Genomic DNA, 43,532 nt, shown 5'->3' on the forward strand with positions numbered 1-43,532 from the left:
ATGAAATTTGATTCAATCTCAACTACAGAAAAAAATATTTTAAAAAATAATTTGCTGTTATTTTTAATAAACATTAACAAAATGATGTATGATAAAAAATCAATGGTTATTAGTGAAATATCTTATGTACCCTACTTTAAAAATGAGACAAAAAGCGATACATTAATTTTAAATTTTTTCAATCATAATCAATATGTAATAACTACTGATTCAATTATTGATGGAAACGATAAAATTAAAAATTTTAAAAGTTATAAAAAGAGTAATATCTGGCAAATAAAGTATAAACCAAAGTCAAATAAATCGACTTATTATGGGAAAATATTTGAAGTTGATACAGATGGAAATACCAAATTAATGAAAAATATTAAACATACAATAACAAAATAAATCATGGATTTTCCAAAATTCAAAGCCGCCACCGTACAAACTTCACCCGTTTTTCTCAACGTAGATAAAACGATCGACAAAGCCATTACGTTTATCAAAGAAGCCAGTCAAAACGGTGCGCAAATCATCGCTTTCCCCGAAGTATTCATTGCATGTTACCCGTATTGGAACTGGATTATGACGCCCGTACAAGGCAGCAAATGGTACGAAGCATTGTATAAAAATTCAGTCACTGTTCCCAGTCCCGAAATCAATCGGATTTGCCAAGCCGCTAAAGACCATGACATTCACATTGTCATCGGAATCAACGAACGCGGCAACAGTTATGGTGAAATCTACAATACCAATCTGATCATCGACAACCAAGGAACCATTATTGGAAAACACCGAAAACTCGTACCAACTTGGGCAGAAAAACTCACTTGGACATCAGGCGATGGTTCTTCACTCAAAGTCTATAAAACTGAAATTGGCCCAATAGGCACTTTAGCATGTGGCGAAAACACCAATACTTTAGCGCGATTTACGTTATTATCTCAAGGCGAATTAATTCATATTGCCAATTATATTTCATTGCCAGTTGCGCCACCCGATTATGATATGGCGGAAGCCATTAAGATTCGTGCAGCCGCTCATTCATTCGAAGGGAAATTATTCACCATCGTCTCGTGCTCCACCATTTCACAAGAAATAAAAGACGCACTGAGAGCTGATGTTCCGAATGTGGATGAATTACTAACTAGAAAAAACTCAGCATTCTCAGGATTTATCGGTCCAAACGGCGCTGTAATTGGTGAACCATTAATCGACGATGAAGGAATCATTTACGCCGATATCGATCTTGAAAAATGCATCCAACCCAAACAAATGCATGACATTTTAGGACATTACAATCGTTTTGATATTTTCGATTTGCGGGTGAACACCGCACCAACAAGAAACATTACTTTTATAGACAATCACGAAGAATTCAATAAAAAGATATAACACAGATTTCACAGATTTACACGGATTAAAATCTGTGAAATCCGTGTTATAAAAAAATAATAATCATTTCAAATCAGAATATGGAAGCAAAACATTCCGACGACGTCATAGGTCGCGCTCGAGTACAAGACACTCCCGAACTTGAAGCGTATTATAAAGAACTCGAAGCACTCGGTGCCGGTGCCTTATGGACAGTCGCCAACGACATCGAACCATGGGAACCACGCTCCTCTTCTATTCCAATGCTTTGGAAATATGAAGATTTACGAGGTCTGGTTTTAAAATCATCCGAACTCGTAACACCTGAAAAAGCAGGCCGTCGCGTAGTCTATTTAGTTAATGACAAACGTAAAGATGTGAGTGCCGCTGTGGGTTGGTTATACACCGGAATTCAAGTCACACGTCCAGGAGAAAGCACTTCGGCACACCGCCACAAAGCATCGGCATTGCGTTTCATTATGGAAGGCGACAAAGGATACACGGTTGTTGATGGTAATAAAATCATGCTTGAAGTCAATGATTTCGTGATTACACCCAATTCTACTTGGCACGAACACGGCGTAGAAGCTGACGGCAAAACCTGCATCTGGCAAGATGGCCTAGATATTCCACTAGTCAATGCACTTGAAGCCAATGATTATGCTGTATACGACGGCAAACAACCACTCATCGCGCCGGTCAATCATTTGCCGATGACCTTCAGCGGTTCTGGATTGATTTCGCCTGACATCGCTTGGGATAAACCGTATTCACCTTTATTCAAATATTCTTGGAAAAATGTCTATCCCGCACTTTTAGAAGCTGCGAAAGTCAATGACGGCTCCGCTTTCGACGGTATCATCATGCAATACACCAACCCATTGACAGGTGGTCACGTAATGCAAACCATGGGCGCTTCAATACAATTGTTGCGTGCTGGTGAACATACAAAAGCCCACAAACACACCGGTTCATTCGTCTACCAATGCGCCAAAGGCAAAGGCTACTCGATTATCAATGGCCAACGTTTCGACTGGAAGGAGCGCGATATTTTCTGCGTACCTTCGTGGGCATGGCACGAGCATGTGAATGGTTCGGATACCGAAGATGCGTGTTTGTTCTCGTTCAACGACTTGCCAACTATAGAGAAACTGGGATTGTATCAAGAGAAAATATACGAAGAAAATAACGGTTATCAGATTTTAAATTAGGAGCTGTTTCCCGCTATCATTCCAATCTTTTTTTTAACCTTCCAGGTTAAAAAAAGGATTTTCCCTTCTATCGGGGCTAGGGCACTAAAAAAATATAACGCATAATAATAATTTAGTAACATTAATCAATACAACCTTTGCGAACTTTGCGTTAACCATTGCGAACCTTGCGGTTAAAAAACTTATTCCGCAACCCTCCATACAATTCACATCGTAATACTCGCTCGGGTCAGAACCTCAGTTCCTCAGTCACTCAGTAACTTTAAGAAAAAAAATGAAACTACTCACCTACCAAACCCAAAAATCCGAAGCCAGACTCGGATTCATCCACAACGACAAAGTCATCGACATTCAGAATTTTGGAGATGTCATGCAATTCCCTTTGCCTTCAACCATGCTTGAACTCATTGACATGGGCGATTTAATCATTGCGGAAATCAACTCACTGATGAAAAGCTGCGACCCTGGAGACTTAATAGGAATCTCATTTACTATGGAGGAAATCACCATCCTCGCTCCGATTCCAAAGCCACGTAAAAACATTATTGGTATTGGATTAAATTTCACAGAACACGTAGCCGAAAGCGCACGTACTTTAGACACATCCAACGAGCTGCCACAAAAACCAATCATATTTTCTAAACCTCCCACTGCAGTAACTGGAACCAATACCAACATTTTACTCAACCCGAAACTCACCCAACAACTCGATTGGGAAGTCGAATTGGCTGTGGTTATTGGCAAGCCCGGAAAATACGTTGACAAAAAAGAAGCACTTGACTATGTATTCGGATACACCGTCATCAACGACATTTCCGCGCGTGATTGCCGACGTGCCGGCCAATGGATTGTTTCTAAAGGACAAGATACTTTTGCGCCGATGGGACCGATTTTAGTGACCAAAGACGAAATCCCAAATCCTCATGATTTGAATTTATCTTTAAAAGTAAACGGTGTAGAAAAACAAAATGCGAATACCAAATACATGCTGTTCAATATCAATGAACTCATAGAAGATCTAAGCACCGTCTTCACACTCGAGCCCGGCGATATCATTGCTACCGGAACTCCAGCCGGAGTTGGTGCAGGCCGCAGCCCACAAGAATGGCTTTGGAATGGCGATGTTGTTGAAGCTACTGTTGAAGGTATCGGAACGATTGTCAATACGGTAAAAGAAATTAATGTTTAACATTTGATATTAAGAGGAGAATGTCCAGTGGACATTCGGTTTAAATTAAAGTCCAAGCTAATTGTTAAACGGAATCTCGCGTTAGGGATTGAGCAATTGTCTGAGCTCTTTTTGTGCCGTTGTTCGGCGCGAAAAAGCGAGTGTGAAAGCCCGACCCTTGTGGTAACGCCCAAAAATAAAAATGTAAAGCCGCAGGCGTGTCTAAAGCGCAGCGTGTCTAAAAATCCAATAATCCTATGAAAACATACAGAATCGGACAGATTGTTCCTTCTTCGAACGTCACGATGGAAACCGAAATTCCGGCTATTTTCCATTCAAGAGAAACCATATTACCCGAACGTTTCACGTTTCATTCGAGCAGAATGAGGATGAAGAAAGTCACCAAAGAAGAACTCGAAGCCATGGATGCGATGAGTTTGAAATGCGCTCAAGAACTTTCCGATGCGCATGTTGACGTTATGGGTTATGCTTGTTTGGTTGCCATTATGAGTATGGGTCGCGGTTATCATTGCGTTTCTGAAGTCAATTTGCATCAGGAAACTATTGCTAATGATTTTCCAACACCAATCGTTACTAGCGCCGGAGCATTGATTAACGGATTGAAAGTTTTAGGCGCAAAAAAAGTAGCGATCATTACGCCTTATATGCGACCGTTGACCGACATGGTAGTAGATTATATCGAGCACCAAGGTTTTGAAGTTGTGGATTCAATTGCTTTGGAAATTCCGGATAATTTAGAAGTCGCTGCGCAAAACCCGATGAATTTACTCGAAATCTACAAACGTCTGAACCTCAAAGATGTTGATGTGCTTGTAGCTTCAGCTTGTGTTCAAATGCCTTCACTGGCTGCGATTGATTTGATTCAGAAAGAAGTGGGTATTCCAGTAACTTCCGCCGCAGTTTGTACGACCTATGAAATGATGAAGAAATTAGGCATCGAAGCAAAATCGGCAATTGGCGGTGAATTGTTGAGCGGAAAATACTAATTATTGTTTTGCAATGATATGTTGGTATTGCTTGGTATTAGAAGTAATGGTGATGAGATATAAACCCACTGGATATATGGATAAATTGCCGTAAAATGTATTGGCACCCATAGTTGTATTCATACTGTAATTAAAGATTTTTTGTCCTGTCATCGAAAATATTAAAACTTCGGCTATATCATTATTTTCTGCATAGAAATCTATTGTAAACTTATCTAATATCGGATTAGGATAGAGCATAAATTGCAATTGATCTGGGACATCAAAACCTAGATTTGGACAAAGCGTTTGTATAGGAGAAACATAACCTCCACTGCTTGTATCATTAATTCCAATTCCAAGTTGCCCATAATAATTCGACCCCCATCCCCATCCTTCACCATTGGTTTTTAAGGCAATTCTTTGGTTTAATTGAGAAGAAATACTTTTCCAATCATGATCATCATTAATTGGAATTAAAATGGAAGAACCGGTTGAAGTTCCATTACCAAGGAAAGGATTGCCACAACCCCATAAAGTACCGTTTTCCTTAATGAAGTAACTACCCCATCTACCTGCTCCTATGGCGTTCCAATCACTGTCAATACCAACTCTAACGGGAGCAGTTTGTACTAGCGAGGTAACAAAACCTAATTGGCCTTCGTTATTTGCCCCCCAAGACCAAATCGTACCATTGTTTTTGAGGGCAATTGTATGAGATTGACCTAATGAAACAGCTTTCCAATCGGTTGCAATTCCTACTTGTGTTGGCACGTATCCTGTTGCAAATGTCCCGTATCCAAGTTCACCTGAGTTATTGTAACTTCCCCATGTCCATAAAGTACCATCTGTTTTAATAGCGGCATTAATATCATTACAAACCACAGTCAACCAATTATTTTCTGTACCAATTCTAATAGGAATCAATTGACGCGGCTCACTACCAGCACCTAAAAACCCAAAAAAGTTATCACCCCAACCCCATAGAGAACCATCCTCTTTTATAGCTAAAGAGCGCGAATGGCCTGCAGAAACAACCTTCCAATCGCTATCATTTCCTATTTGAATTAAAGTATTCTGCTCATTCGTAGTTCCATTTCCGATAGCACCATAGACATTGTTTCCCCAGCCCCATAAAGTTCCATTATTTTTTAAGGCTAAAGTATGCGAGTTTCCTGCGGAAATAGATTTCCAATCGGTACTGGCGTCTATTAGATTGGGTGCATAACTATTATCGTTCATACCATTTCCTAATGGATCTAATGTACGGTATCCCCAAGCCCATAAAGTACCATCAGTTTTGATACCGACTGTGTGATTGGCTCCGTTGCTCAGAGCTCTCCAACATTGCGCTTTAGCATTGAGCAGCGTTATAAGTAAAGTAAATAGTATTACAATTTTAAGTTTCATCGAGTTAGTGGTATTGATTGTAACAGAAATCTATACGCTAGATTTATTTCAAAAAAATAATTTGAAGTTTTAAATATAATCGATTTATTTTAATGGTGAAACTGATTACTTTTTTTTCGTAAATTAGAGGCACTTTTAAAATTAAAAAAACTATGAAAAGACAAGCAACTGCCGTTTGGAATGGCACAGGAAAAGATGGCAAAGGAAACTTAACCACACAAAGTACAGTTTTGAATAAAACACAATATTCATTCGCATCAAGATTTGAAGAAGGCGTCGGAACCAATCCTGAAGAATTAATCGCTGCTGCGCATGCAGGATGTTTTACAATGAAATTGGCTTTTAATTTACAAGCCGCTGAATTCACGCCAGATGAACTCACAACCAATTGTAAAATCACTTTAGATAATGGCGCCATTACCGAATCAGAACTTACATTAAAAGCTACTGTTGCGAATATTTCTGAAGAAAAATTTGCGGAATTGGTTAAAGATGCGGAAGCCAATTGCCCAATTTCTAAACTTTTAAATACTAAGATTACAGTAACATATCAATTGAACTAGAATTCAAATTTACCACAATTTAAGAAAGCGCTTCGGTGCTTTTTTTTAACACATAAACACATTCAATATGAACGCAAGTAATTTTGAAATCAACATCAATGCTCCGGCTTCCAAAGTCTGGCAAACCTTATGGGAAGATGGTTTTTATATGCAATGGACGAGTGCTTTTCATGCCGGTTCTTATGCCAAATCAGATTGGAAACAAGGCAGTAAAATACAATTTCTATCACCCGGCGGCAAAGGGATGTATAGCGAAATTGATGCGCTCGAGCACAATAAGAAAATGGTTTTCAAGCATCTTGGAGAAATAAAAAATTATGTGGAACAGCCGATAGAAGACAGTGTTTCCTGGTCGGGTTCGAAAGAAGGTTATACCTTGACGGAAAGCAATGGTCAAACTAACCTTGTTGTCACCGTCAATTTTCCTAAAGAAATGGATGCTTATCTGAGCGAGGCTTTTCCGAAAGCATTGGCGATTCTAAAAGAACTTGCGGAAAAAAATTACATCACGGTTTCCACTTCCGTGAATGCTACTATTGAAAAAGTTTGGGAATACTGGATTGACTCGAAACACATCGTGCAATGGAACCATGCTTCAGACGATTGGCACACACCTAAAGCGGTCAATCATGTGAAAGTCGGCGCGCATTTCAGTTATACGATGGCAGCCAAAGACGGCAGTATGAGTTTTGATTTTGAAGGCACTTATATAGACGTTGTACATCATGAGAAAATAAGTTACGCCATTGTTGGTGGAAGAAAAGTATTCTTATTGTTTGCTCTTATCGACAATCAAATTAAAATTGTGGAAACTTTTGAAGCTGAAAATGAAAACTCATTGGAGCTCCAAAAAACGGGTTGGCAAAATATCTTGGATAACTTTAAGAAGCATGTAGAAAGCGATGGTTAGCATTGAAGCATTTACTGCAATGGCTTTGTCTTTTCCTGAAGCTGTTGAAGAACCTCATTTCGAAAAGAGCAGTTTTCGCGTGAGTAAAAAAATATTTGCCACTTTGAATGAAACAGAAAATCGAGCAACCATAAAACTTTCAGCAATAGATCAAGACGTATTTTGTTGCCGAAAAGACTTGATGTTTCCAGTTCCGAACCAATGGGGAAAACAAGGTTGGACACACATCAATCTGTTGACGATTCCTGAGGAAATGTGCCTCGATGCGCTGACGACTTCTTATTGTGAAGTGGCACCTAAAAAATTAGTATCAACCATAAAATCAAAATAAAATGAATTCAAAATCAACAAAATTTATTTTCTGGACTACTACGATTATTATCTTTTTATTTGAAGGTGTCATGCCGGCATTAACCTCACAAACTGAAATGGCTAAAGAAGGCATCAGGCATTTGGGCTATCCTGATTATTTTGGCGTAATGCTTACTGTTTTCAAAGTTTTAGGTGCGTTGGTGTTGATCATACCTCAAGTACCACAACGACTAAAAGAATGGGCTTATGCAGGTTTTGCATTCGATTTTATAGCTGCCTTTGTAAGCAATTGGGCTGTCGATGGTTTGAGTCCGATGTTAGCATTACCCATTATCTTTTTAGGGATTTTGCTGGTTTCCAATATTTATTATCACAAATTACAAAACCTAAAAACGGTTTGATTGTTTGACATCAATGCATAAAAAAAGCTTCCGTGGTTGGAAGCTTTTTTTGTTTATCGTTTGAGTGAAAAATGCGCTTTAAAATTTTTCGCCGCGCCGTTTTCTTCATAATCAACACTAAACCAATAATCATCAGCTGGTAAACGTTGTCCGTTGAAAGTTCCGTCCCAACCATCGCCACTTGGAAAGATTTCTTTTAATAATTTCCCATAGCGGTCAAAGATGAATATTCTAGCATTCAATTGTTCCTTCAATCCTGCAATATTCCATGTGTTATTATATCCATCATCATTTGGAGTAAAGAATTTCGGATAATTAATCACCAAAACATCTCTGGTTAATGGACTTGAACAACCGTTAGCATCAACTACTTTTATAACGTGTGTTCCTGAACTTACCTCATAAAAAACATTACTTTCTTGTAATGGCCCATAATCCAATTGATACAAATAATTTCCTGGATCAGTAGCAAGCACTGTAATGATTTGATTTTCTTCAAAATAATTGGTTACAATGCCATCAATAGCAATTAATGTATATTCATTTACTGTCACATTCAAAGTTTGCGACAAAGCACATTCTCCAGCATCGGGTGTAAATTGGTAGATTCCAGTTACTGTATTATCGATGGTTGCCGGAGACCATGTACCCGAAACTCCATTTGGAGATATTGCAGGCAATGGTGGTGCAATGGTTCCTGTACATAAAGCCAAATCAGGAAATCCTGGGTAAACCGGTTCGGTTACAGTAATAAACATCGTATAGTGAGTAGCGCATTCAGTCAATTCATCAGGAGTAAACTCGTATGGAAAATTATTAATACTAGTTGTATTATCAACAACTGCTGGGTTCCATGTTCCTGTAATTCCGTTAGGGGATGTCAAAGGTAAAACCGGTGCTGTCGTTCCTTTACAAAATGCAGGAATCGTTGCAAAGTCAGGAACTGTTCTTGGAGTGATTGTGACACTTAGAGTTTGGGTAACAGCACACTGATCCGAATTCGGAGTAAACAAATAATTACCCGAAAGCGTATTACTGATGATTGATGGCGACCAAGTACCTTCTACTCCATTAGGCGAAGTGTTTGATAATAAAGGCGCTGCTTTTCCATCACAAATATCAGAAATTGGTTGAAAGTTTGGTATCAATACCGGAACTACTGTAAACGATAATGTTGTTAAAGTATTCGACACACATTGCCCGGCAGTTGGGTTAAAAGTATAAATGGTAGTTCCTAAATTAACGGTACTTACCGTAGGCGGATTCCATGTTCCGGTTATCGCAGGAGTATTTTCTGAATTTGTCGGCAAAATTGGAGCCACTGCTCCTTGACAAAGCGGGGCAAATGCTCCGAATAAAGGCACTATTCTAGGATTGACTGTTATTGTTAATTTAGCTATGGTAGCACATAAACCAGGTGTTGGCGTAAAAGTATATTCTGTAGTTGAGATATTGTCTAACGCCGGGTTCCAAGTTCCTGTGATGCCATTGGTTGATGTTAACGGCAACGGTGCTAAGGTATTGCCTTCACAAATTGGAGCAACCGCATTAAACGTCGGGAGAATATTTGGATTCACAGTAACCAATCTTGTTGCATTGGTATTGTTACATCCACCTGTACCAGTAATCGTATACGTCATGGTCGCAGTGCCATTGGTAATTCCTATAATCACTCCAGTAGATGCATCTATTGTTGCTACTGCAGTGTTCGAAGATGTCCATGTTCCGCCCGATGCTGTTGATGCAAATGTCGTTGTACCACCAACACAAATGCTTTGTCCACCACTCAATATTCCGGGGTTTTGTGGTGCCGAAACTGTTACTGTTCTCGTAGCTGGTGTACTGGCCGGGCAACCTCCGGTTCCGTTAACAATGTAGTTTATTGTAGCAGTTCCTGCGGCAATTCCGATAATATCTCCGGTACTTGATACTGTTGCAACCGTAGTATCTGATGAACTCCAAATACCACCTGTTACAGTTGATGTAAATACTGTAGGGAAACCAATACAAATGGTTTGATTACCACTTAAAACTCCAGCACTAGGAATCGCCGAAACCGTTACAGTTCTTGTAACTGTAGCATTCGGACAACCTCCGGTTCCTGAAACTGTGTAAGTTATCGTTGCAGCGCCTGCTGAAACCCCTGTAATGACACCTGTAGCATTTACAGTAGCAATGGCATTACTTGATGAACTCCAAGTTCCTCCCAATATCGTTGGGATAAATGTTGTTGTATTGGCTACACAAATCGCTTGATTTCCGCTTAATGTTCCCGCACTTACAGGATTACTTACTGTAACTGATCTTGAACCAGTAACTGAAGCACAACCTCCTGTACCAGCAACAGTATAATCAATGGATACTGTTCCGCTAGTTACTCCTGTAATCACTCCCGTGGAAGCATTTACTGTGGCTATGGCAGTATTGGCTGAACTCCATGTTCCACCTGTTGTCGTTGAAGTAAATGTGGTGGTCAATCCAACACAAACGCTTTGAGTTCCACTTAAAGTACCTGCAACCGGCGGCGATGCTACTGCAATGGCTTTTGTAAATTGATCGGCGCATGGAAACAACGTAGCATTAGGCGTAAATACATAATTACCACCTGTTGTATTACTAACTGTGGCTGGTGACCATGTTCCTGAGATACCATTTGTAGAAGTTGTTGGTAATGCCGGAGCCACAGATCCGGAACATATTGATGAAGGCAACGTGAAAGTTGGTGTTGTTGTAGCGACACAATTACCACAAGTAATTGTAGTTGGTAACACACAAGGATACCCATCAATGGATGTAATATTGAATGTTGCGCTTTGTCCCGGTAAAACGCCCATTACTTCAAAATGGGAAATATTCCAAGCTCCGGTTACTAATGGTCCACCATTGATGGAATACGTATAATGATATACCGGTGGTCCCGCAAGGTTATTCCAATCAAACCAAATAGACGTAGTGGTTGTCGCTTGATTTGGGTCGCAAAACATATTAATAACACCTGGAGTATTATTGACAATGACACTAATGGCTTTGCGTGGACTTTCACAAATTCCTACCGTTTGACTTACATAGTAAGTTCCATTCGCTGCAGTAGAAGGTGTTGGCGCAGTAGCTGAAGCTGTACCACCAGTGGCATCAGTTCCATACCAACTTAATGTACCGCCGGTTGAAGCAGTTGCCGTTAACGGTACCGCAGTACTTCCTTGACAATAATAAATTGGAGATGTTGCTGTGGGAATAGTGGCAGGCGTTGAAGCTATAAGTGCAATATTTGTTATTGGTGAGACACAACCCGTTGTAGTATTTCTGACAGTTACATTATAGTTTGAAGCAGCCAATCCAGAAAATGAAGGGTTCGTTTGATATGTAATACTATCTATACTATACTCAAGATTAGATCCCGATGGAGTCGTTACTAAAATAGTTCCTGTTGCAACAACACAACCTGGCTGTGTAACTGTCAAAGTTGGTGCTGATGGTGCTGTTGGCAATACAACCACGACATTGGCCGCATTAGAACAACCACTCACAGTATTAGTAACTGTAACGGTGTAGGTTGCTGAAGAAGTTGCAGTTGACGGATTTGGGCTATTCAATGGCAAGCCTGGACCGTTCCAAACAATTGTTACACCCAAGTCTGTAGAATTTCCAATTAATTTCACCCCACAATTTGGAGCAACACCTGTAGTTCCAGAAACATTAGGAGCACCTGTTGTAGCATTAATAGTTAAAACAACGGGAATTGAAACACAAGTTGTAGCAATATTTCTAACTATAACTGAATAATTATTAGCTGCTAATCCAGTAAAAATAGGACTTGGTTGGTATGTAGTCCCATTGATGCTGTACTCAAAATTTGCTCCAATCGGTGCACTAACGGTAATTGTTCCTGTGGGTACTATACAAGAAGTTTGAGTTGTTACACTTGCAGTTATAACGGGCCTTGGAATAACAGTTACCGTAACCGATTTAGGAGGAAGTACACAAGTATTCGATCTTGAAAAAACAATATCATCCAATGCAAAATCATTTCCGGCGAGCGCTATACTTCTGTTATAAATACAAATTTGAGCAGTCGTAACACCAGCACCGGCAGTCCAATTATAAGATTGTTGTGTCCATGTACAAGTGGCAGCAGGAGCTAATGCCGTTCCTAGTGAAACGCTATTAATGGTTACGTCAATATTCGCTTGATTGGGAGTTGCTAAAGTTTGTACCCAATATTTAATCGCATAACTTTGACCTGGAGTTACAGGAACTGTTTGACACCAAACTTTATCATTTCCACTGTTAGAAGTTGAACCATCGACAACCATCATTTTACCGGTTGTTGATGTATGGTCATTACAAGGAGAAAAACCTACTTCCCATGTTTCTGCATCTGTCACAACACCATATGCTTTTTGTACATTGGTTGGATTGTTTGGATTGTAATAGTTATAATCGCTTGTAAAACCAACATTCCCTAAGAAAAAATCGCCATTGTATACTAAATTATCGGGCGTTACGGTTGTTGAATTTACGGTGTAAGTAGTCGTTACACCAGGACTGACCGATGGATTCGCACCAGATGGAACCGCTTCAGCATTGTCGACGCTCCAAACATAAGTTCCGCCTCCAGTTGCAGTTAATGTTGTGGAAGCTCCTGCGCATATTGAAGCATTAGCTGCCGTCAAAGTCAAACCTGTTGGAGCTGGAATGATGATTCCTGTTTGTGAAATAGACGTTCCTGCATTATCGGTCACGGATAAATTATAGGTGCCCGGAGCTAATCCTGTAAAAAAACCAGTTGGGCTATTAGTCGGCGCAATGGCTCCTGATAATGTATAATTTACATAAGGTTGTGTTCCTCCTATACCATATCCAAAAATGGTTCCGTCGTTAGCATTGATGCAAGTTAGATTTGTAATGGAATAGGTTAATGATAATGGTGGTATTGGTGCTATTAGAGAGAAGTCATCGACAGCAAAATCATTTCCGCCAATACTGGTATTGTCATCAAAAATTTCGATATTCACACAAGCATTGGTTGGTCTGAAAGTATAGACAACATGTTGCCAACCTATGGCTGGAAGTGGTGCTACAACATAGCCATTAGGCAGTACTGTATTTACTGAAGTCAAAGTGATATTACTGGCATTATTCCATGCAATACCAATTTGAGCTTGAGTACCTAAATTAGTCGTCGTCGTTGAAACCGATTTAATCCAAAAACTAAAAGTATAAGTTACCCCTACAGTCAATCCGCAAGCTCCTCCTCCTGTGTTTCCTGCGCGCCAAAATCGTTGTTGTCCACCGGTATTGGTTCCATCGACAACCAACATATTCCCACTTCCTGAATGATCAGTTCCAGCTATAAAATTAGCCGTATTCATTGGAAATGGATTGTTTGTCACTGCATAATTTCCAGGGATTGTTGTGCCGGAAGGTACAACTGCATTATAACAACAGCTGTTAATACTAAAGCCAACACCATTACCTCCACTTTCAAAATCACCGTTGGTTAATAGATTCTGAGCAGAAAGCCCCAATGAAGTAAGTAAAATTATATATAAATATAGAGACTTGGATAATCTTCGCATCATTTGATTTCTTTTAATTTACTAGTAAAATTAAGGGCACAAGATAGTAAATATTGCTAAAAGTATAAAATTTGAAGTTTTAAAATTTCATACTATTTATACACAAAAAAAGAGTTCTAATAGTAGAACTCTTCTTGTTTAATTTATATTGCTTTTGATTAATACTTTAGCAATTTCAATAAAGCAATTTCAAAACGTTCTTTAGGTAAATATTGGTCTTCCAATGCTTTGGTAAATGGAATCGGACTGTCTAAACTGGCCACTCTTTTTACAGGTCCATCCAAATATTCAAAACAATCTTCCATAATCATTGCAGAAATATCGCTCGCAATACCGCCAAACATGCTGTCTTCTTGCAAGATTATAGCTTTGTTGGTTTTTTTAACCGAAGCATAAATCGTTTCTTTATCGAGAGGTTGCAAAGTTCTTAAATCAATCAAATCGGCTGAAATATCAGGGTTTTTGTCTAATACTTCCAAAGCCCAATGAACCGCTGCTCCGAAAGCTATAATAGTAATATCATTGCCTTCTTTTAACATCGCTGCTTTTCCAAAAGGCAAAGTATAATAGTCTTTAGGGACTTCTTGATAAACGCTTCTGTATAATTGTTTGTGTTCAAAAAACAACACCGGATTAGGGTCGTTGATAGCCGTTGCTAATAGGCCTTTCGCATCATAAGGAAATGCCGGATAAACCACCTTTAGTCCCGGAGTTTTGGTAAACCAAGCTTCATTAGTTTGGGAGTGAAATGGCCCAGCTTGTGTTCCGCCGCCACAAGGCATTCGAACTACAACGTCTGCATTTTCTTGCCAACGGTAATGTACTTTTGCCAAGTAATTCACAATTGGATTAAATCCTGTAGAAACAAAATCTGCGAATTGCATTTCAACAATCGCTTTATAACCATTAATAGACAATCCCATTCCGGCTGAAACTACAGCACTTTCACAGATTGGTGTGTTGATGATGCGTTCTTTTCCGAATTGTTCAACAAAGCCATCGGTAATCTTAAAAGCGCCACCATATTCAGCAATGTCTTGTCCCATGATTATTAAATTGTCATGACGTTCGAAAGATTGCTTTAATCCTTGTGAAATAGCGTCTACCAATCTAATGTTATCGGTTTCATTAGAAGGATTAACTTCTTCAAAATCATACGGTTTATATACATCGTTTAATTCCTCATCATAGTCGGCTTCAATCTCAGCTTCGGCATTGGCAATAACTAAATTGTCATCGATTTCTTTCTTGATTTCAGTTTTCCATTCCTCATCTTGAGCAGCAGTCATTACGTTTTGCTTGATCAAATATCTTCTGTAAGTTTCTACAGGATCTTTCTCTGCCCACAAATCCATAAGTTCTTGCGGAACATATTTGGTACCGCTCGCTTCTTCATGACCGCGCATTCTGAATGTTTTGAATTCTAGCAGCACCGGACGTGGATTGGTTTTCATCGAAGCTACGATTTCTGAAAGTTCAATATAAACTTCCAAAATATTATTTCCATCAATGATGTGACTTTCCATTCCGTAACCAATGCCTTTGTCAGCAAGGTTTTCACATCGATATTGTTCGTTAGTCGGAGTTGATAAACCGTAACCATTGTTCTCGATCACAAACAAAACCGGTAAATCCCAAACCGATGCTATATTCAAAGCTTCATGGAAATCACCTTCACTCGTTGCGCCTTCACCAGTAAAAACCGCTGTGACTTTGCCATTCTTTTTGAGTTTATTCGCTAGAGCAATCCCGTCAGCAACACCCAATTGTGGACCCAAATGCGAAATCATACCAATGATTTTATACTCTTGAGTTCCGAAGTGAAAACTACGATCACGGCCTTTAGTAAAGCCACTCGCCTTACCTTGCCATTGTGAAAATAATCGGTATAATGGAATGTCTCTACCTGTAAACACACCTAAGTTTCGGTGCATCGGTAAAATGTATTCGTCTTTGTCTAAAACTGCAGTAACACCAACCGAAATCGCTTCTTGCCCAATGCCGGAAAACCATTTGGATACTTTTCCTTGACGAATCAGTATCAGCATTTTTTCCTCGATAAGTCGTGGCTTGAGTAATCTTTTATATAAATCTAGTAATTGTTCGTCGCTTAAATGTCTTCTTTCAAAATTCATTATAAAGTATCGGTTGTATTAAAACTGTTCAAAAGTATAAAAAAATAACAGGATGACCGTGAAATGTATTTTTTTTTTGAATTGTTGATAACTTTTAAAATTGCTTTTTAAAATTATTATTTACATTTGTAGTTATAAGGGTTCACAACCTTTTAGTTATTAACAAAAACATTTTAGTATGCAAAACATTCCAAGTGTGGACTTGCGTGATTTCCTTTCGGGTGACCCGGAACGTAAACAAAAATTTGTAAATGAAATCGGTAGTGCTTTTGAAGATATTGGCTTTGTAGCACTCAAAGGTCATTTTTTAGATGACCAATTGGTAGCAGAATTGTATGGCGAAATCAGAAATTTCTTTTCGCTGCCTTTAGAAACCAAATATAGTTATGAAATCCCAGGAATTGGCGGGCAAAGAGGTTATGTCTCTTTCGGTAAAGAACACGCCAAAGGGAAAAAAGAAGGCGATTTGAAAGAGTTTTGGCATTTTGGTCAATACGTTGACAAAGATTCTAAATATGCTTCAGAATATCCTGATAATGTTGATGTAAAAGAATTGCCACGTTTCAATGTTGCCGGAAAAGAAGCCTATAAAATGCTGGAAAAAACAGGTATTTATGTATTACGCGCTTTGGCTTTACATTTAGGTTTGGATGAGTTTTATTTTGATAAATATGGTTATGAAGGTAACTCAATTCTAAGACCAATCCATTATCCACCAATTACTTCTGAACCCGAAAATGCCATTCGTGCCGCTGCGCACGGTGATATCAATTTGATTACCTTATTAATGGGTGCTCAAGGAAAAGGATTGCAAGTGCAAAACCACAACGGCGATTGGATTGACGCGGTTGCTGAACCAGATGAATTGGTAATCAATGTTGGCGATATGTTATCCCGCCACACTAATAACAAATTAAAATCCACCATTCACCAAGTAGTGAATCCGCCAAGAGAATTGTGGGGAACATCACGTTATTCGATACCTTTCTTTATGCATCCCGTAAGCGATATGCGTTTGGATTGTTTAGACAGTTGCATCGATGCTCAAAACCCAAAATTATACGAAGACATTTCTGCTGGTGAATTCCTGCACGAACGTTTAGTAGATTTAGGATTGATTAAAAAATAAACCCAATTATTATTTCAAATGAAGACATTGAGTTCGCTTGATGTCTTTGTTTTTTTTTAGTGAGTGAGTAGCTGAGTTTCTGAGTTCCTGACCCGAGCAAGTATTACGATGCGAATTGTATGAAGCGCAGCATAATAAGTTCGTTTTGGTAAACATTAACCCTAGCCCTGATAGCAGCGATATCCTTTTTCCGGCTTCTTTAGACGGGAAAAGATTTAGCGGATAGCAGGAAACAGCTTCTAAAAAAACTTATTCCGCTCGACTCAGAAACTTAGGCACTCAGCAACTCAGTAACTCATGGATTTACAAGACCAACTCAAAAACCTATTCCCCGACCACGTTCCTTCCAACGAACCGGAACCGATTGAACAAGACAAACCACTCTGGATTCAAGCCGAACCCATGATTTGCAAATTCGAAAAACGGAAAGGAAAACCAACCACTATCATTGAAGGCTACACCGGAACCGACGAAGATTTTAAAATCCTGGCCAAAGAACTCAAAACCAAACTTAGTGTTGGCGGCACTTTCAAAGACGACTCCATCATCATTCAAGGCGATTACCGCGACAAGATTATGGAAATGCTTAAGAACAAAGGCTTCAAAGTCAAACGCGTCGGTGGATAATTAATAATTAACAATGAATAATTAATAATGAAGCGTTCCCTATATTTACACCCTTCAAACTAAAAACAAACTCAGCGTCTCAGAAACTCAGCCGCTCAGGAACTCAAAAAAAATGATACAATCATCTGAACTCATATTAAATCCCGACGGAAGCGTCTACCATCTAAACCTCAAACCCGAACACATCGCGCACGACATTATTTTCGTAGGCGATCAAAATCGTGTAGAGAAAATCACACAGTTTTTCGACAGCATAGAATTCTCCACTCAAAAAAGAGAATTCAAAACGCAAACCGGAATCTACAAAGGCAAACGCATGACCATCATGTCAACCGGAATCGGGCCTGACAACATCGATATTGTGATGAACGAACTTGACGCTTTGGTCAACATCGACTTAAACACAAGAAAACCAAAAGAAAACCTGACCTCCTTAAACATCATCCGCATTGGAACTTCAGGTTCTCTGCAAGCCGATATTCCTGTCGATAGTTTCGTGATGTCGAAATTCGGATTGGGCTTAGACAACATGCTCCGCTCCTATCTCATCGACGAAATCTCCGATAAAAACATCGAAGATGCCTTCATCAAACACACCGATTGGGATGCGAAAAAAGGCCGTCCATATGCGATTGCGTGCAGCGAAAAACTCGAGAAAATCATCGAAAGTGATCAAATGCACAAAGGAATTACAGCTACTGCAGGTGGTTTTTACGGACCACAAGGCCGCGTGCTTCGCCTCAACATCCAAGACGAAAATCTGAATAGTAAAATGGATAATTTCAAAGTCGACGGCACCAGAATCACCAACCTCGAAATGGAAACCGCAGCTATTTATGGCTTAGGAAAACTGCTCGGGCACCACTGTTTGTCGCTCAACGCCATCATCGCCAACCGCGCGTCGGGTACGTTCAGCGCCGATCCGTACAAAGCTGTCGATGCATTGATCGCCTACACTTTAGATAAGTTAGCGAATAATTAGAAGCTGTTTCCCGCTATCATTCCAATCTTGTCATTGCGAACGTAGTGAAGCAATCTGTTTGATGCTTACGGCGCAATGCCAAGGATTTTCCCTTCTATCGGGGCTAGGGCACTAAAATAAAATGACTGCAAGATTTTAAGATTATAAGATCGTACAGTCTTAAAATCTTATAGTCTTAAAATCAAAACCATGTCTTTCATCCTAGAAACCAATCGACTCCTAATGCGTCAGTTCCAAGCCACAGACAACGAAGCCATGTTTATCATGGATTCCAATCCTAACGTGCACCAATATCTGGGCAACACACCATTAACCAAAATAGATGAATGCGATGCCTATATCAAGAGCATCCAAAAACAATATGCCGATAATGGTATCGGTCGTTACGTAGTCATCATCAAAGAAACGCAAGAAATCATCGGTTGGGCCGGAATCAAATTCATCACCGAACCCGAAAACAATCATGTGAATTTTTACGATTTAGGTTACCGATTCGCCGAAGCACATTGGGAAAAAGGCTACGGTTACGAAGCAGCCAAAGCTTGGCTCGAATACGGATTCAACGAAATGAAACTTCCTAAAATATACGCCACCGCTCACATAGACAATGCAGGTTCTAATCGCATACTTCAAAAAATAGGATTCCAAAAAAATGGTCAATACATGCATTATGACTTACTGTGCAATTGGTATGAACTTCAAAATCCCAATCTAAAAACCTAGCGCACATTGCGTAAATCTTTGCGAACTTTGCGGTAAAACAACATCTCAAATGACAACACTAAATATCTCGGGCGTTCCAGAACATTTCAACTTACCGTGGCATCTCTGCATCGACAATGGTGAATTCGAAACCCAAAACATCAACCTGCAATGGACCGACGTTCCCGAAGGCACCGGAAAACTATGTCAAATGCTGCGCTCCGGAGAAACCGACATCGCTGTCATTTTAACCGAAGGCATCGTCAAAGATATTGTAGCCGGAAACCCGTCTAAAATTGTTCAGGTTTATGTTGAGTCGCCTTTGTTATGGGGCATTCACGTTTCGGCGAAATCAAAATATCAAACCATTGCAGATTTACAAAATACCAAAGTAGCGATTTCACGATTAGGCTCAGGTTCACAACTCATGGCTTATGTCAATGCACACCAACAAGGCTGGAAAACAGAAACGCTTTCATTTGAAATCGTCAATACCATCGACGGCGCAGTCGAAGCATTGACCAACGGAACGGCTGATTATTTCATGTGGGAACATTTCATGACCAAACCATTAGTAGATAAAAATATTTTCAGAAATCTAGGCGATTGCCTTACACCATGGCCATGTTTCGTCATTGCTGTGCGTGATGAAGTGCTCCAAAATCATCCCGAACAAATCAAAGCCTTACTTCAAATTATCAATCAAACCACTTCAGAATTTAAAGAAATTCCCAGCATTGATAAAACCTTAGCTTCGAAATACCATCAAAAAATTGAGGACATTCAACAGTGGTTATCGCTGACTGAATGGTCGCAAAAACCATTGCAAGCCGAAGTGTTAAACAACGTACAAAATCAATTGCATGAACTCGCTCTTATAGATAAAAAAGGTACTTTTGCTGAAATTGTTAAAACCGTTTAGTTTAGCGTTTTAGGTTACCATGATAAAAAAGACGATTTATGCTGTTCAAAAAATAAAACAAAAACTTCAGGTCAAAAAACCTTGGGACAATGTTATTATTTTCGCTTTGAATGTGTTGATTGCCATTCCTGTATTCATCATTGTTCACCAAAATCTCGTCGATCCGAATTGGTATTTCCAACTCGACAGAATTCTTTTGTTTCTAGGCATACTTATCGTAATTCAACTGGTTTTGCGATTGTTGCGAACCATCATTATTGTTTGCATTGCTTTGTATATTGTGGCTTTGGTTATCGGCAGTCTCTTGGGAAAATATGGATTTAAAAGTGTCACAGAAGATTATCAATACATGGTGTATTCGATGAGCGACAGCCCGAATCCGCAAGATGTTATCATTTCTAAGTTGCTTCCATTTCCGAACAAAACCAAAATCATCAATGCGATTGAATTCGAAAATCCAAAAGTTCGTGACTTCGCGGTGATGGCTACCACTAAGGATTTTAAAGACATTCGCGGCTATTCGAATTATAGAACTACCATTCAATGCTTTGCGGTTTTTAAAGAAATCAATTCACGTTGGAATTACGTCAGCGATCCAAAAGGCAAAGACTACATCGCAAAAGCAACAGAATCTTTACGCTATTTTTCAGGCGATTGCGATGATCATTCTATTCTTATGGCGGCTTGCATCAAATCGATTGGCGGCACTCCAAGACTCATTCACACCGGCGGTCATATCTATCCCGAAATGCTCATTGGCAACAAAACAGATTTAGAAACGGTCAATTATTTAATCAAAAAAGTGCTTTTTGTCAAAGAAAGTAAAGGCAATAAAATTCATTATCACATCGACGAGCGTGGGCAAATATGGCTCAACCTCGATTATACGGCAACTTATCCGGGCGGCCCATTCATGTCGGAAGAAATATTGGGAGCACTCACACTTTATTGATTTTATAACCCGAAATTATCCGATTGGTTTTTATATCTTAGCTCATCAAAAAAATTCATTTTATGAAGAAACTCATACTGCTATTACTGCTTGGTTCGCAATGGATTCATGCACAAGATACCATTCCAAAATCGCCTTTATTAAACAAACGAAACGAAGTACGTGTTGATGTTTTAGGCTTGGCGTATTCGAGATTAAATATAACCTACGAACGTTTTTTAAATCATAATTTCTCTGTTGGTGTTAGTGGTATTTATTCGAGTAACAAAAAGAATAAAGATGATTTTGATGAAGGTAATGTCAATTCATTTACCAAATATGAAGTCATACCATTTGTGAGATACAATCTTTCTCAAGGCGCGCGCAGTTTCTATTTTGCTGAAATTTTTGCCGATGCGAATGGTGGTGATTTTAGAGAAATTGTGCTTTTAACCGATGCTTCTAATAATGATTACTATGCGATACAAAAAAGCAGCTATTCTGATTTGGGTTTAGGTGCAGCGATTGGTTATAAATATTATATCAAAGACCAATTCGGAATTGAATTTTTGGTAGGCTTCGGATCCAATATGTTCAACAAAGATAAAAGCCCCGATATATTGTCACGCGTGGGTTTAGGCGTTAGCTATCGATTTTAAATAAAGACTATGAAAACTATACAATATTTCTTTTTTGTGGCTTTGGCTACGATTTTAATGGCGGCAGACTGCTCCAATAAAGACAGCGAATTTTATAATGATGTATTTGTTTCTGCTCCAAATTTGGTGACTGTAACAAGGTCAGCTATACCCGAAGATCAGGGAGTTTATGTCATAGCAACTATTCCAAAATTGTTGAATGTAACCACAATGACACATCCGTTGGATATTTATCAAACGACCGGTGGTGCAGCGAAATTGAATTTTTCTTACGAACTCGAAAAAGAAAACGCTGGAGCTTGGGATTATGTAGAGATCACCAATGCTCAAATACAAGTAACAAAAGGAGCAGCACAAGTAGATTCGTTTGTTTTTGCAAGTACAATATACAACACTGTAACACAATCTTATGAATACCAAGCCGGACTTCAAGCCTTACCTGCAGGCAATTACAGATTGAGTTTTGGTTATAATAGTGATGCCAATAATATTGTTGAATTGCGCTCAGAAAGCATCAACAACAATTTATTTTTAAATTTAAATTCACCCAACACCACAGATTTGGATGGCAGCGGTTATTACCATTTTACAATCAACTAGAAAACCATTCAATAGGTTTTTTGTGAATGGATTTCAAATAGTCATTCACTTGACTAAAGTGCTTGTTTCCAAACCATTTTCCTTGGTTGGCGCTCATCGGTGATGGATGTCCGGAAGTTAAAACCAAATGTTTATCCCGATTGATTTTCGCACCTTTCTTTTGCGCAAAACTGCCCCAAAGTAGAAACACAATCTGCTTCTTTTGATCTGATATTTTTTGAATCACAGCATCCGTAAAAATCTGCCAATCCAAATGTTTATGGCTGTTCGGTTGATCTTTTCTAACCGTGAGCGATGCATTCAAAAGCAAAACACCTTCCTTGGCCCAATGCTCAAGATTACCTGAATTTGGAATGAATATCGTATCAAAATCAGCATTGATTTCTCGAAAAATATTGCGCAATGATGGTGGAATTGTAATGCCGTCATTCACAGAAAAACACAAACCATTCGCTTCTTTAGCGCCGTGATACGGATCTTGTCCGATGATGACTACTTTCAATTGCTCGAACGAACATTGCTCAAAGGCTGCGAAAATCAAATCTTTGGGCGGATAACAAATGGTGGTTTGATACTCGTTTTCAACCGCATGTAACAGTTCCTCAAAATAAGGTTTTTTAATTTCATCCGATAAAACCGTTTGCCAATCTGAAGGTAATTGCATCCCAATAATTTTAACGCAAAGTTCGCAAAGTTTTTCGCAATCTACACCGAGAAATAATGGTTTTAACTTTGTAACTTTGATTCCTTGCAACCGAAACAGAAAAATGATTAGCATTACCGAAAAAACTTTACAGGATTTACAATTTCCAACGGTCTTAGAAACAATTGCTGCGATTTGCAATACAGAAATTGGGAAGCAAAAAGCTTTACAAATTACGCCGTTTAAAGAACAAGATATTTTGATGGATGCATTGCTGCAAACTTCAGAATATTTGTCTTCTTACGAAAATAACAATGCGATTCCAAATCACGGGTTTGATGCGATTACGCATGAAATTAAATTTCTGGCGATTGAAGATAGCTTTCTCGAAGTCGGGAGTTTTAGAAAAATTGCGTCCATTTCAGAAACATCGAATACGTTGTTGCAGTTCCTCAAAAAATTTGAAGAATATTATCCTAAGCTGCATGCGAAATCTTCCGCACTTGAATTGACGAAAGTCATCATCAATCAAATCGAGAATGTTGTTGATAAATATGGTGAAATCAAAGACAATGCTTCTTCGGACTTATTAGACATTCGCCGCAATATGAATTCGGTTCGCGGTAAAGTCAACCAAAGTTTCGGCGTGGCTTTGACGCATTACAACAGCGTGGGTTATCTCGATGAAATCAAAGAAAGCTTTGTGCAGAATCGTAGGGTTTTAGCGGTTTTGGCGATGTATAGAAGAAAAGTGAAAGGTTCCATTTTAGGCAGCTCCAAAACGGGAAGCATCGCTTATATTGAACCCGAAACAACGTTGCAATATTCGCGTGAACTGAGTAATTTAGAGTATGAAGAAAAAGAGGAAATCACTCGGATTTTAAAGCAATTGACTAATGATATTCGTCCGTTTTTACCGTTATTAATTCAATATCAAGATTTCTTAAGTGATATTGATGTCATCGCGGCGAAAGCTAAATATGCACAACGCATCAAAGGGATTTTACCTAAAATCAATGACCAACGAAAATTGTATTTTAAAGAAGCCTTCCATCCTATTCTGCTTTTAAACAATAATTCGAAGAACGAAATCACGCATCCGCAAACTTTCGAGCTGCATCAAGAAAAACGAATCATAGTGATTTCTGGACCAAATGCCGGTGGAAAAACCATATCCTTAAAAACCGTTGGCTTGCTGCAATTGATGTTACAATCTGGTATGTTGATTCCCGTGCATGAACGCAGTGAAACATTTTTATTCGACAGAATTTTGACAGACATAGGCGACAATCAATCTATTGAAAATCATTTAAGCACCTACAGTTACCGTTTAAAAAACATGAATTATTTCTTGAAAAAATGCAACAAGAAAACCATGTTTTTGATTGATGAATTCGGAACGGGTTCTGATCCTGAATTGGGTGGCGCTTTGGCTGAAATTTTCCTTGAAGAATTCTACCATCGTGAAGCGTTTGGAATCATCACCACGCATTACTCGAACTTGAAAATACTCGCGAATGAATTGCCTTTTGCGATCAATGCCAATATGCTTTTTGATGAGAAATCGCTGGAACCCATTTATAAGTTGGTATTAGGCCAAGCAGGAAGTTCGTTTACGTTTGAAGTCGCCCAAAAGAACGGTATTCCATTCGGACTAATCAATCGCGCGAAGAAGAAAATTGAAGTCGGAAAAGTGCGTTTTGATAAAACCATAGCAAACCTACAAAAGGAACGTTCAAAAATGGAGAAAACCTCACAAACGCTCAAAGAAGAAGAATCGAAAGCGCGTGAGGAAGGTAAGAAAATGGAATCGATTAATGTCAAAATCAAGCAGAAACTTGAAAGCTATCAGGAATTGTATGACAGCAACCAACGTTTGATTTACATGGGACAAAAAGTGGATGACATAGCCGAGAAGTATTTCAACAGCAAAAACAAAAAAGAATTGATGGGTGAATTGCTCAAAATTGTGGAAATAGAAAACTCTAAAAGAAAGAAAGCGACTGCCAAAGAAACTAAGATTAAAGAAGTTCAGAAGAAAGAAATTATCAAGGAAGTTACGGTTCAAGTCGAAAAAATCAGAACCGAAAAGAAAGAAAAGAAACTCAAAGCCAACACGGTTATCATCAAACCAAAACCTGTTTTAAAAGTGGGAGATCGGGTTCGAATGTTCGATGGAAAAGCCATTGGCAGCATTGATAAAATTGAAAAAAACAAAGCAACCGTTAATTACGGTGTCTTTACATCGACAGTAAGTTTGGATGTTTTGGAATTTGTTGAACCAACGAAGAAATAATTATAAATTTTGAATGATGTTAGACCTTCCAAAAAATAAAAAAATCATTCTTTTCGACGGTCTTTGCAATTTGTGTGAAGCATCGGTGCAGTTTGTTATTAAGCATGATACTCAAGATCAATTTCGGTTTGTAGCGTTGCAATCGGAATTGGGTCAGCAGATTTTGAATCATATTGGCATCAACCCGAAAAATATTGATTCGACCGTTTTGTATGAACCCGGAATTGCCTATTATTATAAGTCGAATGCGGCTATACAGATAGCCCGACATTTGGGTGGCTTATTTCATTTTGGAACTGTTTTTAGAATTATTCCGACAGCTTTACGCAATGCTTTGTATGATTATATAGCGGCTAATCGTTACAAATGGTATGGTAAAAAGCAAAGTTGTATGACACCTACTCCGGAATTAAAAGCCAAATTTTTAGAATAAAAAAAACGCCTCAATGTGAGGCGTTTTTTATTTTTTATAAAACCAAAAACTAGTTCTTAATCAATTTTTGAATGGCGTTTCCTGATGCTGAAGCAATGTTCATCATATAAATTCCGTTGGCTAAATCGGAAACATTCATTTCAATTGCGGAAAGATTTTTGAAAGTTTGATTTTTAACGATTCTTCCATGAATATCCGTGATAGCAATGGCCGTTATGGATGCATTCTCTTTACTTGAAACCTTGATAAGATTATTGGTCGGATTAGGATATACAACAAAATCTGTATTTTGAACCGCAGTAATTTCTTCAACACCCAGTAAATCAATATCAGTAGCTGTAACGATTAAGTTATCAAAGAAACCCGCCGTTGTTGACGCAGCGTTTGTGATGGCAGCAGTTGTCCCAGTGGCGGCTGCAGAGCCACTTCTTGAAATAAAAGCTACTTTATCTGGATCTACACCAGCAGCTGCACCGACAACTTGTCCAATGAATGATGGTCCTTTCCATACAATTTGCCCGGTTGTTTTATTAAAGCTTACTATTAATTTAACCCATTGATTTGCCGGTAAGATGAGATTGGTAGCTGTTGGTCCAAGGAAAAAACCATAGTTTCCTATTGGAGCTGTAGCACTAGTGTAATAACCTATACCTTGTAGTATAAGCGTTTTGGTATTAAAAACAAATCCCCCTAAAATTTTTAAGGAAGCCGTTGTTGTTGTTGCGTCATATATATACAAACCTTTGGTATTGTTACTTAATCCGCTACCGTCTCCTGTATACAAATCAAATTCAACTTGAATTTTATTGTTAGCTGGATCACGAAATGCCCATTGATCCGCCAAACCGCCTTGCCACATATTGCGTCTTCCTTTGTCTCCATTGGTTCCATCAATCTGTAAGACTTTTCCATGCCCTGCGCCGTAATCAGCAATTTGAAAATTATCAGGTCCTGCATTTGTAGCTGTCGTTGCCGCCAATGGATCTAAATCATAATTTGTAGATAAGGTGTAATAATTATTGGTTGGAATTGTACCTGTAGCATCTGTTCCAACGGCACCAATAGTTAAAGAATCAAAATCTTCAGATTGAAGAATTTGTGCTGACAGATTTTGAATACTAATCAAAATAATCAATAATAGTAATAGTTTTTTCATAGACGTAATTTTTTAAAGGATTAATGATTTTAGGAATGCAATTTAAGCATATTTTGTTTTATAATAAGCTACTGAGACAGTTATCATTTTTTTAATATTTCAACAATATCGGTTGGTTCATTAATGTACAATGCTTTGTATAATTATGTAGTCTTTTACAATATGATAAAAAGAAAAGTTGCATGATACCAACTCCTGAACTGAAAGCTAATTTTTTAGAATAGAAAACGCCTCAATTGCGAGGCGTTTTCTATTTTTTTGTAAAACAAAATTAGTTTTTGATAATCTTTTTGGTAACTAAACCTTTATCCGAATTGATTTTCATCATATACATTCCTGACGCCAAATCAGCAACATTCATCTGAACGTTTGGGAGGTTTTCAAAAGATTGGCTCTTAACAATTCTGCCATTGATATCATTGATAACAATACTATTGATAACGATATTATTGTCGTTTTTTACCGAAATTAAATTGTCAATAGGATTAGGAAAAACAACAAATGAATCTGCAGTGAATGTACTTGTACTCAAGCCGGGATTTGCAGTAATTTTCATCGCTACATTGTTAATCGTCGGTGCGGTAAATACTCTGCCACAACCATTGTTTGTGCCAGTACTTCCGCAACGAGTTACTGTACTCAATGCGGTGTCTCCATCTGGTTGAATTCCTATCACAGCCGTTTCGTTGATAACCCAAAACACATTATTTCTACTCGCTTTAAGCATTACGGTTATGGTGTTATCAGCTTCGGTAATATCCAATCCGTTAAATTCAAAATCAACAGTAAACTTACCTGTTGTTGGTGGTGCATCTATAACTACTGCTAATTCTGAAAAAGGAAACATAGTACCAATACCTGAACCACAAACGCCAGCTCCGGTTGTGGTTGGGCAATCTGTATACAACGACATAGTCAGCGTAACCGGAGATGTATCCGTTAAATTAAAAAGGTCAACAGAAATAATATCCAATAACCTTTCTGTGCTAGCCAACTTCACCGCATCACCAAAGCTACAGTTTGAACCATTTGCAGTTGGTGTAATTTCAGCTCCATTCAATCCTGCATGGGTTGAATCATAAATGGTCACTTGCGCCTGAGTGCTTATTGCAGTAAAAAAAATAGATAATAGTAATAGTTTTTTCATAGACTTAATTTTTAAAGGGTTAATTATTTACGTATGCAATTTAATGTTTTGATTTATAAGTTGTTGTTAATGAACGATCATTTTTCTCTACAAGCGCATTCATGATGTTCGTTTAGATAGACAATTGATGCTTTACACATTTTTTCCAAGGCAACAATATTAATGTCGGACAGCTTTTTTATGTAAATGCAAGCTTTACCCATTTTAAATTTCCCAAAGTCATCCAACAAGTGCTTATTTTCTTCGGTTGGAGAAAATACATACAGCGAAAACTCCGCTTTGCGTGGCGAGAAACCTAACATCGGAGCATCTCCTTCATGTCCGCTGGCATATTTATAATGATAGCTTCCAAATCCGATAATCGTGGGTCCCCACATTTTGGGTTCAAATCCTGTCCATTCCGTCATGAGCTTAATCAATTGAAAACTGTCCGCTTTCTTCAGGTCGCTTTCTACATAAGAGTTGATAAAATCAATAACGTCGACTTTCGTTTCTTTTGTTTTGTTTTCAGCCATGATTTTTACTTTATCATTGTTCTACTAGTGTGCGGTTTTATTTTAAACGCTAAGTTCGCAAGGTTATACGCTAAGTTCGCTAAAAAAATTTTATGTTAGCAAAAGCCTAACGTTCATTGCGAAAATCTTAGCGCACTTTGCGGTTAAAAACTTTTTAGTCTTCTTTTTCCCATTTACCAACAACTGAAGTGGCTAATGCGTTTCCTAAAACATTGGTGGCACTTCTAAACATATCGCAAAAATGATCAATGGGAAGAATTAAAGCAATACCTTCAATCGGGATTTTAAACATACCGCAAGTAGCGGCGACTACAACCAAACTGGCTCTCGGAACACCGGCAATTCCTTTACTGGTAAGCATTAAAACCAAAAGCATCGTCATTTGTGTTCCCATACTCAAATCGATTCCGTAGGCTTGTGCGATGAAGATACTCGCAAAAGTCATATACATCATACTGCCATCCAAATTGAACGAATATCCAAGCGGCAACATAAAGGAGACTATTTTGTCTTTGATCCCAAAACGTTCTAATTCTTCGGTTAGTTTCGGAAAAACGGCTTCACTGCTAGTTGTTCCAAAAGCAATGATTAGTGGACTCACAATATGTCTCAACAACTTGGTCATGCTTGACTTCAGAAAAATATAACCGATGAGTAAAAGTACTACCCACAACGATGTGATTCCGACTAAAAATGAACCAAAAAATTTAGCGTATGTTAATGCCAATTCGCTAAAATCTCGAACGGCGAATACACCGGCTATGGCTCCAAAAACACCTAGAGGCGCGAATTTCATGACGTAGTTTACCATTTTCAAAACGATGTGTGACGTTTTGTCTAAAGCATTGACAACGGGTTTTGCATAATCACCGATAGAAGCTGCTGCCAATCCGAAGAAGATCGAGAAGATCACGATTTGCAATATTTCATTGCTTGCCATGGCTTCGACTATACTTTTTGGTATGATGTGTTCGATGAAATTCTGTGCTGAGAAACCTTGTGCTTTTTCTGTGACTTCTGAGGCTGTTGCCAAATCGACATCGGATAAGTTAAGGCCTAATCCGGGTTGCAACATATTGACCCAAAACATTCCTATTAATAAAGAAATGAATGAAGCCGTAAAAAACCAGCCCAAAGCCTTGCCTCCGATTCTTCCAACAGCTTTGATGTCGCCGAGTTTTGCGATTCCGACTACCAATGTGGTAAACACCAATGGTGAAATAATCATTTGCACCAATCGGATGAAAACCGTTGCGAGCATTTTGATGTAGCCACTAAATTCTTTAGCGCTTTCTTCTGAACTGCTATTGTGCACTATGATTCCGAGGATTACTCCGAAGAACATGGCGATTAGAATTTGAGTCGTGAGGTTTGAAAAAATCGAAGGTTTCTTGGTTGGAGTTGTAGTCATATTTTTTGGTTTTACCGCAAAGAACGCAAGGGTTGCGCTAAGTTCGCTATAGGTTTGTTATATTTTTAGAAGCTTAATCCTGCTGTCTGCTTTATCTTTTGCGCCGAACGACGGCACAAAAGGATGTTCGCTACCATCAGGGCTAGGCATCTGTATGATACATTTTATTTAGTAAATAGAAATCCGCCAATACGATGGCCGCCATAGCTTCAACAATCGGCACGGCACGCGGTACGACGCACGGATCATGACGGCCTTTGCCCTGTGTTTCGGTGATATTGCCTTGATTGTCGAGGGTTTCTTGTTTTTGCATTAAGGTAGCCACGGGTTTGAAAGCCACTCGGAAATAGATGTCCATGCCGTTTGAGATTCCGCCTTGAATACCTCCTGATAAATTGGTTTTGGTCGTTCCGTCGGGTAAATATAAATCGTTGTGTTCGCTGCCTTTCATTTTGGCGCCACAGAATCCGCTGCCGTATTCGAAACCTTTTACGGCATTGATCGACAGCATGGCTTTGCCTAATTCGGCGTGGAGTTTGTCGAAAACCGGTTCACCCAAACCCAATGGTGCATTTTGAATCACGCATGTTATTGTACCGCCAACAGTGTCGCCTTGTTTGCGAATTTCTTTGATATAGTCTTCCATTTTTGTGGCTGTTGTTTCGTCCGGGCAACGCACTGCATTGGTTTCGGTTTTGGTGAAATCTAGTGCTTGGTAGGGTTTGTCTATAAAAATATCACCGACTGAAGAAACGAATGCATTGATTTTGATATTGGGCAAGACTTGTTTAGCAATCGCACCGGCTACTACTCGACTTGCGGTTTCGCGCGCTGAACTTCTGCCTCCGCCACGATAATCGCGAATGCCGTATTTTTTTTCGTAGACGTAATCGGCGTGACTTGGTCGATATGAGTCTTTGATATGCGAATAATCTTCAGATTTTTGGTTTTGATTGGGGATGATGAAACCTATGGGCGTTCCTGTGGTTTTGCCTTCGAAAATACCCGAAAGAAATTGCACTTCGTCGTCTTCTTTGCGTTGGGTTGTGATGGCGGATTGCCCAGGTTTTCTGCGCATCATTTCGTTTTGAATGGCTTGAAAGTCGAGCGTGATGTTGGGTGGACAACCATCGATGATACCGCCCAAAGCTTCGCCATGTGATTCTCCGAATGTGGTTATTTTGAAAAGCGTTCCGTAACTGTTTCCGGCCATAGATTTTGTTTTAAACAAATGTATGATTTTAGATGAAAGATTGAAAGTTTATCATTAAAATCTGTGTGTTTCGGTTGTTATTGAAACACAATAACCTATCGAAAAGTGAATAAGCTGTTTATAAATTGTAGTATAATTATGTAAGTATTCTATAATATTTTACAATTTTTATGGTTTATGTTTGCATCAAACAAAATTTACACATTATGAAAAAATTATTTTTTACAGCATTTCTGGTATTAGGATTAGTCTGGAATGGTCAAGCACAGAAAATTTCTGAGAACGCTTTAGGATTGCGATTGGGAGATAATGATGGCTTTGGTGCCGAGATTTCCTATCAAAGAGCTTTGGGCAAATCGAATAGAATTGAAGCCGATTTGGGATGGAGAAACAGCAAACATGTTGATGCTGTAAAACTAGCCGGTTTGTATCAATGGGTTTGGAATATTGATGGCGGTTTCAATTGGTATGCCGGTGTTGGTGGTGGTTTGGGTTCTTGGCGTTATGACCACGATGGTTACAAAGACAACGGAACATTTGTTTTTGCTGCGGGTGATATTGGAATTGAATATGATTTTGATATTCCATTATTGATTTCGTTAGATTTCAGACCGGAATTTGGTGGAAGTGGTTATTATGAAAACAATTATGGTTCTGATATTGCATTAGGTTTGCGTTATCAGTTCTAATTCAAACTGCATATTTTTTAGCCACGAATCCACGCGTAAATATATTCGGGAATTCGTGGCTAACTTTTTTATTGTATTATGATTTCTTTCTTCGAATTGACTTTCAGAATCGAATACGGATAATAGAATACTTCATGCTCAGCTACTCCGGCATTTTTAGGTTCTACATCGCGAACTTTAATGATGATTTTATCTGCAGTTTCCTCGACGCTTTTTACATCGATGGTATAACCTAGTGTGGTTTTTTCACCCATATTGAGAATCACATAATTCGAAGTTTTGATATCGTCAGCACTGATTTTGTTTTTGAGCAATTCGTCGTTTTGAAGCATTTTGATTTCTTTTTCTTCGGTTAAGATTTCAAAAAAACGGATTGTCGCGCCACCATCTTCTTGTTGCGTTAAAATTTCGAACAAAGGTTTAGCTTCAGTTACCGAACGTTTTGTACTACAGCCAATTAAAAATAATATTAAAAATACAACGAATCCTTTTTTGATCATGTGATTTGTGATAAATGAATTTTTTTTAGCATGCCATTTAAGCATAAATACCAATCGCTCTCATATACAATTCTTCATAAAGCGGCAGTATGTTTTGAATGTCGAATTGTTTAGCAGTGGCTAATGCTTTGGCTTTAAATTGCTTTAATGTATCTTCATCTCGGATAATTTTCAATGCATTTTCCGCCATATCATCAACATCGCCGACATTACTCAAATATCCCGAAACTCCATCAAAATTAACTTCAGGCAAACCACCCGAATTACTCGATATTACGGGAACACTTAAAGCCATGGCTTCTAAAGCTGCAAGTCCAAAACTTTCGGTTTCCGAAGGTAAAAGAAATAAATCTGAATAGCTTAAGATGCGGTCGATTTCATTGCTGTTCCCAAAGAAAATTACTTTGTCTTGGATACCCAATTCATAACACAATTTTTCTGGTTCTTCTTTTTCCGGGCCATCGCCAACCATCATTAACTTGGCAGGGATTTGTTGTTGAATTTTATAAAATATTTTAATGACATCAGGAATGCGTTTTACTTTTCTGAAATTACTGATATGAGTAATAACGCGTTCATTTTCTTTCGCAATAACCGAACGATAACAAGGAATGCTTTTATCATCTATGTTTTTATTCAATTCAATAAAATTAGGAATGACTTCTATTTCATTCGTAATCTGAAATAACTTCAAAGTTTCATCTTTCAAACTTTGCGAAACCGAAGTCACAATATCGGATTTATTGATGCTGAAAGTTACTGCAGGTTTATAAAACGGGTGATTTCCAACCAACGTAATGTCGGTACCGTGAAGCGTCGTAACCATCGGAATATCGATGCCTTCTTCTTTGAGCATTTGCTTAGCCATATATCCGGCGTATGCGTGTGGAATTGCGTAATGCACGTGCAACAATTCGATTTTATAGAGTTTCACCATATCAACGAGTTTGCTTGACAAAGCCAATTCATACGGTTGATAATGAAACAATGGATATTCCGGAACGTTAACTTCATGGTAATGCACATTGGCATTCAACAAAGCCAAACGCACAGGTTGACTATAAGTGATGAAGTGAATTTCGTGTCCACGTCGGGCTAGTTCGAGTCCAAGTTCTGTAGCAACTACGCCGCTTCCGCCGAAGGTTGGGTAACATACAATAGCTATTTTCATAGAAGATATTTAGTGGAACGAATTTAATAAAAATGAAATGCTTAATTTGAAAAAATACGTTAAATAATTGGCGTTTATTTCATCGTTAAAATTAATAAACCACCAATAATCATGGCGCCACCGACAGCTATTTTCCAAGTAAAAGCTTCATTGAGAAAGAAAAAAGAAAGCAATAAAGTGATGATAATACTGCCTTTATCGATTAAAGCTACTTCGGAGACATTACCAATTTTAATGGCTTTGTAATAAAAAACCCAAGAAATGGTGGTTGTAATTCCTGAAATACCAAGTAAAACAATGTCTTTCTTAGTGAGGTTTCCGAAGTCTTTTACATTGTTAAATACAAACACATTGAGCCAAATTAGTACGAAAACAAACGAAGTTCTGACTGCAATTCCAGTATCGCTGGCTACGTTTTTGAGCCCGGCTTTGGCTATTACCGAAGTCAATCCGGCGAACAACATCGAGATCAGCGCGAAAAGTTGGTATTGTTTCATAGTATTATTTTTTTTAATACTATAAATGTAGGAAGGATTGTTTTAATTCTAACATTCGAATTTAGAACAATACTTTATTGATGCAATTGCAACCAAGCATTCACTTGCTCGGCAGAAATTGGTTTTATTTGAATCGTATTCTTTGAATCCAGCAAATACATCGTTGGTGTGCCGAAAACACAATAATCTTTGGCAGCTTGGGTTTCCCATTTGTTGAAATCACAACTTGAAATCCACGGGAAATCTTTGATGAAATTGTCGTAATCTTTCTTTTGGTCATCCAATGAAATGAATACAATTTCGAGGTTGTATTGCTTTACCCAACGATCATAAAAAGTTTTGAGTTTCGGAATTTCTTCAACACATTTCGGACACCAACTGGCTCCGAAAACCACCAGTTTGTATTTATTTTTAAGATCGTATAAAGATGATTTATGTTCGTTAAAAAACGAGATGTCAGGTGCTGTTTTTCCATTACCCATTTTTCTATATTGCTCGAAAAGTGCTTTATGCTTGTCGTCGAGTTGGCATGTATTGTCGGTCAACATGGCTAATGCGATGTATTGTGATGATTCGAATAAGCTGCGTTTTTCTAATTGATTAAACAAATGTTCTGCAACATTTTGTTTCAAATCCGGATTTGATTTTAAGCTTGCAAGAATGGCATCAATGCCTGCATTCAGATGTTGTGCTTTTTTTTCACCATAATGTTCTAGGGTTGCAACATAAGTATCTAGCAATTCATAATATAACCCCGAATGTATTAAACGCTGGTCATTAAAATTCAAATCAGTGCACTGCTTTTCAAGTTCCGGAATGCGCTCAGGATAACGCTTCGTACTTAATGGAAAATCGGCAATTAGCGTTCTGATTTTCAAATAATAACTCGCGTAAGTTTTATCGGAAAGGCTATTCAAATAATTTGGTATGACTGCATTTAATTGATTTAATTCCGTTTTAAAAAACGAACTCTTTTGAGGTTCATTCTCATAGAAAGGAATTAAATAAGTGATTCCCGATTTTTTTTCTTGTGTGTTTTGATACAACGTCAAACCCTTATCAAAAGTGCTGTTTTCTGGCGAGTTGATAAATTTCATACTTTTAGAAGTATTCATATCATCCCATTGCAGTTCATAATTTTCATGGTTCAAAAGCACAATCACTTTTTTTCCTTTGGTAATTTCCAACAATGCTGCACCTATATAATCAGCGGAATAAGTGATTGCAAAATTCCCATTGCTATCAGTGGTGGTTTTATCCAATGGAAAACTTTCTTGAGCCGTAAATCCTTTGAGGGTAATTTCTTTATTGGCTGTTGCATTGAAATGCCCTTTGATGGTGAATTTTGTCTGCGCAACCGTGACCGTCGTTAAAAGAAGTAAAATAAATTTTAATGCATGCATCGCTTCAATATGATTTAAAGTGAATTCATAAAAAAACTTCCCGCGTTGGTTCGAGAAGTTTTTATGATATTGATTAATTGAAATTAATTTTTAATACAACGTACAGAATGTCCTGCAGATCTACCACTACTAGCATCTGGATACATTTCATTAGCACTTATATATACATTAAAAGAATCATTGAGATCAATGGATGAAGTCCAAAAAGCGGCATCAACACCTTGACCTCTAACCGAACCGGAATCAAAAGCACGGTCACCGGCTAATGGAAACTTGTGAATCGAATTGAATGCTGAAGTTGATCCAGTAATAGAATAACTAACCGTTTCAGCTTCAAACTCTGCTTGCGTTGGAAGTCTATATCCCGATGGACAAGGATTATTAATCCCGCTTACGCCTTGCCATAAACCATCATTTTGTGGGCTTCTCCAATCATAAATACCTTGATCGTCTGTTACGAATAATGCATTTCCAGGCGTATTAGTAGTCGAGTGTACTGTTGTTGTTCCATTGTCAGCAACGCCTGCAAGTTCACCAAAAGAACCTACTTCTCCTCGCGACCATGTGATACTCGCGTGATCATCATTACCTCTTCCCCATTGATACAAACAACCATAGGCTTTATAATCTTTAGAAGATGTGGCTGCTCTGCTTGCACCAAGGTTTCTATCCATCCAGATTTTTCCTGTTGATGATGTTATTGGCACTACTGCTGTAGGTTGTGTTCCATCGCAAACAGCATCAATTGGATCTGTAGCGGTTCCGCCAGTTGTTGTGAACATGATTTGATTACCATAAGCTGTTCCGCTACTATTCGTTGCATAAGCTCTGATAAAATACATGGTATCTGCTGTTAAACCTGAAAGTGTACTTCCAAATGATCCCGTTGTTCCGGATACAGGAAGTATATTATCTGATATCGTTGGCAACTCTGAAGTAGCATAGCAAATTCCTCTTGTAGTAATAGCAGAACTTCCTGCAGAAGTAACATTACCGCCGCTTAATGCGCCTGTATCTGTTATAGATGTAGCATCAGTTGTTGTCAAAATAGGTAAATCTCCTATGGTTGTACCGCTAGTAGTAAAAGTAATTTGTGCACCGTATCCTGTTCCGCCACTGTTGGTTGCAAAAGCTCTTGCATAATATACTGTGCTGGCAGATAAACCGGTTAATGAGCTCGTAAATGTTCCTGTTGTACCTGTAGCATTTGCTACTGTACTTATTATTGTTGGATTCTCGGTAGTGGCATAGCAAATTCCTCTTGCTGTAATGGTAGCTCCGCCCGCAGAAGTAACATTACCGCCAATATTAGCCGTAGTTTCTGTAATGTCTGTAGCTTCATCATTTGTAGTAACTATCGGCAAAGCAATTGCGGTTGTTGTGGTTGTAAAATTAATTTCCGCACCGTATGCAGTTCCGACACTATTCTTAGCATAAGCTCTTACATAATATTGGGTTCCTGCAGTCAGTCCTGTGAAGTTACAAACAAAAGTGCCTAATGAACCCGGTTTAACTATTTTAAGATCATCAGTTGTCGGATTCGGTGATGTCGAATAACAAACACCTCGCGAAAGGATGACAGTTCCACCGCTGGAAGTCAGAACACCGCCGCTTGTTGCGGTAGTCATATTAATGGCTGAAGCCGGTGTCGTTGTAATGGATGGCAATCCAACAACGTTCGATTCTGAACTCTCACTTGGTGTACATGACAAAATAATAAAATTGACAACCACTAAAAAACAAACAAAGGAAACAACATACTTTTTCATAAAAAGAGTTTAAATTTTGACAAATATAATTGATTTTACATGAATTAAAATTCATAGGTGATGTTAAAAATCAATCGTTTAGATTATTTAGTAATAGCTTCATAAATCACTTTCTGAATGTCTTCTCGAATATTTTCTTTCGATAAAGTATTGACGGTTGAATCCGGAAAGGTCCTGTTCGATAAAAACACATAAACCAATTCATCGTCTGGATCCGCCCAAGCCATAGTTCCTGTAAATCCGGTGTGTCCGAAACTCGTTAAAGAAACACAACCGCAAGTCGGCCCGCTAGTTCCCGGAAGTTGCGGTTTGTCGAAACCAACGCCTCTACGATTGCCTTCTGCACAGAAATAACAAGTATTAAAATCCGTAAATGTTTTCTCAGAAAAATATTGATGTCCACCATAGTTTCCTTTTTGAAGATACATTTGCATCATCTTAGCGACATCCATAGCGTTTGAAAAAATACCGGCGTGACCCCCTACTCCGCCTTCCATCGCGGCTTCCATATCGTGAACGTAACCTTGAATTTGTTGGTGACGGAAATACGTATCAATTTCTGTCGGAGGAATACTGTCTTTAGCAAATCGTTGTAAAGGATTGAATGTCGTATTATTCATTCCAATCGATTTATAAAATTGCTCTTGCACCAAAACATCAAGCTTCTTACCTGTAACACTTTCAAGGTAATCTTTAAGAATAATGAATGTGAAATCGCTGTATTTGTATTCTTTTTTAGGCAACAATTTACTGTCGACAATCATCTTCATAATCGAATCATGGTAATCATTGCGCATGAATAAACTGTCAGCCACTTGCTTCGAAAACTGTGCATTTGCTACTTTGCTATAATACTTTGGAAGCGGCATTTTTGCGCTGTCTAAAGTAGCTTTGTAAAATGGAATCCACGCTTGAAGTCTAGCGTAGTGCGACAACAAATCTTTAAATGGAATGTCTTGCTTGTCTGAATTATTGAACATCGGCAGCAATACTTTCAACGGCGTTTCCATTGTGATTTTTTGCTGGTCGTATTGTTGCATCACATTGGGTAAAGTTGCTATGATTTTGGTTAATGAAGCTATGTCGTAAATATTGGCATTGCTAACTTTAGTTTTATTGTCATAAGTATAATAACCAAAAGATTTTTGATACACCACTTTTCCTTTTCGCGCCACTAAAATTTCAATGCCCGGTGTCATTTTTTTGGTAATGGCGTAATTGGCTAAGTTTTCGATTTTAGCTAAAGTTGTCGAATTCATTCCAACATTTTCAGGAACGGTAAAACCCAATCGGTTGAGTTTTGTGGTGGTTAAACCATCATTCGCTTTAAACTGTTCATTAATCGAAACCGGCAATTTTCCTCTGGCATCAATCGCTCCGAAAAGCAATTCGGCGGAAACGATTTGAGCGATATCACTGTTTTGATACGATACTACAACGCCTTCAATTTCATCAAAAGCAGTAACCGGAATCAAAGCGTAAGGTTTGGTGAACGCATCTAAAATGGTAATATTATTTTTGGCAATTTCAGTCAACCAAGTCAAATCTTTTTCACTCATCGCGTGGCTTTTCCATGCTTTGTCTGATTTGTGAAAACCGACTATAACTTTAGTAAATTGTTGCAAAGAATCTTTCAAACATTCTAAATCATCATCATTGATTTCAGTAACTTCAGTATATTTTTTCAAAGTCGAAACAAAAGCACTGTTGACATCATCGCCCAATTTAACATACGCGATTTTCTCATTTTCAAGATTCGCCAAAGGCAGGATATCATTTTTATTTTTTAAAACTGTGATGGCATTTTCATAGAGTTCATATTGCAATGCATCATTTTTAATTGGATTGATATCGGTATATATGCCAGGAATCGTTATTGGATTGAATGCATTCAATCCAACTTTGTATTTGTATTTAAGGATTTTCTTGACCGAATAAGCCAATCGTTCTTCCGTAATTAAGGAATCCTGATATGCCATACAAATTTTCTCCGCAGCTACAGGCACATTTTCAGCGCATAGCAAAATATCATTTCCGGCTTGGAAAGCTTCAAGGTCGATTTCACCTGGTTCGCGGAAGTTTTTGGCGGCTTTCATATTCAAAGCATCGGTAAAAATCAATCCTTTAAAACCCAATTGATTTTTGAGTACATCGGTAATAATATTATGCGAAACCGACGATGGAATATTGGGTTTCGGCTCTAAACTAGGAACGTTTAAATGCGCCACCATTACGGAAGCCAATCCTTCGACAAATAATTTTTTGTAAGGATACATTTCAACAGAGTCCAAACGCTCTTTTGAAAAAGTGATTGTTGGCAAAGCAGCGTGCGAATCAATTTCGGTATCACCATGCCCGGGAAAGTGTTTTCCTGTGGCGAGTAATCCTTGACTTTGATAGCCTTTCATCAACGCTAAAGCACTTTCGGTTACATTTACTTTGTTTTCGCCAAAAGAACGGAAACCAATGATAGGATTTTTTGGATTGGTATTGATGTCTAAAACCGGAGCGAAATTGAAATGAACACCTATTCTTTTGTTTTGTTCGCCCATTTGAATGCCGACAGTTTCAATGAGTTTTTTATTTTGAATGGCACCCAAAGTCATGTTGAAAGGATAACGATAAGTAGAATCTAGACGCATGCTCAAACCCCATTCAGCATCGATTCCGATTAATAAAGGAACTTTAGATTCCGATTGAAAACGATTCGTAAGTTTGGCTTGACGCACCGGTCCGCCTTGGAAGAAAATCAATCCACCGACTTTGTTTTCCTGAATCAATTTGTCGATGGCTTTTACATGAACGGAATCTTTATTCGAATACGCAGAAACCATAAACAATTGTCCGATGCGTTCATCAAAAGTTAAAGTATTGTAGATGCTGTCTACCCATTTTTTTTCAATGGCGGAATCAAAATCGGGGTCGAAATTATCTGCTACCATTTTAACTTCAGGAACTATAACAGGCGGCGGAATAACGGCTACTTTTTTACTTGCGCAACTAATTCCTAATATCACAATGCTTATCCAGAAGCCTATTTTAAAAAAGGATTTTTTCATTAATGGAAAATTAAAAGAAACGACTGTGCCAGCTTTCTGCGGCGGGGACTTCCCAGTTATCGTTCCATTCTTCGATGGTATTCACAAGATTATTGAATACGATGGTGTTTTCAGAAACGGCTTTGTCTTTGGCCATTTTTTTGAATTCAATCAATGGTTTGTGCGCGATGTGTTCACCCAATTTGAATGTTACATTCATTTTATCTAACAAATCAACGGCGTATTTATTTTCGAGACTTTGAATGAATTCAACCGATTTATCGATAGAACAGCCGGTTGCCATTTGCACTTCCTGATTCACTGCGAGTATAATAAAACGGTAGTATTTCAACAAATACGAAGCTTCTAAACTAGTTCCGTGCGCTGCCCAAGAATCGATGAATATCTTTAAATCGGCTTCAATGGCTGCCCATTCTTCCTCAGTAAATTTTCTATTCGATTGGTATATCCATATTTTGGATTCCGGTGGTAAATTTTCAAAAGGAACGTACATGTTTGTAGATTTTAAGATTATTAGATTGTAAGATTATTAGATTTTCTGAATCTGTAAGCTATAAATCTTGGGCATTGGCAATTAGTTCGGCGATATCCATAACCTTAACGTCAGATTCGCGTTCTTTATTTTTGACACCGTCGGTTAACATGGTATTGCAAAACGGACAACCTGCGGCAATGATTTGTGGTTGCGTTTCTAATGCGTCTTCCGTTCTTTCGATATTGACTTCCTTATTTCCGGGTTCGGCATCTTTAAACATTTGTGCGCCACCGGCACCACAGCACAAACCGTTGGCTTTAGAGCGTTTCATTTCTACAAGTTCTGCATCTAATTTTTGAATTAAATCGCGCGGCGCTTCATAGATATTGTTGGCACGACCTAAATAACAAGGATCGTGAAACGTGATTCGTTTTCCTTTAAATTGGCCACCTTCAATGGTTAATCGACCAGAATCTAATAGTGATTTTAGGAATTCGGTGTGATGAATAACCTCGTATTTTCCACCCAATTCCGGATATTCATTTTTTAAAGTATTGAAGCAATGCGGGCAAGCCGTCACAATTTTTTTGGCTTCATACGCATTGAGCACTTCGATATTCATCATGGCTTGCATTTGAAACAGAAACTCATTCCCTGCTCTTTTTGCCGGATCGCCAGTGCAACTTTCTTCGGTTCCTAAAACTGCAAATTCAACATTCGCGCGATTTAGAATTCTAACAAAAGCTTTGGTGATTTTTTTAGCTCTATCGTCAAAACTTCCAGCACAACCTACCCAAAATAAAACTTCGGGTTGCTTGCCTTGGGCTAACATTTCGGCCATGGTTGGCACTATTAATTGCTCTGCCATAATTTTTAGTTGCTGAGTTGCTGAGTAGCTGAGTTACTGAGCAACAGATTGTTTCAATTTACAACTTCATAACTCAGGCACTTATTCCACTACGTTCCATACAATTCACATCGTGTGGCTCGCTCGGGTTAGGCACTCAGTTACTCAGTAGCTCTATTCGTGTTTTCCGTCATCGAATACCTGAATGGTTACTTCTTTTTCGATTAAGTCGGTGAATTTTCCTCTGTAACGTGTGGCTTTCACCAAGTGATTATCGATCCAATGGTAGTTTCCACCGCGTGGTTTTCCGAATAGAATGCCGTGGTATTTGAATCCGTGTTTTTTGAGCCAGATTTCTGTGAATTCACGATGCGCTTCTGTTCTTGATGTAAAGAAGAAAATCACGTGGCCTTCATCGTACCATTTATTCAATGTAATCAACGCATCAGGATATACTTCAGCTGTCAACATTCTTTCAGGTTCTTCGTTTGGAATATCGTCGCAAACAGTTCCGTCTATATCGATTAAATAATTCTTAATTCCCTCAGGTAAAATTGGACTAATCGTATGTCCGTTTTCTGTTGCAGCAACTAATTGCTTGTCTAAATCTTCTGTGTTCATTTTCGTTTTGTTTCTAATTTATTTTTTTGAAATGCATTAAAAACACCCTTAACCTCACTTTATAAGAGAATTTTTATTTGTTGTTAATTATTAATTTTATTATTAATTATGATAAATCACAATCTAATTCAGATTTTAAAAATCAAATCAATTATTATTCATTTTTCCAATTCAATCGGTCTTGTTGGTTGTATTGCCATGGTGCACCATTGTTTTCAATATTACTCATCATACTGTTCAATGACATTGGCGCTGCACTTTGTTCCATTACCAAATACCTTCTCATATCCATAATGATGGACAACGGACTAATATTTACCGGACATTCCTCCACACAAGCGTTACAGGTGGTGCATGCACGTAATTCTTCAACTGTTATGTAATCGTTCAACAGGGTTTTTCCATCATCTACAAACGAGCCGTTCTTTTCAATATTTTTTCCAACCTCCTGTAAACGATCACGGGTATCCATCATTATTTTTCTTGGACTTAAAAGTTTACCGGTAATATTTGCGGGGCATGCCGATGTACATCTGCCACATTCAGTACATGAATAAGCACCCATTAAGTTGGTCCATTTTAAATCAAAAATATCTTTAGCGCCAAAACGAGCAGGGATCTCCGACACGGGTTGCGCTGCAAAAGGGTCTTTGGTAGGATCCATCATTAACTCCACTTCTCTGCGTACCGATTCCATATTTGTTAATCCTCCTTTGGGTTGTAAATTCGAAAAGTATGTGTTCGGGAATGCCAGCATAATATGCAAATGCTTCGAAATGGGGAGGTAATTTAAAAAAGCAAAAATACCGAGTATATGAAACCACCAGCAAAAGCGTTCGATAAAAATAAGTGTTCCTTCGTTTAACCCCATGAAGATAGAGGACCAGTAGGAACTAACTGGGAATGAACCCGCTTTTATATAATGCTCACTACCCATATCTTGCAGTAATAAATCACAGGCATTCATGGTTAAAAAAGCGGTCATTAATAATATTTCGGTAATTAATATATAATTCGCATCGGATCGTGGCCACGAAGTCATCTCTCGGCCCCAAAAGCGTTTTATTTTAAGGGTATTTCTGCGCAACAAAAACACCACACAGG

The 43,532-nt window shown here is 38.4% G+C and carries 39 protein-coding genes; 20 read left to right on the forward strand and 19 right to left on the reverse strand.

Annotated elements, in window-relative coordinates:
- From RMO03_RS13050 to RMO03_RS13070, 5 genes are all read left to right on the forward strand, one after another.
- A partial coding sequence (locus RMO03_RS13050; protein ID WP_309642547.1) for a hypothetical protein occupies window positions 1–390 on the forward strand: 390 nt, incomplete at its 5' end.
- A 3-nt stretch (window positions 391–393) separates the two neighbouring features.
- Window positions 394–1,377: a carbon-nitrogen hydrolase family protein gene (locus tag RMO03_RS13055; protein ID WP_309642548.1), complete on the forward strand. Its 984-nt coding sequence runs from the start codon at window positions 394–396 to the stop codon at window positions 1,375–1,377.
- An 80-nt stretch (window positions 1,378–1,457) separates the two neighbouring features.
- Window positions 1,458–2,567, forward strand: coding sequence for a cupin domain-containing protein (locus tag RMO03_RS13060; protein ID WP_309642549.1), 1,110 nt, complete (start codon window positions 1,458–1,460; stop codon window positions 2,565–2,567).
- Window positions 2,568–2,841: 274 nt separating this feature from the next.
- Complete coding sequence (locus RMO03_RS13065) at window positions 2,842–3,756, forward strand: fumarylacetoacetate hydrolase family protein (RefSeq protein WP_309642550.1); 915 nt, start codon at window positions 2,842–2,844, stop codon at window positions 3,754–3,756.
- 236 nt (window positions 3,757–3,992) lie between these two features.
- Window positions 3,993–4,742 carry an Asp/Glu racemase gene (locus tag RMO03_RS13070; RefSeq protein ID WP_309642551.1) on the forward strand — a complete coding sequence of 250 codons (750 nt, stop codon included), beginning with the start codon at window positions 3,993–3,995 and terminating at the stop codon, window positions 4,740–4,742.
- On the opposite strand, the gene RMO03_RS13075 is transcribed toward RMO03_RS13070, so the two are convergent.
- Window positions 4,743–6,131, reverse strand: coding sequence for a T9SS type A sorting domain-containing protein (locus tag RMO03_RS13075; RefSeq protein WP_309642552.1), 1,389 nt, complete (start codon window positions 6,129–6,131; stop codon window positions 4,743–4,745). It lies immediately after the preceding gene.
- A gap of 152 nt (window positions 6,132–6,283) precedes the next feature.
- Between RMO03_RS13075 and RMO03_RS13080 the strand changes: the two genes are divergently transcribed.
- The 4 genes from RMO03_RS13080 (at window position 6,284) to RMO03_RS13095 (ending at window position 8,317) form a co-directional block, all read left to right on the forward strand.
- Window positions 6,284–6,694, forward strand: a complete 411-nt coding sequence (locus RMO03_RS13080) for an OsmC family protein (RefSeq protein WP_309642553.1) — start codon at window positions 6,284–6,286, stop codon at window positions 6,692–6,694.
- A gap of 67 nt (window positions 6,695–6,761) precedes the next feature.
- Window positions 6,762–7,604, forward strand: coding sequence for an SRPBCC family protein (locus RMO03_RS13085; protein WP_309642554.1), 843 nt, complete (start codon window positions 6,762–6,764; stop codon window positions 7,602–7,604).
- On the forward strand, window positions 7,597–7,935 hold the full coding sequence (locus tag RMO03_RS13090) for an MmcQ/YjbR family DNA-binding protein (protein WP_309642555.1): 339 nt from the start codon (window positions 7,597–7,599) through the stop codon (window positions 7,933–7,935). The genes RMO03_RS13085 and RMO03_RS13090 overlap by 8 nt, the downstream gene beginning before the upstream one ends.
- Window position 7,936: 1 nt before the next feature.
- A complete protein-coding gene (locus tag RMO03_RS13095) occupies window positions 7,937–8,317 on the forward strand; it encodes a DoxX family protein (protein WP_309642556.1) in 381 nt (126 codons plus the stop codon).
- A gap of 53 nt (window positions 8,318–8,370) precedes the next feature.
- Here RMO03_RS13095 and RMO03_RS13100 read toward each other — a convergent pair whose 3' ends face one another.
- Together RMO03_RS13100 and RMO03_RS13105 are read right to left on the reverse strand one after the other, a co-directional pair.
- Window positions 8,371–13,899: a T9SS type B sorting domain-containing protein gene (locus RMO03_RS13100; RefSeq protein ID WP_309642557.1), complete on the reverse strand. Its 5,529-nt coding sequence runs from the start codon at window positions 13,897–13,899 to the stop codon at window positions 8,371–8,373.
- A gap of 155 nt (window positions 13,900–14,054) precedes the next feature.
- Entirely contained in the window at window positions 14,055–16,031 is a 1,977-nt protein-coding gene (locus tag RMO03_RS13105) for a dehydrogenase E1 component subunit alpha/beta (RefSeq protein ID WP_309642558.1), read from the reverse strand.
- A gap of 178 nt (window positions 16,032–16,209) precedes the next feature.
- Between RMO03_RS13105 and RMO03_RS13110 the strand changes: the two genes are divergently transcribed.
- The 8 genes from RMO03_RS13110 to RMO03_RS13145 all read left to right on the forward strand — a co-directional run bounded on the left by RMO03_RS13110 (window position 16,210) and on the right by RMO03_RS13145 (window position 22,583).
- Window positions 16,210–17,160 (forward strand): 2-oxoglutarate and iron-dependent oxygenase domain-containing protein, encoded by a 951-nt coding sequence (locus tag RMO03_RS13110; RefSeq protein WP_309642559.1) that lies wholly within the window; start codon window positions 16,210–16,212, stop codon window positions 17,158–17,160.
- A 297-nt stretch (window positions 17,161–17,457) separates the two neighbouring features.
- Window positions 17,458–17,787, forward strand: a complete 330-nt coding sequence (locus RMO03_RS13115) for a translation initiation factor (RefSeq protein WP_309642560.1) — start codon at window positions 17,458–17,460, stop codon at window positions 17,785–17,787.
- A gap of 112 nt (window positions 17,788–17,899) precedes the next feature.
- Window positions 17,900–18,769 carry a nucleoside phosphorylase gene (locus RMO03_RS13120; RefSeq protein ID WP_309642561.1) on the forward strand — a complete coding sequence of 290 codons (870 nt, stop codon included), beginning with the start codon at window positions 17,900–17,902 and terminating at the stop codon, window positions 18,767–18,769.
- Between the two features lie 189 nt (window positions 18,770–18,958).
- Entirely contained in the window at window positions 18,959–19,492 is a 534-nt protein-coding gene (locus RMO03_RS13125) for a GNAT family N-acetyltransferase (RefSeq protein ID WP_309642562.1), read from the forward strand.
- Between the two features lie 49 nt (window positions 19,493–19,541).
- The gene (locus RMO03_RS13130) at window positions 19,542–20,393 is read left to right on the forward strand and encodes a substrate-binding domain-containing protein (protein ID WP_309642563.1); all 852 of its coding nucleotides are present in this window, start codon (window positions 19,542–19,544) and stop codon (window positions 20,391–20,393) included.
- A 19-nt stretch (window positions 20,394–20,412) separates the two neighbouring features.
- Window positions 20,413–21,345 (forward strand): transglutaminase, encoded by a 933-nt coding sequence (locus RMO03_RS13135; protein ID WP_309642564.1) that lies wholly within the window; start codon window positions 20,413–20,415, stop codon window positions 21,343–21,345.
- Between the two features lie 62 nt (window positions 21,346–21,407).
- Window positions 21,408–21,983: a DUF3575 domain-containing protein gene (locus RMO03_RS13140; RefSeq protein WP_309642565.1), complete on the forward strand. Its 576-nt coding sequence runs from the start codon at window positions 21,408–21,410 to the stop codon at window positions 21,981–21,983.
- A 9-nt stretch (window positions 21,984–21,992) separates the two neighbouring features.
- Window positions 21,993–22,583, forward strand: a complete 591-nt coding sequence (locus RMO03_RS13145; RefSeq protein ID WP_309642566.1) for a hypothetical protein — start codon at window positions 21,993–21,995, stop codon at window positions 22,581–22,583.
- Here the strand turns inward: RMO03_RS13145 and ung are convergent.
- Window positions 22,576–23,253, reverse strand: coding sequence for a uracil-DNA glycosylase (gene ung, locus RMO03_RS13150; protein ID WP_409024922.1), 678 nt, complete (start codon window positions 23,251–23,253; stop codon window positions 22,576–22,578). The genes RMO03_RS13145 and ung overlap by 8 nt on opposite strands.
- 97 nt (window positions 23,254–23,350) lie before the next feature.
- On the opposite strand from ung, the gene RMO03_RS13155 reads away from it, so the two are divergent.
- Both RMO03_RS13155 and RMO03_RS13160 read left to right on the forward strand, forming a co-directional pair.
- Window positions 23,351–25,522 (forward strand): endonuclease MutS2, encoded by a 2,172-nt coding sequence (locus RMO03_RS13155; RefSeq protein ID WP_309642568.1) that lies wholly within the window; start codon window positions 23,351–23,353, stop codon window positions 25,520–25,522.
- A gap of 16 nt (window positions 25,523–25,538) precedes the next feature.
- Window positions 25,539–25,955: a thiol-disulfide oxidoreductase DCC family protein gene (locus RMO03_RS13160; RefSeq protein WP_309642585.1), complete on the forward strand. Its 417-nt coding sequence runs from the start codon at window positions 25,539–25,541 to the stop codon at window positions 25,953–25,955.
- Between the two features lie 49 nt (window positions 25,956–26,004).
- Here RMO03_RS13160 and RMO03_RS13165 read toward each other — a convergent pair whose 3' ends face one another.
- The 5 genes from RMO03_RS13165 to aroC form a co-directional block, all read right to left on the reverse strand.
- The gene (locus tag RMO03_RS13165) at window positions 26,005–27,111 is read right to left on the reverse strand and encodes a T9SS type A sorting domain-containing protein (protein ID WP_309642569.1); all 1,107 of its coding nucleotides are present in this window, start codon (window positions 27,109–27,111) and stop codon (window positions 26,005–26,007) included.
- A gap of 271 nt (window positions 27,112–27,382) precedes the next feature.
- On the reverse strand, window positions 27,383–28,258 hold the full coding sequence (locus RMO03_RS13170; protein ID WP_309642570.1) for a T9SS type A sorting domain-containing protein: 876 nt from the start codon (window positions 28,256–28,258) through the stop codon (window positions 27,383–27,385).
- A gap of 77 nt (window positions 28,259–28,335) precedes the next feature.
- Complete coding sequence (locus RMO03_RS13175; protein ID WP_309642571.1) at window positions 28,336–28,773, reverse strand: DUF1801 domain-containing protein; 438 nt, start codon at window positions 28,771–28,773, stop codon at window positions 28,336–28,338.
- A 154-nt stretch (window positions 28,774–28,927) separates the two neighbouring features.
- Window positions 28,928–30,184, reverse strand: coding sequence for a cation:dicarboxylate symporter family transporter (locus RMO03_RS13180; protein ID WP_309642572.1), 1,257 nt, complete (start codon window positions 30,182–30,184; stop codon window positions 28,928–28,930).
- A gap of 142 nt (window positions 30,185–30,326) precedes the next feature.
- Window positions 30,327–31,397 (reverse strand): chorismate synthase, encoded by a 1,071-nt coding sequence (gene aroC / locus RMO03_RS13185; protein WP_309642573.1) that lies wholly within the window; start codon window positions 31,395–31,397, stop codon window positions 30,327–30,329.
- Between the two features lie 206 nt (window positions 31,398–31,603).
- On the opposite strand from aroC, the gene RMO03_RS13190 reads away from it, so the two are divergent.
- A complete protein-coding gene (locus RMO03_RS13190) occupies window positions 31,604–32,086 on the forward strand; it encodes a hypothetical protein (protein WP_309642574.1) in 483 nt (160 codons plus the stop codon).
- Window positions 32,087–32,154: 68 nt separating this feature from the next.
- On the opposite strand, the gene RMO03_RS13195 is transcribed toward RMO03_RS13190, so the two are convergent.
- From RMO03_RS13195 to RMO03_RS13240, 10 genes are all read right to left on the reverse strand, one after another.
- The gene (locus tag RMO03_RS13195; RefSeq protein WP_309642575.1) at window positions 32,155–32,502 is read right to left on the reverse strand and encodes a protease complex subunit PrcB family protein; all 348 of its coding nucleotides are present in this window, start codon (window positions 32,500–32,502) and stop codon (window positions 32,155–32,157) included.
- A 121-nt stretch (window positions 32,503–32,623) separates the two neighbouring features.
- Entirely contained in the window at window positions 32,624–33,757 is a 1,134-nt protein-coding gene (gene bshA / locus RMO03_RS13200; RefSeq protein WP_309642576.1) for an N-acetyl-alpha-D-glucosaminyl L-malate synthase BshA, read from the reverse strand.
- Window positions 33,758–33,831: 74 nt separating this feature from the next.
- The gene (locus tag RMO03_RS13205) at window positions 33,832–34,254 is read right to left on the reverse strand and encodes an EamA family transporter (protein ID WP_309642577.1); all 423 of its coding nucleotides are present in this window, start codon (window positions 34,252–34,254) and stop codon (window positions 33,832–33,834) included.
- A gap of 74 nt (window positions 34,255–34,328) precedes the next feature.
- A complete protein-coding gene (locus RMO03_RS13210) occupies window positions 34,329–35,657 on the reverse strand; it encodes a thioredoxin family protein (protein WP_309642578.1) in 1,329 nt (442 codons plus the stop codon).
- 83 nt (window positions 35,658–35,740) lie between these two features.
- Window positions 35,741–37,426 carry an FISUMP domain-containing protein gene (locus RMO03_RS13215; RefSeq protein ID WP_309642579.1) on the reverse strand — a complete coding sequence of 562 codons (1,686 nt, stop codon included), beginning with the start codon at window positions 37,424–37,426 and terminating at the stop codon, window positions 35,741–35,743.
- A gap of 83 nt (window positions 37,427–37,509) precedes the next feature.
- Complete coding sequence (locus RMO03_RS13220) at window positions 37,510–40,485, reverse strand: glycoside hydrolase family 3 N-terminal domain-containing protein (protein WP_309642580.1); 2,976 nt, start codon at window positions 40,483–40,485, stop codon at window positions 37,510–37,512.
- A 10-nt stretch (window positions 40,486–40,495) separates the two neighbouring features.
- Window positions 40,496–40,978 carry an ABC transporter ATPase gene (locus tag RMO03_RS13225; RefSeq protein WP_309642581.1) on the reverse strand — a complete coding sequence of 161 codons (483 nt, stop codon included), beginning with the start codon at window positions 40,976–40,978 and terminating at the stop codon, window positions 40,496–40,498.
- Window positions 40,979–41,036: 58 nt separating this feature from the next.
- Window positions 41,037–41,828: a (Fe-S)-binding protein gene (locus RMO03_RS13230; RefSeq protein WP_309642582.1), complete on the reverse strand. Its 792-nt coding sequence runs from the start codon at window positions 41,826–41,828 to the stop codon at window positions 41,037–41,039.
- Between the two features lie 153 nt (window positions 41,829–41,981).
- A complete protein-coding gene (locus RMO03_RS13235; RefSeq protein WP_309642583.1) occupies window positions 41,982–42,428 on the reverse strand; it encodes a phosphoheptose isomerase in 447 nt (148 codons plus the stop codon).
- Between the two features lie 154 nt (window positions 42,429–42,582).
- A partial coding sequence (locus RMO03_RS13240) for a 4Fe-4S dicluster domain-containing protein (protein WP_309642584.1) occupies window positions 42,583–43,532 on the reverse strand: 950 nt, incomplete at its 5' end.

Origin of the sequence: Flavobacterium sp., assembly GCF_031411595.1 — a bacterium.
Classification (GTDB): Bacteria; Bacteroidota; Bacteroidia; order Flavobacteriales; family Flavobacteriaceae; genus Flavobacterium.

Coding starts and splice junctions, on each gene's coding strand:
- RMO03_RS13055 (WP_309642548.1), top strand. CDS start 394: ATGGATTTTCCAAAATTCAAAGCCGCCACCGTACAAACTTCACCCGTT.
- RMO03_RS13060 (WP_309642549.1), top strand. CDS start 1,458: ATGGAAGCAAAACATTCCGACGACGTCATAGGTCGCGCTCGAGTACAA.
- RMO03_RS13065 (WP_309642550.1), top strand. CDS start 2,842: ATGAAACTACTCACCTACCAAACCCAAAAATCCGAAGCCAGACTCGGA.
- RMO03_RS13070 (WP_309642551.1), top strand. CDS start 3,993: ATGAAAACATACAGAATCGGACAGATTGTTCCTTCTTCGAACGTCACG.
- RMO03_RS13075 (WP_309642552.1), bottom strand. CDS start 6,131: ATGAAACTTAAAATTGTAATACTATTTACTTTACTTATAACGCTGCTC.
- RMO03_RS13080 (WP_309642553.1), top strand. CDS start 6,284: ATGAAAAGACAAGCAACTGCCGTTTGGAATGGCACAGGAAAAGATGGC.
- RMO03_RS13085 (WP_309642554.1), top strand. CDS start 6,762: ATGAACGCAAGTAATTTTGAAATCAACATCAATGCTCCGGCTTCCAAA.
- RMO03_RS13090 (WP_309642555.1), top strand. CDS start 7,597: ATGGTTAGCATTGAAGCATTTACTGCAATGGCTTTGTCTTTTCCTGAA.
- RMO03_RS13095 (WP_309642556.1), top strand. CDS start 7,937: ATGAATTCAAAATCAACAAAATTTATTTTCTGGACTACTACGATTATT.
- RMO03_RS13100 (WP_309642557.1), bottom strand. CDS start 13,899: ATGATGCGAAGATTATCCAAGTCTCTATATTTATATATAATTTTACTT.
- RMO03_RS13105 (WP_309642558.1), bottom strand. CDS start 16,031: ATGAATTTTGAAAGAAGACATTTAAGCGACGAACAATTACTAGATTTA.
- RMO03_RS13110 (WP_309642559.1), top strand. CDS start 16,210: ATGCAAAACATTCCAAGTGTGGACTTGCGTGATTTCCTTTCGGGTGAC.
- RMO03_RS13115 (WP_309642560.1), top strand. CDS start 17,458: ATGGATTTACAAGACCAACTCAAAAACCTATTCCCCGACCACGTTCCT.
- RMO03_RS13120 (WP_309642561.1), top strand. CDS start 17,900: ATGATACAATCATCTGAACTCATATTAAATCCCGACGGAAGCGTCTAC.
- RMO03_RS13125 (WP_309642562.1), top strand. CDS start 18,959: ATGTCTTTCATCCTAGAAACCAATCGACTCCTAATGCGTCAGTTCCAA.
- RMO03_RS13130 (WP_309642563.1), top strand. CDS start 19,542: ATGACAACACTAAATATCTCGGGCGTTCCAGAACATTTCAACTTACCG.
- RMO03_RS13135 (WP_309642564.1), top strand. CDS start 20,413: ATGATAAAAAAGACGATTTATGCTGTTCAAAAAATAAAACAAAAACTT.
- RMO03_RS13140 (WP_309642565.1), top strand. CDS start 21,408: ATGAAGAAACTCATACTGCTATTACTGCTTGGTTCGCAATGGATTCAT.
- RMO03_RS13145 (WP_309642566.1), top strand. CDS start 21,993: ATGAAAACTATACAATATTTCTTTTTTGTGGCTTTGGCTACGATTTTA.
- RMO03_RS13155 (WP_309642568.1), top strand. CDS start 23,351: ATGATTAGCATTACCGAAAAAACTTTACAGGATTTACAATTTCCAACG.
- RMO03_RS13160 (WP_309642585.1), top strand. CDS start 25,539: ATGTTAGACCTTCCAAAAAATAAAAAAATCATTCTTTTCGACGGTCTT.
- RMO03_RS13165 (WP_309642569.1), bottom strand. CDS start 27,111: ATGAAAAAACTATTACTATTATTGATTATTTTGATTAGTATTCAAAAT.
- RMO03_RS13170 (WP_309642570.1), bottom strand. CDS start 28,258: ATGAAAAAACTATTACTATTATCTATTTTTTTTACTGCAATAAGCACT.
- RMO03_RS13175 (WP_309642571.1), bottom strand. CDS start 28,773: ATGGCTGAAAACAAAACAAAAGAAACGAAAGTCGACGTTATTGATTTT.
- RMO03_RS13180 (WP_309642572.1), bottom strand. CDS start 30,184: ATGACTACAACTCCAACCAAGAAACCTTCGATTTTTTCAAACCTCACG.
- aroC (WP_309642573.1), bottom strand. CDS start 31,397: ATGGCCGGAAACAGTTACGGAACGCTTTTCAAAATAACCACATTCGGA.
- RMO03_RS13190 (WP_309642574.1), top strand. CDS start 31,604: ATGAAAAAATTATTTTTTACAGCATTTCTGGTATTAGGATTAGTCTGG.
- bshA (WP_309642576.1), bottom strand. CDS start 33,757: ATGAAAATAGCTATTGTATGTTACCCAACCTTCGGCGGAAGCGGCGTA.
- RMO03_RS13205 (WP_309642577.1), bottom strand. CDS start 34,254: ATGAAACAATACCAACTTTTCGCGCTGATCTCGATGTTGTTCGCCGGA.
- RMO03_RS13210 (WP_309642578.1), bottom strand. CDS start 35,657: ATGCATGCATTAAAATTTATTTTACTTCTTTTAACGACGGTCACGGTT.
- RMO03_RS13215 (WP_309642579.1), bottom strand. CDS start 37,426: ATGAAAAAGTATGTTGTTTCCTTTGTTTGTTTTTTAGTGGTTGTCAAT.
- RMO03_RS13220 (WP_309642580.1), bottom strand. CDS start 40,485: ATGAAAAAATCCTTTTTTAAAATAGGCTTCTGGATAAGCATTGTGATA.
- RMO03_RS13225 (WP_309642581.1), bottom strand. CDS start 40,978: ATGTACGTTCCTTTTGAAAATTTACCACCGGAATCCAAAATATGGATA.
- RMO03_RS13230 (WP_309642582.1), bottom strand. CDS start 41,828: ATGGCAGAGCAATTAATAGTGCCAACCATGGCCGAAATGTTAGCCCAA.
- RMO03_RS13235 (WP_309642583.1), bottom strand. CDS start 42,428: ATGAACACAGAAGATTTAGACAAGCAATTAGTTGCTGCAACAGAAAAC.